This window comes from Mycobacterium sp., assembly GCF_052145595.1.
Lineage (GTDB): Bacteria > Actinomycetota > Actinomycetes > Mycobacteriales > Mycobacteriaceae > Mycobacterium.
The window spans coordinates 1-48,575 of the sequence record NZ_JBKQOI010000103.1; the positions used below are offsets into that span (position 1 = coordinate 1).

Annotated in this window: 53 protein-coding genes, 1 tRNA gene and 4 pseudogenes; 31 read left to right on the plus strand and 27 right to left on the minus strand. The window is 63.7% G+C overall.

The annotated features are described in order from the left end of the window. Positions 1-95: 95 nt before the first annotated feature. From ACLP4W_RS09080 to ACLP4W_RS09120, 9 genes and pseudogenes are all read left to right on the plus strand, one after another. A complete protein-coding gene (locus ACLP4W_RS09080) occupies positions 96-584 on the plus strand; it encodes an FAS1-like dehydratase domain-containing protein (protein WP_442385811.1) in 489 nt (162 codons plus the stop codon). An 18-nt stretch (positions 585-602) separates the two neighbouring features. Continuing rightward, positions 603-1,025 carry a MaoC/PaaZ C-terminal domain-containing protein gene (locus ACLP4W_RS09085; protein WP_442385812.1) on the plus strand — a complete coding sequence of 141 codons (423 nt, stop codon included), beginning with the start codon at positions 603-605 and terminating at the stop codon, positions 1,023-1,025. A 52-nt stretch (positions 1,026-1,077) separates the two neighbouring features. After that, on the plus strand, positions 1,078-2,202 hold the full coding sequence (locus ACLP4W_RS09090; RefSeq protein WP_442385813.1) for an acyl-CoA dehydrogenase family protein: 1,125 nt from the start codon (positions 1,078-1,080) through the stop codon (positions 2,200-2,202). Positions 2,203-2,215: 13 nt separating this feature from the next. After that, entirely contained in the window at positions 2,216-3,472 is a 1,257-nt protein-coding gene (locus tag ACLP4W_RS09095) for an acyl-CoA dehydrogenase family protein (protein ID WP_442385814.1), read from the plus strand. Then, positions 3,472-5,010 (plus strand): acyl-CoA synthetase, encoded by a 1,539-nt coding sequence (locus ACLP4W_RS09100; RefSeq protein ID WP_442385855.1) that lies wholly within the window; start codon positions 3,472-3,474, stop codon positions 5,008-5,010. The genes ACLP4W_RS09095 and ACLP4W_RS09100 overlap by 1 nt, the downstream gene beginning before the upstream one ends. Then, positions 5,007-6,473, plus strand: a complete 1,467-nt coding sequence (locus ACLP4W_RS09105; RefSeq protein ID WP_442385815.1) for an aldehyde dehydrogenase family protein — start codon at positions 5,007-5,009, stop codon at positions 6,471-6,473. Before ACLP4W_RS09100 ends, ACLP4W_RS09105 begins: the two co-directional genes overlap by 4 nt. 15 nt (positions 6,474-6,488) lie before the next feature. Continuing rightward, positions 6,489-7,553, plus strand: coding sequence for a TIGR03857 family LLM class F420-dependent oxidoreductase (locus ACLP4W_RS09110; RefSeq protein ID WP_442385816.1), 1,065 nt, complete (start codon positions 6,489-6,491; stop codon positions 7,551-7,553). Beyond that, entirely contained in the window at positions 7,550-8,635 is a 1,086-nt protein-coding gene (locus ACLP4W_RS09115; RefSeq protein WP_442385817.1) for a phosphotransferase family protein, read from the plus strand. The genes ACLP4W_RS09110 and ACLP4W_RS09115 overlap by 4 nt, the downstream gene beginning before the upstream one ends. 36 nt (positions 8,636-8,671) lie before the next feature. Continuing rightward, positions 8,672-9,241 (plus strand): annotated as a pseudogene (locus tag ACLP4W_RS09120) (amidohydrolase family protein); the annotation flags it as partial. Positions 9,242-9,285: 44 nt separating this feature from the next. Here the strand turns inward: ACLP4W_RS09120 and ACLP4W_RS09125 are convergent. From ACLP4W_RS09125 to ACLP4W_RS09140, 4 genes are all read right to left on the minus strand, one after another. After that, the gene (locus ACLP4W_RS09125; protein WP_442385818.1) at positions 9,286-10,065 is read right to left on the minus strand and encodes an alpha/beta fold hydrolase; all 780 of its coding nucleotides are present in this window, start codon (positions 10,063-10,065) and stop codon (positions 9,286-9,288) included. A gap of 54 nt (positions 10,066-10,119) precedes the next feature. Further along, positions 10,120-11,337 (minus strand): cytochrome P450, encoded by a 1,218-nt coding sequence (locus tag ACLP4W_RS09130; RefSeq protein ID WP_442385856.1) that lies wholly within the window; start codon positions 11,335-11,337, stop codon positions 10,120-10,122. 227 nt (positions 11,338-11,564) lie between these two features. Next, positions 11,565-12,704: a spirocyclase AveC family protein gene (locus tag ACLP4W_RS09135; RefSeq protein ID WP_442385819.1), complete on the minus strand. Its 1,140-nt coding sequence runs from the start codon at positions 12,702-12,704 to the stop codon at positions 11,565-11,567. 59 nt (positions 12,705-12,763) lie between these two features. Next, complete coding sequence (locus tag ACLP4W_RS09140; RefSeq protein WP_442385820.1) at positions 12,764-13,612, minus strand: CbbQ/NirQ/NorQ/GpvN family protein; 849 nt, start codon at positions 13,610-13,612, stop codon at positions 12,764-12,766. Positions 13,613-13,997: 385 nt separating this feature from the next. Between ACLP4W_RS09140 and ACLP4W_RS09145 the strand changes: the two genes are divergently transcribed. The 5 genes from ACLP4W_RS09145 (at position 13,998) to ACLP4W_RS09165 (ending at position 18,983) form a co-directional block, all read left to right on the plus strand. Beyond that, positions 13,998-15,152, plus strand: a complete 1,155-nt coding sequence (locus ACLP4W_RS09145; RefSeq protein ID WP_442385821.1) for an acyl-CoA dehydrogenase family protein — start codon at positions 13,998-14,000, stop codon at positions 15,150-15,152. Beyond that, positions 15,149-16,249: an acyl-CoA dehydrogenase family protein gene (locus ACLP4W_RS09150; RefSeq protein ID WP_442385822.1), complete on the plus strand. Its 1,101-nt coding sequence runs from the start codon at positions 15,149-15,151 to the stop codon at positions 16,247-16,249. The genes ACLP4W_RS09145 and ACLP4W_RS09150 overlap by 4 nt, the downstream gene beginning before the upstream one ends. Positions 16,250-16,262: 13 nt before the next feature. Next, positions 16,263-16,904 (plus strand): nitroreductase family protein, encoded by a 642-nt coding sequence (locus ACLP4W_RS09155; protein WP_442385823.1) that lies wholly within the window; start codon positions 16,263-16,265, stop codon positions 16,902-16,904. Continuing rightward, a complete protein-coding gene (locus ACLP4W_RS09160) occupies positions 16,901-17,449 on the plus strand; it encodes a nuclear transport factor 2 family protein (protein ID WP_442385824.1) in 549 nt (182 codons plus the stop codon). Before ACLP4W_RS09155 ends, ACLP4W_RS09160 begins: the two co-directional genes overlap by 4 nt. Before the next feature lie 250 nt (positions 17,450-17,699). After that, a complete protein-coding gene (locus ACLP4W_RS09165; RefSeq protein WP_442385825.1) occupies positions 17,700-18,983 on the plus strand; it encodes a TetR/AcrR family transcriptional regulator in 1,284 nt (427 codons plus the stop codon). Here the strand turns inward: ACLP4W_RS09165 and ACLP4W_RS09170 are convergent. Beyond that, entirely contained in the window at positions 18,980-20,116 is a 1,137-nt protein-coding gene (locus ACLP4W_RS09170) for an ABC transporter substrate-binding protein (RefSeq protein ID WP_442385826.1), read from the minus strand. The two genes, ACLP4W_RS09165 and ACLP4W_RS09170, sit on opposite strands and share 4 nt — an antisense overlap. Positions 20,117-20,155: 39 nt before the next feature. On the opposite strand from ACLP4W_RS09170, the gene ACLP4W_RS09175 reads away from it, so the two are divergent. After that, positions 20,156-20,791 (plus strand): TetR/AcrR family transcriptional regulator, encoded by a 636-nt coding sequence (locus ACLP4W_RS09175; protein WP_442385827.1) that lies wholly within the window; start codon positions 20,156-20,158, stop codon positions 20,789-20,791. A gap of 27 nt (positions 20,792-20,818) precedes the next feature. Here the strand turns inward: ACLP4W_RS09175 and ACLP4W_RS09180 are convergent, their stop codons facing one another. The 5 genes and pseudogenes from ACLP4W_RS09180 to ACLP4W_RS09200 all read right to left on the minus strand — a co-directional run. After that, complete coding sequence (locus ACLP4W_RS09180) at positions 20,819-21,604, minus strand: TetR/AcrR family transcriptional regulator (RefSeq protein WP_442385828.1); 786 nt, start codon at positions 21,602-21,604, stop codon at positions 20,819-20,821. 111 nt (positions 21,605-21,715) lie between these two features. Next, positions 21,716-22,156, minus strand: coding sequence for a nuclear transport factor 2 family protein (locus ACLP4W_RS09185; protein ID WP_442385829.1), 441 nt, complete (start codon positions 22,154-22,156; stop codon positions 21,716-21,718). 54 nt (positions 22,157-22,210) lie between these two features. Next, positions 22,211-23,095: an SDR family NAD(P)-dependent oxidoreductase gene (locus tag ACLP4W_RS09190; RefSeq protein WP_442385830.1), complete on the minus strand. Its 885-nt coding sequence runs from the start codon at positions 23,093-23,095 to the stop codon at positions 22,211-22,213. A 204-nt stretch (positions 23,096-23,299) separates the two neighbouring features. Beyond that, positions 23,300-24,175, minus strand: a complete 876-nt coding sequence (locus ACLP4W_RS09195) for a mycofactocin-coupled SDR family oxidoreductase (protein WP_442385831.1) — start codon at positions 24,173-24,175, stop codon at positions 23,300-23,302. Between the two features lie 139 nt (positions 24,176-24,314). Next, a pseudogene (locus ACLP4W_RS09200) lies at positions 24,315-24,767 on the minus strand (Zn-ribbon domain-containing OB-fold protein); the annotation flags it as partial. A 93-nt stretch (positions 24,768-24,860) separates the two neighbouring features. On the opposite strand from ACLP4W_RS09200, the pseudogene ACLP4W_RS09205 reads away from it, so the two are divergent. Both ACLP4W_RS09205 and ACLP4W_RS09210 read left to right on the plus strand, forming a co-directional pair. Further along, a pseudogene (locus ACLP4W_RS09205) lies at positions 24,861-25,552 on the plus strand (thiolase family protein); the annotation flags it as partial. Between the two features lie 299 nt (positions 25,553-25,851). Further along, positions 25,852-26,397 (plus strand): cysteine hydrolase family protein, encoded by a 546-nt coding sequence (locus ACLP4W_RS09210; RefSeq protein WP_442385832.1) that lies wholly within the window; start codon positions 25,852-25,854, stop codon positions 26,395-26,397. Positions 26,398-26,424: 27 nt separating this feature from the next. Here the strand turns inward: ACLP4W_RS09210 and ACLP4W_RS09215 are convergent, their stop codons facing one another. Continuing rightward, entirely contained in the window at positions 26,425-27,216 is a 792-nt protein-coding gene (locus ACLP4W_RS09215; protein WP_442385833.1) for a spirocyclase AveC family protein, read from the minus strand. A 532-nt stretch (positions 27,217-27,748) separates the two neighbouring features. On the opposite strand from ACLP4W_RS09215, the gene ACLP4W_RS09220 reads away from it, so the two are divergent. Next, positions 27,749-27,976, plus strand: coding sequence for a hypothetical protein (locus ACLP4W_RS09220; protein ID WP_442385834.1), 228 nt, complete (start codon positions 27,749-27,751; stop codon positions 27,974-27,976). Between the two features lie 97 nt (positions 27,977-28,073). Here the strand turns inward: ACLP4W_RS09220 and ACLP4W_RS09225 are convergent, their stop codons facing one another. Then, a complete protein-coding gene (locus ACLP4W_RS09225) occupies positions 28,074-28,508 on the minus strand; it encodes a hypothetical protein (protein WP_442385863.1) in 435 nt (144 codons plus the stop codon). On the opposite strand from ACLP4W_RS09225, the gene ACLP4W_RS09230 reads away from it, so the two are divergent. Further along, a complete protein-coding gene (locus ACLP4W_RS09230) occupies positions 28,413-28,637 on the plus strand; it encodes a GNAT family N-acetyltransferase (protein WP_442385857.1) in 225 nt (74 codons plus the stop codon). The two genes, ACLP4W_RS09225 and ACLP4W_RS09230, sit on opposite strands and share 96 nt — an antisense overlap. Before the next feature lie 652 nt (positions 28,638-29,289). Here the strand turns inward: ACLP4W_RS09230 and ACLP4W_RS09235 are convergent. Both ACLP4W_RS09235 and pgm read right to left on the minus strand, forming a co-directional pair. Then, a tRNA-Ala gene (locus ACLP4W_RS09235) sits at positions 29,290-29,365 on the minus strand. A gap of 65 nt (positions 29,366-29,430) precedes the next feature. Beyond that, a complete protein-coding gene (gene pgm / locus ACLP4W_RS09240) occupies positions 29,431-31,062 on the minus strand; it encodes a phosphoglucomutase (alpha-D-glucose-1,6-bisphosphate-dependent) (protein ID WP_442385858.1) in 1,632 nt (543 codons plus the stop codon). A 129-nt stretch (positions 31,063-31,191) separates the two neighbouring features. Here pgm and crcB (ACLP4W_RS09245) point away from each other — a divergent pair, with 129 nt between their 5' ends. The 3 genes from crcB (ACLP4W_RS09245) to ACLP4W_RS09255 are packed head-to-tail and all read left to right on the plus strand — an operon-like array spanning position 31,192 to position 33,052. Further along, positions 31,192-31,587 (plus strand): fluoride efflux transporter CrcB, encoded by a 396-nt coding sequence (gene crcB / locus ACLP4W_RS09245; RefSeq protein ID WP_442385835.1) that lies wholly within the window; start codon positions 31,192-31,194, stop codon positions 31,585-31,587. A 5-nt stretch (positions 31,588-31,592) separates the two neighbouring features. After that, positions 31,593-31,958 (plus strand): fluoride efflux transporter CrcB, encoded by a 366-nt coding sequence (crcB, locus tag ACLP4W_RS09250; protein ID WP_442385859.1) that lies wholly within the window; start codon positions 31,593-31,595, stop codon positions 31,956-31,958. After that, entirely contained in the window at positions 31,955-33,052 is a 1,098-nt protein-coding gene (locus ACLP4W_RS09255) for a DUF190 domain-containing protein (protein ID WP_442385836.1), read from the plus strand. The genes crcB (ACLP4W_RS09250) and ACLP4W_RS09255 overlap by 4 nt, the downstream gene beginning before the upstream one ends. Here ACLP4W_RS09255 and ACLP4W_RS09260 read toward each other — a convergent pair. Beyond that, entirely contained in the window at positions 33,046-33,663 is a 618-nt protein-coding gene (locus ACLP4W_RS09260) for a TetR/AcrR family transcriptional regulator (RefSeq protein WP_442385837.1), read from the minus strand. The genes ACLP4W_RS09255 and ACLP4W_RS09260 overlap by 7 nt on opposite strands. Positions 33,664-33,767: 104 nt before the next feature. Here ACLP4W_RS09260 and ACLP4W_RS09265 point away from each other — a divergent pair, with 104 nt between their 5' ends. Further along, on the plus strand, positions 33,768-34,784 hold the full coding sequence (locus ACLP4W_RS09265; protein ID WP_442385860.1) for a phosphotransferase: 1,017 nt from the start codon (positions 33,768-33,770) through the stop codon (positions 34,782-34,784). Here ACLP4W_RS09265 and ACLP4W_RS09270 read toward each other — a convergent pair. Both ACLP4W_RS09270 and ACLP4W_RS09275 read right to left on the minus strand, forming a co-directional pair. Next, the gene (locus ACLP4W_RS09270) at positions 34,774-35,649 is read right to left on the minus strand and encodes an LLM class F420-dependent oxidoreductase (RefSeq protein ID WP_442385838.1); all 876 of its coding nucleotides are present in this window, start codon (positions 35,647-35,649) and stop codon (positions 34,774-34,776) included. The genes ACLP4W_RS09265 and ACLP4W_RS09270 overlap by 11 nt on opposite strands. Positions 35,650-35,667: 18 nt before the next feature. Beyond that, positions 35,668-36,024, minus strand: coding sequence for a DUF488 domain-containing protein (locus ACLP4W_RS09275; RefSeq protein ID WP_442385839.1), 357 nt, complete (start codon positions 36,022-36,024; stop codon positions 35,668-35,670). A gap of 54 nt (positions 36,025-36,078) precedes the next feature. On the opposite strand from ACLP4W_RS09275, the gene ACLP4W_RS09280 reads away from it, so the two are divergent. Further along, complete coding sequence (locus tag ACLP4W_RS09280) at positions 36,079-37,350, plus strand: DUF222 domain-containing protein (RefSeq protein ID WP_442385840.1); 1,272 nt, start codon at positions 36,079-36,081, stop codon at positions 37,348-37,350. Here the strand turns inward: ACLP4W_RS09280 and ACLP4W_RS09285 are convergent. From ACLP4W_RS09285 to ACLP4W_RS09300, 4 genes are all read right to left on the minus strand, one after another. Then, on the minus strand, positions 37,347-38,054 hold the full coding sequence (locus tag ACLP4W_RS09285) for a mycothiol-dependent nitroreductase Rv2466c family protein (protein ID WP_442385841.1): 708 nt from the start codon (positions 38,052-38,054) through the stop codon (positions 37,347-37,349). The genes ACLP4W_RS09280 and ACLP4W_RS09285 overlap by 4 nt on opposite strands. Positions 38,055-38,068: 14 nt before the next feature. Then, positions 38,069-38,401, minus strand: coding sequence for a DoxX family protein (locus tag ACLP4W_RS09290; RefSeq protein ID WP_442385842.1), 333 nt, complete (start codon positions 38,399-38,401; stop codon positions 38,069-38,071). 16 nt (positions 38,402-38,417) lie between these two features. After that, complete coding sequence (locus tag ACLP4W_RS09295; protein ID WP_442385861.1) at positions 38,418-39,335, minus strand: HpcH/HpaI aldolase/citrate lyase family protein; 918 nt, start codon at positions 39,333-39,335, stop codon at positions 38,418-38,420. Between the two features lie 122 nt (positions 39,336-39,457). Next, the gene (locus ACLP4W_RS09300; RefSeq protein ID WP_442385843.1) at positions 39,458-40,024 is read right to left on the minus strand and encodes a hypothetical protein; all 567 of its coding nucleotides are present in this window, start codon (positions 40,022-40,024) and stop codon (positions 39,458-39,460) included. Between the two features lie 56 nt (positions 40,025-40,080). Between ACLP4W_RS09300 and ACLP4W_RS09305 the strand changes: the two genes are divergently transcribed. After that, positions 40,081-41,544 carry a protein adenylyltransferase SelO gene (locus ACLP4W_RS09305; protein ID WP_442385844.1) on the plus strand — a complete coding sequence of 488 codons (1,464 nt, stop codon included), beginning with the start codon at positions 40,081-40,083 and terminating at the stop codon, positions 41,542-41,544. Between the two features lies 1 nt (position 41,545). Here the strand turns inward: ACLP4W_RS09305 and ACLP4W_RS09310 are convergent, their stop codons facing one another. Beyond that, positions 41,546-42,373, minus strand: coding sequence for an LLM class F420-dependent oxidoreductase (locus tag ACLP4W_RS09310; protein WP_442385845.1), 828 nt, complete (start codon positions 42,371-42,373; stop codon positions 41,546-41,548). Between the two features lie 54 nt (positions 42,374-42,427). Continuing rightward, the gene (locus ACLP4W_RS09315; RefSeq protein ID WP_442385846.1) at positions 42,428-42,823 is read right to left on the minus strand and encodes a DUF4267 domain-containing protein; all 396 of its coding nucleotides are present in this window, start codon (positions 42,821-42,823) and stop codon (positions 42,428-42,430) included. 326 nt (positions 42,824-43,149) lie between these two features. Between ACLP4W_RS09315 and ACLP4W_RS09320 the strand changes: the two are divergent. Together ACLP4W_RS09320 and ACLP4W_RS09325 are read left to right on the plus strand one after the other, a co-directional pair. Further along, positions 43,150-43,861, plus strand: a pseudogene (locus ACLP4W_RS09320) (TetR/AcrR family transcriptional regulator). A 44-nt stretch (positions 43,862-43,905) separates the two neighbouring features. Continuing rightward, the gene (locus tag ACLP4W_RS09325) at positions 43,906-44,622 is read left to right on the plus strand and encodes a TetR/AcrR family transcriptional regulator (RefSeq protein ID WP_442385847.1); all 717 of its coding nucleotides are present in this window, start codon (positions 43,906-43,908) and stop codon (positions 44,620-44,622) included. On the opposite strand, the gene ACLP4W_RS09330 is transcribed toward ACLP4W_RS09325, so the two are convergent. Then, a complete protein-coding gene (locus ACLP4W_RS09330) occupies positions 44,612-44,908 on the minus strand; it encodes a hypothetical protein (RefSeq protein ID WP_442385862.1) in 297 nt (98 codons plus the stop codon). The two genes, ACLP4W_RS09325 and ACLP4W_RS09330, sit on opposite strands and share 11 nt — an antisense overlap. A 134-nt stretch (positions 44,909-45,042) precedes the next feature. Between ACLP4W_RS09330 and ACLP4W_RS09335 the strand changes: the two genes are divergently transcribed. Both ACLP4W_RS09335 and ACLP4W_RS09340 read left to right on the plus strand, forming a co-directional pair. Then, positions 45,043-45,267, plus strand: a complete 225-nt coding sequence (locus ACLP4W_RS09335; RefSeq protein WP_442385848.1) for a hypothetical protein — start codon at positions 45,043-45,045, stop codon at positions 45,265-45,267. Positions 45,268-45,320: 53 nt separating this feature from the next. Further along, entirely contained in the window at positions 45,321-45,950 is a 630-nt protein-coding gene (locus ACLP4W_RS09340; RefSeq protein ID WP_442385849.1) for a DUF732 domain-containing protein, read from the plus strand. 8 nt (positions 45,951-45,958) lie between these two features. On the opposite strand, the gene ACLP4W_RS09345 is transcribed toward ACLP4W_RS09340, so the two are convergent. The 3 genes from ACLP4W_RS09345 to ACLP4W_RS09355 all read right to left on the minus strand — a co-directional run bounded on the left by ACLP4W_RS09345 (position 45,959) and on the right by ACLP4W_RS09355 (position 47,182). Then, entirely contained in the window at positions 45,959-46,120 is a 162-nt protein-coding gene (locus tag ACLP4W_RS09345; protein ID WP_442385850.1) for a hypothetical protein, read from the minus strand. Between the two features lie 53 nt (positions 46,121-46,173). Next, positions 46,174-46,641: a hypothetical protein gene (locus ACLP4W_RS09350; protein WP_442385851.1), complete on the minus strand. Its 468-nt coding sequence runs from the start codon at positions 46,639-46,641 to the stop codon at positions 46,174-46,176. A 163-nt stretch (positions 46,642-46,804) separates the two neighbouring features. Then, positions 46,805-47,182 (minus strand): hypothetical protein, encoded by a 378-nt coding sequence (locus ACLP4W_RS09355; protein ID WP_442385852.1) that lies wholly within the window; start codon positions 47,180-47,182, stop codon positions 46,805-46,807. A gap of 178 nt (positions 47,183-47,360) precedes the next feature. Between ACLP4W_RS09355 and ACLP4W_RS09360 the strand changes: the two genes are divergently transcribed. Both ACLP4W_RS09360 and ACLP4W_RS09365 read left to right on the plus strand, forming a co-directional pair. After that, the gene (locus tag ACLP4W_RS09360; RefSeq protein ID WP_442385853.1) at positions 47,361-47,792 is read left to right on the plus strand and encodes a hypothetical protein; all 432 of its coding nucleotides are present in this window, start codon (positions 47,361-47,363) and stop codon (positions 47,790-47,792) included. Between the two features lie 168 nt (positions 47,793-47,960). Then, positions 47,961-48,575, plus strand: a 615-nt coding sequence (locus ACLP4W_RS09365) for a class I SAM-dependent methyltransferase (protein ID WP_442385854.1), incomplete at its 3' end; no start/stop codon positions are given.

Here is a 48,575-nt window from a genome sequence, read left to right on the forward strand (position 1 = left end):
GGCCACTAGGGTTCGGGTTGCCGAGCGTGCCGATCCGATGCCGCGCGGTCATGTGTTGGGTGTTGTTTCCCCGTGAGTTTGGGAGAGGGTCGCCGATGACCGAGAAAACCTCGCTGGTCACTCAGGAGATGTTGGACTGCAAGGGCGTTTGGGGCAACGAGGAGGTGTCGTATCCGATCAGCGAGTCCGATATCCGGCGATGGGCGATCGCCGCGTACTGGCCCAAGACTCCGCCGCGGCTGTTCTGGGATGCCGACTATGCCAAGGCCACTAAGTTCGGCGGCATTGTCGCTCCGGAAGACTTCAACCCATTCGCGTGGGCGGTGCCTACCGGCGAGGAGAGTGCACTTCCGTTCAAACTGCCCGGGCTGATCGGCGGGATGATCCTCAACGGTGGCACCGAGGATACGTTTTTCACCAGGATGCGCCCCGGTGAGGTGATCTCGTCGAAACTGCGACTCGCCAGCTGGGAGGAGCGGGAGCTGCGTTCGGGCGTGAAGCTGTTCTCGAAGTACGAAACCGAGTGGCACAACCAAAACGGTGAGCTGGTCAAGCGCCGTGTCGGCACCACAATCCAGTTCTAGGCACAGGAGTATCTTCTGATGGCGATCAACGTCTCCTTCGACAGCGTCGAGGTCGGTCAGCAACTGCCGGAGTTCACCCGCAAGACCGACTTCGACAACTGGAACCGCTTCGCGGCGGTCAACGATGAGTTCATCTCGATCCATATGGACGACGAGATGGCCCGCGCCATGGGCCAGCCCGGCGCGATCGGCATGGGCAATCTGCGCTGGAGCTATTTGCTTAACGCGCTACGTGACTGGGCCGGCGACGAAGCCGAGATCCTCGACATGAACGTGCAGTTTCGCGGCACCAACCTCAAAAACGACGTCCTGCGCACCCGCGCCGTGGTCGCCGAGAAGAAAACCGAGAACGGACGAAAGCTCGTCGTCCTCGACATCGACGTCCTGAATCAAAACGACGAACCCACTACACCCGGCCAAGCCACCATCGCACTGCCCTGAGGCCCGATCTCGGAGAGGACCACAACGGCGTCATTCAGGAGCGAGAACTTTTGTGGACGAAGTAGTCACCGATGACCAGAAAGCGGTACTGGAGGAGACGGCCAAGTTCGTGGCCAAGGAGTGTCCGATCGCGCGACTGCGCGACGAAAGCCATCGAAGCGCCGACTTCCGTGCTCGCTACTGGCGCCAGGGCGCCGAGCTCGGATGGTTCTCGATGCTGGTTCCCGAACAACTCGGCGGCGGTTGCGCGTCAACTAACGGGGTGCTCGACGCGGCGCTCATCGCCAATAAGCTCGGCGGCGCACTACAGCCCGGCCCGTTCGTCGCGACGAATGTCGTCGCCTACGCCCTGTGCGCCGCGGGAAGCGACGCACAGAGGGAACTCCTCGTTCCCGCGTTGCTGTCCGGCGAGGCCAGTGCGGTCTGGGCTGCGACATGCGGAGTCGGCGGAGGAGCACCAGATGCCGGGGTATGGGCCACCCCGACAGACTCTGGCTACCAGTTACGGGGCTACAAGTCACTCATTCAGGACATCGACTGGGCATCATGGATACTTGTCACCGCGGCGTCGCCGGATGGCCTACTGCAATTCGTGGTCCCGGTGGATGCACCAGGTGTCACGATCCGGCGTAAACGATCGCTTGACCTGACCAGAGACTTCGCGGATATCTCGTTTGCCGGCACCGTCGTTCGGCAGAGCGACCTACTCGGCAATGCTGATTCGGCTGCCGATCTCGTGAACCGACAGCTCGCCTTGGCGTCCGTTCTGACGGCTGCACAGACGGTGGGTGCGGTGGCCGAAGATCTCAGCCGGACGGTGCAATACGCGAAGGACCGCGTCGCGTTCGGACGCCCCATCGGCTCCTTTCAGGCGATCAAGCACTTACTCGTGGACTCGAGCCTGTCACTCGAACTCGGCAAGTCCGTCGTCTCGGCGGCCGCCGAGGACCTCGGCGATGAGGGGGAACACGGACTCCAGGCCGCGAGCATGGCCAAAGCGCTGGTCGGGGATACCGGCATCGAGATCGTCTCAAATTGCACGCAGGTATTCGGAGGCATCGGGCTTACCTGGGAACACGACCAGCATCTGTTCGTCCGACGGGTCACCACCGATGCCGCTCTGTACGGCGATCCGACGTGGCACCGTGAACGCGTATGCCAACTCGGCGGGATTTGATCGGAGAACACACGTGAGCGATGCACGCACCGATCTAGACCAATTCCGCCGTGAAGCCCGCGCGTGGATCCAAGCCAATCTCGAGCGCCGCACCTCGCGCAGTGCCGCCATATCGGCGGCCGAAGCCAGAACACCCGAACAGATCGCCCACAGCCGCGACCTGCAACGCACCTTGTTCGACGCCGGCTGGGCCGGCATCTCATATCCCGAGGCATATGGCGGCCGGGGACTATCCGAGGCCCACGAGCGTGTCTTCACCGAGGAGGCCGACGAATACATCACACCGGACTTCGGTGCTGTCGGCCTGGTCACGTTCGGCCCCATCGGCCGATCCATGCTGGCCCACGCAACACCGGAGTTCCTCGACGTTCACATCCCGAAAATGCTTGCCGGCGAGGCACTCTGGTGCCAGTTCTACTCCGAACCCGAGGCGGGATCCGACCTCGCGGGGATCCGGACCCGGGCCACGCGCGACGGCGACAATTGGGTGATCCGGGGTTCGAAGATCTGGACCACAGGCGCTGAGAACGCCGACTACGCCATGTGCCTGGCGCGGACGGACTGGCAGGCCACCAAACACCGCGGGTTGACGTGGTTCGGCGTGCCGACCTCGGCAACGGGCGTGACGATCAGGCCCATCGTCCTCGTCGACGGAAACGCCGGCTTCTGTGAGGAGACGCTCGACGACGTCGTGGTCACCGACCAGGACATCATCGGGCAGGTCAACGACGGCTGGTCGGTGGCGCAGACGATGCTGGTGTATGAGCGCCGCGCGGGCGAAGGTTTCAACGTCGCCGAGCCGCAAGAACTCGCGCCGGATCTGGTGGCGTTGGCGCGCAAGGCCAATCGCCTCGCGGATCCCGTCGCGCGGCAGGCGATCGCGCGCGCACACATCAACGATTACGCACAGCATCACCTCGGCAAGCGCTTGTTCGCGGAACTGGCAGCGGCCGCATCGCCCAATCCCGCAGTCGCGGCCTACATCAAATTGGCGGGCGGCGTCTTGATGCCGCAACGTGTCCGGATCGCAATGGAGATCGGCGGTGCGAACGCCATTGCGTGGGACGAGGATGACTCCGAAGCACTGGGTGTCGCCGCCGAGTACCTCACCGGCAGAGTCGCGTCGATCGGTGGCGGCACAAACGAGGTGCAGCGCAACGGGATAGGCGAGCGCGTGCTGGGTCTGCCGCGCGAACCGAGCTTCGACAGCCGGACGCCGTTCGCCGAGGTCATCAATGCGGCACGTAATTGGAACCATCGGGTCGGCTGATGTATCCGGGCCACTGGGCTACCGTCAAACCGGACCACCCGGCGGTCATCATGGCCGGATCCGGCAGCACCATCACGTACCGACAGCTCGATGATCGCTCACGCAGGCTCGCCTCATTCTTCCGCTCTCGCGGGCTGAACCGCGGCGATCATCTGGCAATCCTTCTACACAATGACGCTCGCTACTTCGAAATTCTCTGGGCTGCTTTGCGTTCAGGTCTCTATGTGACTCCAGTCAACTGGCATCTCAAGCCGCCGGAGATCGCCTACGTCCTCGGCGATTGCGATGCCAAACTGATCGTCACATCGGCAGCCCAACGTGACCTCGTCGCCGAGATCGAGTGGAGCGCCGCCCCAGGTCTGACCACTCGACTGATGGCCGACGGCGCATCCGATGGCTTCGAGTCGTACGAAGAAGCGATCGCTTTCGACGGAGACCCGTTCGAGGAGTCCAGCGGTTCGGCAATGTTGTACACCTCCGGCACAACCGGACGGCCCAAGGGTGTGGTGCGCCCGCTGCCCGACACCAAACCCGGCGACCTCGATCTGGCATCTTTTGGATTGGCCGCTCTGTTCGGCATCGACGAAGATTCGGTCTACCTGTCCCCCGCGCCGCAATACCACGCCGCGCCATTGAATTTCACCATTGCCGCGCATCGGGCGGGCGCGACGGTGGTGCTGATGGAGAAGTTCGACGCGCGTGAAGCACTCAACGCGATCGAGTCGCATCGGGTGACCCACAGCCAATGGGTACCAACGATGTTCGTGCGCATGCTCGGACTGCCTGCCTCTGAACGTTCGGCGCGGGACCTGTCATCACATCGCGTCGCACTACATGCGGGCGCGCCGTGCCCCCCGGAGATCAAGCGTCAAATGATCGACTGGTGGGGCCCGATCCTGGTCGAGTACTACGCGGGGACCGACGCAGGCGGCTTCACGATGATCGACTCGGCTCAGTGGCTCGACCATCCAGGCTCGGTCGGCAAATCGCTCGGCGGCCCCATCCACATCATCGACGAGGAGACCGATACGTCGGTGGGGCCGGGCCAGATTGGGACGGTCTATTTCGGCGGAAGCCCCCAATTCGTCTACAAGGGCGATCCTGAGAAGACCGAGCGATCCCGGCGAAACGGCGAAATGTCGACGATGGGAGACATCGGCTACCTCGACGAGGACGGCTACCTCTACCTGACCGATCGCAAGGAATTCATGATCATCTCCGGCGGCGTCAACGTGTATCCCCGCGAGGCCGAAGATGTGTTGATACTCCACCCGGCGGTGCAAGACGTCGCCGTATTCGGGGTCCCGCACCCGGAATTCGGCGAAGAGGTCAAGGCCGCAGTGCAACTCATCAGTTCGGCCGCACCGACCTCCGAGCTGGCCGAGCAGTTGATCGAGTTCGCTCGCGCTCGGCTCGCGACATTCAAGTGCCCCCGTTCGATCGATTTCCATCATGAATTGCCGCGCACTCCCTCGGGTAAGCTCCGCAAGTCAGAACTGCGTGATCCTTACCTCACTCCGCGCGGCGCGCAGCCATGACGGCGGAGGGGTTGAGCGCGAGGCTGCTTCGCCAGCAGCAAGCATTCCGCGCCGAGGGCCCGCCGTCAGCCGCGGTCCGGCACAACCGCATCGACAGATTGGTCGCGATGCTGTTCGAGAATTCCGATGCGCTCACCGATGCGATGTCGGCCGACTACGGCTCACGGTCGCCGATCGCCTCGGTGATGACCGAAATCATGGGAATCGGTTCGACTATCGAGTACACCCGAAAAAATCTGGAACGCTGGATGCGCCCGACGCGCGCGCTCCCCGGATACCGATTGTTCGGCGTGAAGGCAGAAGTAGAGCCGACCCCAAAGGGGGTCGTCGGCATCATCGGGCCCTGGAATTTTCCGGTGAACCTGGTGGCACTGCCCGCCGCGGAAGCGTTCGCCGCCGGAAACCGCGTCATGATCAAGATGTCGGAGGTTACTTCGCATACCGCCGACACATTCGCCACCCTGACTCCACGTTACTTCGATTCCTCAGAATTGGATATCGTCGTCGGCGGCATCGAAGTCGCGGCCGAGTTCGCCGGTCTGCCCTTCGATCATCTGTTCTTCACCGGATCACCGTCGGTTGGCCGCCTCATCCAGCGGGCCGCCTCCGACCACCTGGTTCCGGTGACGCTCGAGCTCGGCGGAAAGAATCCGGTCGTCGTGGCACAGGACGCCGACGTAGGCAGTCACGCGGGTCGAATCGCCCGCGCACGTTTGATCAACGGCGGGCAGGTGTGCCTGTGTCCGGACTACGTATTCGTCGCGGCCGACCGCGTTGAGGAATTCTGTCAATCCGCATCGGCAGCGATCCGCGAAATGCTGCCGTCCATCGTCGACTCGTCCGATTTCTGCTCGTCGGTTAACACCGCCAATTACGAACGGGTGCTCGCCCTTGTTGACGACGCACGCAACAAGGGTGCGAACATCATCCCGGTCGCGCCACCCGGCGAAACGTTGCCCGACAGCGCAACCCGCAAGATCGCTCCCACCTTGGTGACAAACGTGGACTCCAGCATGCGCATCACCTCCGAGGAGATCTTCGGACCGGTACTCGTCGTGATGGGCTATCACCGCCTCGACGAGGTGATCGACTACATCAACGAACGCCCATCGCCTCTGGCCATCTACTGGTACGGCGACGACAACAAGGACTTTCGGCAGCTCGTCAGGCGCACGCGCAGCGGCGGGGTGTCTCGCAACGACTTTGCACTCCACATGTCTTTTCCGCAGACACCGTTCGGTGGCGTCGGCCGAAGCGGCATGGGCGCATACCACGGAAAGGCCGGCTTCGACACGTTCAGTCACCATCGCCCCGTCGTCGGCTCCGATATCCCCTTCAGCTTCACGGGCCTCGCCGGACCCCCCTACACCCGATCCAAGGCGGCCATGGCGAAGCTCTCGGTCTGGTCGACCCGCCGACAGGCTCGCCGCCGCCTTGCGAGATTCGAACAGCGCCGCAGCTGAGAGAGGTCGATCCCAATGGTTGATAACGGACCGGTGCTCGACGAGCTTGGCTTCTACTTGCTGGCCGGCGCCGGTGGGGAGGGTCCGGCCGCACTGATGGACGAGGCTCGCAAGGGAGAGAAACTCGGCTTTGGCGCCGGTTTCTTCGCCGAACGCTGGACCTCCTATAAGGAGGCCGGTGCGCAGTCAGGCGCAGCATGCGCGGTGACGCACCGAATGCAGATCGGCACGGCCGCAACGAACTTCAATACCCGCCACCCGTTAATCACGGCCTCTATGGCGGTGACTCTGCACCGGCTGTCGGGCGGTCGGTTCATCCTGGGCCTCGGTCGCGGGGTACCGCAATACAGCGCCCTGGGCGTATCGCCCGCGACGACCGCACAATTGGAAGATTTCGCCCACGTCATGCGTCGCCTGTGGAAAGGCGAGTTGATCTTCAACCACGACGGGCCGATCGGGAAATACGACGTGCTCGTGCTCGATCCCGACTTCGACGAGGACATTCGACTCGGGTTGGTCGCCTTCGGACCAAACACCCTGAAGCTCGGCGGACGCACGTTCGACGATGTCATCTTGCACACCTACTTCAGCCCCGAGACGTTGCAGCGATGCGTCAAGACCGTCAAGGAGGCTGCCGAACAGGCCGGGCGTGATCCCGCCTCCGTCCGGGTGTGGTCGTGCCTGGCGACCGTTGGCGATCACCTGCCCGAGGAGCTACGGCTCAAGAAGACCGTCGCTCGCCTCGCCACCTACCTTCAGGCCTATGGTGACCTCCTGGTGAGCACCAACGGATGGGATCCCGCTGTGCTGCAGCGGTTCCGCGAGGACTCGGTAGTCACCTCAGTCGCGGGCGCGATCGACCACAAGGCGACGCCGGAGCAGATCGAACACGTGGCGACGCTGCTGCCGGACGAGTGGCTCGCCCCCTCGGCCACTGGGTCGCCCACAGAATGCGCGGAAAGGGTCCGAAAGGAACTCGAGTACGGCGCCGACCGCGTGATCACCCACGGAGCAACGCCGGACGAACTAGAACCCGTGATCGAGGCCTACCGGGCGGGCGAAGGCCTTGCCGGCAGATGACGAAGATCGCCCTCCCGCACACCCTGGCGGATGTCACTGCGTCGTGGCTGGCCTCCGCGTTGAGCTACAACGGGGACCCCATCGAGGTTGTCGACCTGGCGCTGGAGCGGATCGGTACCGGGCAAGCCGGGTCGACGTATCGAGCGACGCCGTCCTACGCCGACCCGCGGCCGGAGTTGCCCGAGACTCTCGTCGTCAAGTTGCCCGCCGAGGAGGTGTCGTTGCGTGGCGGGCTGGCACTCGGATACCGCAGCGAGGTGGCGTTCTACGGCAAAGTCGCTCCGGCCGTGAAGGTTCCTATCCCCCAGTGCTTCTACTACGACATCAATCACGAGGGCACCGACTTCGCGTTGGTGCTGTCCGACCTGGTGCCGGCGATCCAAGGAGACCAGATCGGCGGATGTTCGGACGCCCAGGCCAGAAATGTCGTCGTCGCCATCGCCGGACTGCACGGACCCAGCTGGTGTGACCCTGTGTGGCTAGAGCTACCCGAGGTCTGCATGCCAAAGCCGGGCGATGCCGTCGCCGCCCACATGATGGCCGAGGCAGCGCAATCCGCGGTCGGGATCGTCCTCGACAGGCTCGGCCACCTATTGAGCACCGCCGACCACGACACCCTCAGGGCGAGTATGGATTTCGTCGCTCCATGGCTCATCGGTCAGCCACGGTATTCGCTGATGCACGGCGACTTCCGCGCCGACAACCTCATGTTCCATCCCACCAGAGACACGGTCACCATCGTCGACTGGCAGACCATCGGCGTGGGCCTGGCCGGGCGAGACTTGGCGTACTTCACCGCGTCCAGCCTGACGACGGACGCGCGACGAGCCACCGAAGGGGGGCTCGTCGACCGCTATCACGCCGCCCTGCTGGGACACGGGGTCAGCGATTATGACCGCGAAACCTGCTGGCGTGACTACTGCATCGGCATGATCCAGCCACCATTGATATCACTACTGGGATGCGCATTCGCCACCCCAACGGCGCGTGGTGATGAGATGTTCGTCCATGCACTCAAACGATCGTGCGCAGCGATCCGCGACCTAGAAACCTTCAACCTCATTGACAATACGCGCGGTTGACAGCCACAGGCTCTAGCTCGCCACCGCTGCCCGCCCGAGTTCGACCCGTTCTGGCGGGCCTGCGTGGACGCCGAGATTCCGGTGTCCCTGCACGGTTCGGACAGCGGATACGCCCTAATGTTGAGCGTCTGGGAGCCGGCGAAAGAATACACACCCTTTAACCCGACGGCCTTTACACTGGCCGCGGTCGGCCACCTGCCGATCGAACACTCGATGTTAGCGCTGGCCTGCCACGGCGCGCTGTCGCGCAACCCCGGTGTGCGGATCCTTTCGATCGAGAACGGGGCCGAGTGGGTACCCCACCTGTTCGACAGTCTGCGAAGTGTGTACCGGCGGACGCCCTACGAGTTTTCCGAGGATCCCATCGACGCGTTCAAGCGCTGCGTCTACGTAAGCCCCTTCTGGGAGGACAACTTCGTTGACTATGTCCGGCTGGTTGGTGCCGACCGGATCGTCTTCGGTTCGGACTGGCCGCACGCGGAGTGCATCAGGGATCCCCTGATGTTCGTCGACGAACTCACCGGTCTATCGCAGGAAGATGTCGCAAAGATCATGGGCGGCAACATGATGAAGCTGATGAAAGTCGATCAACCCGTCACTGCATAGGCGGTCGGCCAAAGTCGCACACCGCGTCGGCGACCTGATCGGGCTTATTCTGAGCTGAACTCCGGGATCGACTGCGTGAGGATCGTCTCCGGCATCAACTCGGCACGCGCCCACAGCCGCTGCAGTGCGGCGGCCGCCGCGGCGGGCTGCTCGGGGGGCCAAAAGTGGTTGGCATCGAGCGTGACGAACTCGGCTCCCATGCGCGTCGCCGTCCGCCGGCCGAACTCCACGGACACAACGAGGTCGCGTTCGCCCCAGATCAGCATGCTCGGCACGATGATGTTGGCGAGGTCGTCGGCCCACTCCTGTCCGATGTTCGTCGCCGAGCGGTACAGCGTCAGCGTGATTTCCCTGTTCCACGCGTGCTGCCAGGAATGGGTGCGCGCCACATCCTCGGGCATGCCGGACATGAGTAGCACCGAGGTGAAGCTTTCGGGGTCGAGCTGCTCCATCCAGCGTTCGCCGGCGCCTTCCTGATTCCAGACCCGCCACACGCCGTGCAGCGGCCAGCGCGGATCGATGGGCCCGTTGCCGGCGGCGACGCTGCGCAGCAGCTTCGGGCGCAGCGACGCGGCGCGCAGTACCAGCAGACAACCCCAGTCGTGCCCGACGATGTGCACCGGGCCGGTGCGCGCGTGCTCGGCCTCGATCTGCTCGATCAGCCACGCGACGTAGTCGTCCTTGGTGCCCGTCCACCCCGCCGGTGGGGGCTCGCGGAACCCGGGCAAGTCGAGTGCGACCACGTCGTCGCGGTCGACGTGATCGATCACCTGCTGCCACAACGCGCTGGTCATAGGCATTCCGTGCACGAACATCACCGTCATGTGACGCAGGATAGCGGCAACTATCCATCCCCCTTTCGGCGAATGTCAGGCCTGTTACGGAACTGGGTCGAACAACACGGGAAGCGCGGTCGGCGACCGGAAAACTTGACCACGGATATGCGGATCGTCTCCGTCCGGATCCAAACGTAAGTTCGGCAGTCGGTCCAGCAGGAGGTTGATGGCGGTCCGGATCTCGAGTCGCGCCAGATGCATCCCGAGGCACACGTGCATACCATTTCCCCAACCGAGGTGTCCCCTGGCCTGGCGGAAGATATTGAACTTGTCAGGGTCGACGAAGCGATCTTCTTGTCGGTTCGCCGCGCCGAGCATCGGCATCACTGACGAACCTTGGGGAATCGCGACTCCGCCGAGCTCGGTATCGCGTGTGGCCACCCGAATGATGCTGAGCAGCGGGGCATCCCACCGCACTCCCTCCTCGATAGCCTGCGGAAGAAGGGATCGGTCTGCACGGATGGCGTCCAACTGATCTTCATTGGTGAGCAAGGCGAACAGGAGGTTTCCGAGCGACCGATAGGTGGTTTCCACACCGGCCGGCAACAGCAATCGAAGGAACGAGTAGATCTCCTCATCGTCGAGTTTCTCGCCGTCGATCTCCGCCGCCGCCAGGCGACTGACCAGGTCGTCTCGAGGTTCTTTCCGCCGGGCTTCCAGGATCGGCCGGTAGTACTCGACCAACGCCTTGGAGGCGGCTAACCCCCGTTCCGGAGCAAATGTGAAGCTCAGGAGCGCAATGGACCACTTCTGAAACTGTGGGAAGTCCTCTTCAGGCAACCCGAGGAGACCGGCAATGATGCGGGTGGGGTAGGGAAATGTGAACTCCTTGACGAGGTCGGCCCTGCCGTTGCCGGCAATCTTATCGATCAGATCGTTGGCAACCCGAGCCACGAGATCATCTTCCCAGCGGGCAAGTCCCTTCTGGGAGAAGGCCTTCGCCACGAGCGCGCGGTGCCTGCCGTGCTCAGGCTCATCCATCCCGAGCATGACACGCTGGCCGAGCACATCACCGAAGGCTGCAGTCACAGCCCCCGATGAGAATGTCTCGTTGTCGCGAAGCAACTGCTGGGCCTCTTCGTGCCGATACACGATGAAGACAGGTTTGCCCTCCTCGCCGGGCATAGCAGAAACGTCGATTCGCTGAATCGGCTCCTCACGGCGAAGGCGAGCGAGCTCTGGGTAGGGATCGCGCACGTTGCCCGACACAGCCTCATCGAACGCCCATGCGTCACTGAGGTCGTCGACGACTTCTTCGATATCTTCCATGCGATGACTCCTTCTTCGATTCCTTACGACCAGCCCCCGGGACCGCCTCGGGTCACTTGCACTCCGACACCGGCTTATTCGGCGCGAGCCAGATCGCACCAACCCCAGCCCCGTTCGCCGCGGCGCCGCGGCGTGTCCACTAGAGCAACGAAACTAACGCCCCCTCTGCACTTTCGGTAGGGTCACCGAATCTTGTTCGGTCACTTCGCGTTCGCCCACTAAGGCTTTGTGATCGCGCATGCACCTTGACCCGGCGGCGGCGGTTGGACGTCGGGCCTCCCGTTCGGCAATCCGCTCTGCCACGTCGCCCACTTGCCGACGGAGAATGGACCCTCGGCGCCTTCTTTTTCGTAATAGCCCTGCGGGTCATACACTTTGGCCTCGGGATACGGCCATGGGCAGGCCACTGCCGTCGCCGCCCCGCTGGCCTTGATCGCCCAGAACCACGAGCCGTAGACAAAATAGGAGACGTTGGCAATGACGAACATCACCAGGAATGTGCCCAGCACCGGCTTGGTGGGGAACAGCTTCGCCTTCGCCGCGAGCTTCTCGGCCACGGACTTACCGGTGTCGTCACGGTAGCAGAGCACCGCGGCGGGGATCATCACGAAGGTTACGCTCAGGGATTCCCAGATCAGCGGAAACTGGAATGTCGATCCCGCGAAGATCGATCCGAAGGGGATGACCTGCGTATAGATGTACATGCCCGTGCGGATCAAGGTGACCTCGAGGATCATGTCGTAGACGAATCCGACCGGCAACACCACGAGCGCCATACAGATCAGCGGGTGCCTCGCAGCAAAGGACCCGGGCCCCTGCTTGGCCTGCAACTTCCGCACGATCCAAATGGCGGGGAAGTACGGGGCGAGGTAGAAAGTCGCGTAGGCAAACACGAAAAACGGCTCGACCGTCGGCGACATCGACACCAACGGCCAATCCTCCGGCCAGTGCAGCCAGGCCGGGTTGTAGACCGCAAAAGGCGCCCAGTTCATGATCGGGTCCTGCCACACGATGAGCGTGGTGCACAGCGCCATCAGCAGCAGGGGGCCGCCCGGATTACGTCGCCACCCGACACAGAAGACGGTGACGAGCACGAGGATCGTGATGACAATCATCACCTGATAGAAGTTGATGAACCATGGCCCTACGCTGAATTCGACCGGGCGAGGCCTGCCCTGTACGTTCGGGTTTGCGACGCGCGGAGCAAGCTCTGTCCGCGAGACTGCGATGAACAACCCGGCAAAGGCCAAAGCGGCAAGCGCGCTGATCCAGCGACCCCAGTTGATCTTGCTGTCCGGCGATTTCGACGGCGGGTGCTTCTGGGCCTGTCCCAGCGACGTTGATTCCTCTGTGGTCATCGGATCTACCTTCCTATCAAGAGAATCCGGCTGAGCATTTGCGCCATGCACGCACGCGATCAGCTTCGTGGGGCGGCTGACTCACCCAGGTACATCTCGATCATTTGGTTGAGGCCGCGGCCGACCGCAGCGTCGTCGGTGAGCGGGCCAGCGATCGCGGCTCGCGCCGCGTCGCGTAGGGTGAGGCCCTCGGCAACAAGCCGGCCCGCTGCGATGAGGACGCGCGTCGATGCGACCTCGCGCAACCCCCCGGTCTCGATGCGACGAATCGCCTGACCGATGCGCACGAGCTCGCCCGCGGTCGCACCGTCCACACCCGCCTCGTGCCTCACAATTCCTTCTTCGATTTCTGGCGACGGATAGCCGAACTCGATCGCCACCATGCGCTGCCGAGTGGAGTCCTTCAGGTCCTTCAGGACGCTTTGGTAGCCCGGGTTATACGACACGACGAGCCCGAACCCCGGTGCCGCATCGAGGGTCACCCCGAGCCGTTCGATTGGCAGCTGACGCCTGTGGTCACCGAGTGGGTGCAGCACGACGGTCGTGTCCTGCCGAGCCTCGACCACCTCGTCGAGATAGCAGATCGCCCCTTCGCGTACGGCCCGCGTCAATGGGCCGTCTACCCAGACCGTCTCGTCACCGCGCAGGAGATACCGGCCGACGAGGTCGGCGGTGGTGAGATCGTCATGGCAGGAGACCGTGATCAATGGGCGTCCGAGATCGTGGGCCATCGCTTCGACGAAACGTGTCTTTCCGCAACCGGTGGGGCCTTTGAGCACCAACGACAACCCTTGGCGGAATGCCGCTTTGAACACGGCCTCTTCGTTCCCAACGGCCCGGTAATACGGCCGTGAGCACGCCTCGGTCGTCAATCCGTTGCGGTGAGCAAGGGCAGGCTCGTTGGACACACTTCCCTCCGTTCCGCCTCGATGCGGCAGTTGATGGTAACCGAAACAGAATTCTGTTTCAACTGATGATATGGTTGCGGTTCGAGGCAGGCCCAGTCAGCGCCCAGTCATGACACCCTCTCGCGGACTTGTGCCGATCGCACCGCAGGGAGCAGAGGGACGAACATGGTTTGGCTGTTGGTTCAGGGTGACTCGCCCGCGGCATCGGCGGCAACCGCCATGAGTCGGCCGACCAGTGCGGACGTCAGCGTTCCCAAGGTCCGCAGGTGGAGCCCCGCGCGTCGGTCGCCCTCGCACGCCCCAGCCTCGGTATTGAACAGAATTCTGTTTCAACGTAGATTATGGATCCTGTCGCGGTCAAACATCATGAACGAGATGGGGCTACGTGGATTTCAGCTACCCACCCGAGGCCGAGCAGTTCCGCAAGGAGTTGCGATTGTGGCTCACCGCGAACCTTCCCGACGAAATCATCACTGCGACGCGGCACCCCGGCGCCGATGACGACGCATTCGAGCGCCTCCGGGCCTGGAATGCGCGCGTCGCAGACGCGGGCTGGGCTGCGGTCGCATGGCCGGAAGCCTACGGTGGCCGCGGCGCGTCGATACTCGAGCAACTCGTCTGCGTCGAAGAAACTACTCGGGCACGAGTGCCCAACCCGCTCAACATTATTGGGATCAATAACATTGCGCCGGCCATCATGCACTACGGCACTGAGGCGCAGAAGCGCACTCTGCTCCCCCGCATGTTGCGGGCCGATGATATCTGGTGTCAAGGCATGTCGGAGCCGGAGTCAGGCTCAGATCTCGCGTCGCTGCGAACCCGCGCGGTCCGCGACGGCGACCATTATGTCGTTAATGGGCAGAAGATTTGGACATCACTGGGACACCGCGCCGACTGGTGTCAGCTCTACGTCCGGACCGATCCGGATGTTCCTAAACATCAGGGCATTTCGTGCTTCATCGTGGACATGAAGCTGCCAGGCATCAGTGTTCGACCACTCGTCGCCCTGAACGGCGACACGGACTTCGCCGAGGTGTTCTTCACCGATGTCCGCGTGCCGGCCGATGCGTTGTTGGGGCCAGTCAACGAGGGCTGGAAAGTGGCCACGACGACGCTCTCGCATGAGCGCGCCGGGGCCGCCCGCCTCTACGCCGAGCTACAGGTCGATCTGCACGATCTGGTGGCGGATTTGGCCGGGGTATACATCGGCGATCGACCCGCGCTCTCGGATCCGGTCACCTTGCACCGCATCGGCGATCTCGCGGTTCGGATCAAATTCCTAGAGGTGCTGTGCCTGAGGTCGATCTCCGCCGCGCTGCACGGAGGCGACGCGTTCTCGTCGGCCAGCCTGGCCAAGACGGTCTGGAGTGAGGCAGGGCAAGCGATGGCATCTCTGGCCTACGACGTGCTGGGACCTTTGGGCAGCGCCCGCTGGGCCAACCTCAGGTTGACCTCCCGGGCACTGACGATCGCAGGCGGCACCACTCAGATCAACAAGAACGTCACCGCGCAACGAGTACTTGGACTGCCGCGCAAATGAATCTCGAACAGACCGATGAGCAGCATGCCCTGCGCGACACGGTGCGCGACTTCCTCACGCAGCACGCCGGCGTAGCAGCGCACACTCGCGCGCTCGTCCACGAACCGAGCGGCACCACCCCAGAGGTATGGCGTGGACTCGCCGCGCTCGGCGCCACGGGTGTCCTCGTTCCCATCGAGTGCGGCGGCGCAGGCATGACGATGACCGACGCCGCAATCGTCGCCGAGGAGATGGGCGCGAGCGTATACCCGGGGCCCTGGTTGTCCAGCGCCGTCGCAGCCCCCCGGGCCATCGCGCGGTTCAGCACGGAGTACGCCGCGGCTGAGCTACTGTCCGCGCTCGCAGACGGAACGACCATCGCCACCGTCGGTCCGCTCGGTCAAGGGCTCGTCCGGGCAACCGAGTCCAGCGCAGTGAGCGGCGACTTCATAATCGCCGACGCCGCGGCGGCCGACATCATCCTGGTCCCCATCGACCGCGGTGACGACGTCGCGATATTTGCCGTCCTCACGGATCTGGCACAGGTACTCGTCACGCGAGAAACGGGAATCGACGAGACTCGCAGGAACTTTCAGGTCGTCCTCGACGAAGCACCCGCGCGGTTCATCGGTAGCGCCGCACCGTCGGCGTTAACAGCCCTCGTCGACGATGTGCTGGTGGCAGAGGCAGCAAGTGCGCTGGGAGCTGCGCAGCGGCTCATCGACTTGGTGGTCGACTACGCCAAGACCCGTGTGCAGTTCGGCCAGCCGATCGGCAGCTTCCAGTCCGTCGCCCACCTCTGCGTCGACATGTACGAGAGGGTGGAGTTGGCGCGCAGCGGGGTAATCCACGCGGCGTGGGCAGCCGATACCGGTGATGCCGGTGAACGTCACGCGGCGACGACTCGACTCAAGGCATTCGCAGGAAAGCTCACCGCAGTCGGAGACACGGCAATACAAGTGTTCGGCGGGATCGGCTACACGTGGGAGCACGACGCGCACTTCTACCTAAAGCGCCTGCTGTCATGGAGCAGTCTGCTCGGCAACCCGGATACCTATCTCCAAGAGATCGGCTCCGCGTTCGCAAGTTCCGTCGTCGGCGCGCTCGAACCCACCTGAAAGGACGGCTACTGTGGACATCAGACATCTGCTCACCGCGACACGATCCGCGCGCAAAACCCTCGATCTCAGCGCGCCTATCAACCTCTATGACGTGCGGGAGTGCTTGAGCATTGGGCTGCAGGCGGCCAATGGCTCCAATCAGCAGTCGTGGCGATGGGTGATCGTGACCGACTCCGACCTGCGGCGAAAGCTGGCAGCGTTCTACCGCGCCGCGTATCTGGACAAGGTCGGCGGTCAGTTGATTGCCGAGTTCATGCCTGATGGAACCCCAGAAGCGCGCTTGATGTCGTCGACCGAATGGCTCGTCGAACGGCTCGGCGAGGTGCCTGTCCTGGTGATTCCGTGCTACGAGCCGACATACCCGCGCCAAGACGGGGATGAATCCTTCTATTTGGCAACCCTTTACGGGTCAATCTTCCCTGCCGTTTGGAACTTCCAACTTGCCCTGCACACGCGCGGTTACGGCACCTGCATCACCACGCTGCATCTGCATCACGAACAGGACGTGCGCGAGCTACTCGGCATACCCGAAACATATGTTCAGGGATGTCTGTTGCCCGTCGGCCGGCTGCGGACGGGGTTGAAGTTCACCCCTGCGCCACGCCGGGCGATCGACGAAGTGATTGGTATAAACGGATGGGGAATCCAATGACCGCACAAGCCAAAGAAACCGAACTGCTTGACCGCATCGCCCGGCTGGAGGATCGCGCGGCAATAGAGGATTGCATGGTGCGCTATTCGCGAGGGATGGATCGCCGCGACCGCCCGCTGCTTCGCTCGGCTTACCACGATGGGGCCATCGACAATCACGTCGGATACGTCGGCGAGGTAGAAGGTTTCATCGATTGGGCATTCGCCTACCATTCGACACAGACCCGGTACCAGCACTACCTGCACAACCACACCGTCGAGATCGACGGCGACGTCGCCCATGCCGAAACCTACTACCTGTTCATCGCCAGAGACGGTGAACCCCTCAACCACATGACACGTTCGGGAGGCCGGTATGTCGACCGCCTCGAGCGGCGTGATGGCCGGTGGGCGATCGTCGAGCGAGTCTGTGTCGTCGAGTGGATGAACGAGACGACGGCAACAACAACTTCAGAGTTCTTCGCGGTGCTTTCGGCGGTACAGTCCGCCACCCACGACCGCAAGGACCCTTCCTATCTGCGTCCGCTGGTCGTTTCGGGGTCATGAGCTCGGCAAATCGGCCGCGCAGGCCGGCGCGCTTGGTCTCCGGACGGTCTGATGATCGCCGGCCATCGATACACTTTCTCAAACCGACGACGGGAGCCGATGACGTGAACGGAGCATTCGCTGTACGTCCGGCCCATCCGGCACTTTTCATCCGGCTTCACCGAGGCGTGCCGGTGTGACCGTGTCCGATGTCGATGCCGGGACCGAACGTGGCGCGAGAAAGCGCACTACGTCGAAGTCAGAACGCAGCATGACTCGTGCGAAGCCAGGTCGCCATCTTCCGGCAAGCGGCTCCGACGAGGCCACGAGGCGCGCCGAAGTGTTGCAGGCGGCAAACACGGTGATCGCCCATCATGGAATCGGCACATCCCTGCAGCAGATCGCTGACGCCTCAGGCATCCTTGTCGGCAGCCTTTACCACCACTTCAAGTCGAAGGACGCACTGCATGCCGCATTGAATCAGCGGTACCGTGCGGACCTGGATCGCATAGGTGGCGCCGCGAAAGCCAAGCTCGCGAGAAGCGATGCCGCACCGGTGGATGAGCAAATCATCGAGTTGTGCCGCGAAATGGCCCGGTGCGCGGTGAAACATCAAGCAGCACTGCAAATGTCCTTCTTTGAAGGCCGATCCAAGAATATCGGTCCCGCCGAGGAAACCGATCGCAATGGGTCGGCCGTCGAGGCGGCGATGTTGCAACTCCTGCGCGAAGGTCGCAGAACCGAATACATCCGAGCGGACCTCGATCTGGCCACCGTCGCGGACCGCATCTGTCAGAGCGTTCTACATGTTGGCCTCGACGTGATCCGGCATGACGCCCCAACCGACGACGTCGCCGACGTGCTCTCTCAGATCCACCTGGAAGGGGTCGCCGGCCACGACACGACCCACGAAGACCTCGACCGTTCACGCGCATTCGCCGTCGCCGACGGTGTCGTCAAGTCGTGGGTCGACGAGAACGAAGCCGCCGTCGATAACGCCTCTCGAGTGCGCACCGCGGCGCGCACGGAGTTCAGCCGTAAGGGCTTCGAGGTGACGACGATTCGCGATATTGCTTCGACAGCGGGTCTCCCTCCCGGCACTGTCTACCGCCACCTCGGGTCGAAAGACGAGATGCTCAAATCGATCATGCTGTCTTTCACCCAGAAGATCGGTGACGCCTGGGCCGACATCATGCGCTCTGATTCTTCGCCCACCGAAAAGCTTGACGCCCTGTGCTGGCTGAACATCAACGCCCTGGAGCGCTTCCCCGATGAGTTCAGAATCCAACTCGCGTGGATGCGGCAGTCGCCGCCAGAGATAGCCGAGCCGATGTGGTCGTTCGACACCCGCGTGCGCGAGATGAGTGCGCTGTTGTCTGAAGGTATTGAATCCGGCGATCTCGTCGTGAAAACACCCCGCGAGGACATCCTCACCCGTTGCGCCATCGGCGTCCTGTGGATCCCGCCGAACATCGTGCGCGAGTTGGGCACTCGCGCGTCACTGATCCACTCCCGCGATACAGTCCTGCGAGGCGTGGCGATCCGCCGACCCTAGGAGCCGAAGCCCTGCGCAAAGCCCGTGCTGGGGGCCGCGTGAAACACGTGCGCACTGGAATCGGGCAGCACCCGGCGAGCGACAAGGTAGTCAACACCCATCCAGCCCTGGCGGATGAACTTGCCGAACTGGATGCACGTCCCTGGTGCACCGCTGGCCGCCGGTACAAACTTCACACCTTCGATTGCCTCCTTAACGCCCGCCCCGGTAAGCGGTCGGGCATTGGCGAGCGCATGAGTGATGACGGTGGCGACATCACGACACAGCGGGGGCATGAAGTAGTTGGGACGCCGACCGAAGCGCTCCTCGAAGCGGCCCAGGAACGCCTGCCCCACGGGGTTGCGCTCGTCATAGCTATCCAGGCCGATCCAGCCGGCCAGTTGCACCATCCACATCGGGTCGATATGAGCCAGCTCGAAGGCTGTGGTCGTGTAGCGGGGCGGATCCCAATCCGCCTTGGCCAGAGCATCGTTGAAGCCCCATAGACCGTGTCCGAAGCCCACGTGGACCACTGCGTCGGGGTTTGTGGCGCGAAGCGACGTCACGGCATCGACCTTGTCGGTCTCGACTTGCGGTATCGCCACCGAACCGACGATCTGCAGACCCGCCCCCTCATAGGCGCGCTCGGCGAAGCCGAGATATTCCTTACCGATCAAGGATGTCTCGTGAGCGATCGCTATCCGGCTGTGGCCATCGGCCTTGAGGACCGCGGCGAGCATCACCGGTTCTTCGGCCATCGACCCGTTGTTCAAAGCGAAGCACCATTCACCCAGCGCCCCTTCGGATCCCGCCAGCGTGATGATGGGAACCTCCGCGGTGCGCTCGACATGCGACCGCAAAGGCACCGCGTTGTCGGAGACATACGGACCGAAAACGACCAGGCAGCCCTCCGCCACGAGTTCGTCATAGGCCAGCTGGACCGATCTGAAGTCGCCGTTCGGCAGCCCGAGCACCTCACGCTTGACCAGCTCGATCGGCCGATCGACCAGCCGCGCCTCGGCCGCCTCGTCGAAGATCAGACGCAGCGAGTCGAGAGTGTCATCGGCGGTCGCGGCGTTGGCCGGGTAATCGATCAACCATCCGACTTTGACTGGCCGAACCGAACCGTATCCGCGCGCTCCTTCATCTGCCATGACAGCAACATACACGATGAATGTTGTTAGGATCGGCCCGTGGGACATCGAGGCGGTGGAGACGCCGAGAGGCGCGCGCGAGGCGATCAGACCCGGCGAGACGTCATCGCCGCCGCTCGCGCCCTCTTCGTCGATCCCGGCTATCACCAGACCAGCGTCGCCGAGATTGTGGCGAAATCGGGGATAGGCACTCGTGGCGCGTTCTACCACCACTTCAAAGACAAAGCCGACCTGTTCCGGTTGGTTTTCGAAGAGGTGCATAGGGATTTGGTAGATCGAGCCATCGCGCACCCCCCGCCCGGTGATGCGTGGGACCGGCTTCGGCTGGGTCTGCACGGCTTCCTCGACGCCGCACTCGAACCAGAAGTCCAGCGCATCGTGCTGGTCGACGGACCGGTGATTCTCGGCTGGCAGGGATTACGCGCAATCGAGGGAGCGGGCGGCCTGGCGCTGGTGCAAGAGGTCCTGCAGGAGGCCATGAATGACGGCGCGATTCAACGGCTGCCCGTCCGCGAACTCGCCAACATGATGTTGGCCGCGCTAGAAGAAGCGTCGCTTCTCGTCGCTCAGGCCACCAACAAGGCGCAGGCCAAGCGGTCAGTAGGACTCGTTCTCGACCGCCTGTTGTTCAGCCTGACCCCCGCGGCCGGTGAACTCGCCTCCGGTGTCCATTGACCCAGCGGCGGCGCTGCTGAAGTCCGGTCAACGCCGCGATGCCTTGACGGCCTTCGCCGGGCTGCGCTTACGCGGGGATGGCCGACCCGCCGTCGGGCTCGCCCCCGGCTGACTCACCGCCTGCCGGCACCACAGCCAGATGTCGTCGACGGTGAGTACGACATTGGGGCCGGTGTGCAGCATGCTGAACTGCCCCAGCGCCGTCAGGGTCGATGTCATCAGCGTGGTCAGTTGGGTGACCGACAGGTCTTTGCGCAGGAGTCCGGCACGCGAGCAGGAGGTCAGTACCCGCTTGAGCAGCTTCTGCTGGGGCTCCCACACCTTCGCGAACGCCTCGGGCCGTTCCAGCTCGAGACTCAGGTTGTAGAGGGTGACTATTCGGCCGCCGACAGCGTCCGACGACTCGGCCCGCGACAGAAACCCTCGGCAGAAGGCCTCGAGTTGACCCATCGGCCCCTCCGCGGCGGACACCTCTTGGCGGATGTCTTCGGTGAACTGGCTTTGGACATTCTCATACAGCGCCAACAGCAGTTCTTCCTTGCCGGCGAAATGCTGATAGAACGCGCGCAGGCTTAGGTTTGAGCGGTCGATCAGATCTTGCACGGTGAAGTCGGCCCGACCCGACTCCTGAACCAATTCCAGCGCCGTCGCGAGGAACCGGGAACTGCGGGCCAGCGCTCGCGCCCGTGCACCGCTGAGGCGCCGTTCGACGGCGCGTTCCTGCCAAGACTCCAACGACTCGACACTGCCGCGGTCTTCAGGCTGGACCGTCGCGCCGCCCTTCTTGGCGGCCTTGGCACTCACCGGCGGCATGATCTCAATCCTTCCAACGGCGTTTCCTATACCATCAGAAGTACCACATCACCGCCGGTAATGGTGATTCTCACCCCCAATGGCGGTGGGTGGATCACCGGGGCCGCAAAATCACGGCGCGTCGTTCATCAGGCTGTTGGCCGCGAACCCATCGACCCTGATCTTGCGGGACGTGAAAAGCCAACGCGCGCCAACGGGACGCAGGACGTCGCGGTAGCGGCCCCAGTGATCGACGCCGATATCGGTGAAGACGGCAAAATAACTGCTCGTTTCGACTTCATGGGTCTCGGCGAGCAGAAACCGAACGCTCGAAACATGGTGGCGCACATAGCTCGGCCGTGCGCGCGAAGGGCTTGGCGACAACTGGGACCGCAGTCCAGCCTCGATCTCGGTGGGCCCCACGAGCGGGGCGCTGCTACCGGTGAACTCCAATATCCCATCAGCGGTGAAACATGACGCCAGCGCCGCAAGGTCGAACGAGTCGGTGGCCGCCGTGTAGTCGGCCAGGGTCTGCCTGACCGACTCGCGTATAGCTGTTTCCCACGGTTCCAATCGAGCTCCTGCGCAATGTCGAAGGGGAGGTGACCTCGCGGGTGCGGAGAGTGTCTAGCGCTTGGCCACCAGTGCACCCTGACGCGGCTGCCCCAGAAAAAGGCGGCCCACCTGATAGAGCGCGCGGCTCGGCAGGAGGCGCCCACTTAACATCATCATGCGAGCGTCCAGCCCCGCGCCGCGCCTGACGAACGGCGCCTTGTCCCGATCGAGGGATTTCGCAAGCACCTTGGCGAACGCGTCAGGCGCTCGCGCGAGTTTGAGGGCGCGGTGTCCCCGCACATCCAACGGACCGTGTTGCTTGCCATAGACACCGTCCCAGTCGCGATAATCGGGATAGCCCGGCGCACGGTCGTCGATGATGTCGGTGTCGAACATTCCGGCGATCAGCACGGTGACGCCCAGACCGAACGGGGCGATCTCTGCCGCAAGCGATTCCGCGAAGCGCTCAAGGGCCGCCTTGGCCGCCGAGTAAGCCGCCGCCGACGGCATCCCCCAAATACCGCCCTGGCTGCAGACCATAACGAAGCGCCCGCGCCGGGCCTCACGCATGCTGGGCAACAACGCTTTGGTGAGTCCGACAGGCCCGAACAAGTTCGTCGAAAATACTTGCATCCACGCATCGTCCGGTGTTTCCTCGACGAAACCCAGCGCGTTTACTCCGGCGTTGTGGACGATGGCGTGCGGCGCCCCGACCGCGTCGACAATCGCCTGGCCGGCCTGCTTGAGCGATTCGGGATCGGTCAGGTCCAGTTGGACGCCGACGAGCCGGGAATCATCGGGCGCAGCTCCGGTCTCGCGACGAATTCGCTCAAGTCCGACATCGGGTGTGCGCATAGCAGCCACGACACGCCACCCCTGCTTGTAGAGCCGGATCGCCGAGGCCAATCCGAGCCCGCGGGACGCGCCGGTGATCACCACAGTGCGAGGCTCGGTCATCGGTCCGCTCCCGACGCCAACACGGTTGGCTGCTCCAATGCAATCACCTTTCCCGATACCCGACGACATCCACATAACAGGGCTTCTCGAAAACGAAAATGTCGCTTCTGAGCAACCCGCCAATGTCTGACACGTCAGCCTAACCAACTCGGGCCAGCGCTGTTCAGCGCGGCCATAAGTCGCTAACCGACACGACGTGTGCGGTTACTGCGGACCATTGGGCCATTTGAGCAGCGCGCCCGCGTCGACGCGGATGTGCTGGCCGGTGATGTAGCGGCTCTCATCGCTGGCCAGGAACACCGCAAGGTGGGCGATGTCCTCGGGCTCGACATAGGGAATCGGCATCGCCTGGAAGAACTGAAAGAACGGCTCGGCGTCCTCGCGAGTGGGCGTCTTGCCTTCGGCCATCATGTCGGGCCGGAAGACGCCATACATGCCCTCATGGTGCAGCAGGTGAGTGTTGCAGTTCGTCGGGTGCATGCAATTGACCCGGATCATCTTCGGGGCCAGGTGCAGGGCGAGCTCGTCGACGTATTCGATCACGATGCGCTTGCTGAACCCGTAGCCGGCGCCGCCGGGACCCACGTTCGGGTTGTCGAGAGTGCTGCGCATCATGCCGGCCGTCGAGCCCGTGATGATGACCGAAGCCCCCTCGGTCAGGTGCGGCAACGTGGCGGCGACGGTGTTCAGCACGCCGACGAGATCGACGTCGGTGGCGTCGACGAAACCCATCACGTCGGGCTTGCCCATGGCCATCGGGAAAATGCCCGCGTTAGCGACGACGATGTCGATCTTGCCGAGATCCGCCAGGCCCGCCTCCACGGCGTCGCGAAGCTCATGGCGTTCTCGCACGTCGCCCACCCGGGCAACGACCCGCCGGCCCAGTTCCTTGACCGACCTCTCGGTCTCCGCAAGATCGTCAGGCGTCGCAAGCGGATACGGGTTGGATTCGATCTGGCGACAGATATCCACCGCGATGATATCGGCGCCTTCCTTGGCCATCGCGATCGCGTGAGCGCGCCCCTGTCCGCGAGCAGCGCCGGTGATGAAAGCAACCTTGCCTTCGAGCCTTCCGGCCATAGTGACCTCCGTCAGTAGGTGGCGCAGCCGCGCGCCAGCACCGAATTCCGCCCCAACCTACGGTGTGTAGGTTGGAATATCAAGGCGGACCCACGCGGTGGACATTTGCATGTGGCTCATCAACGCGGTCAACGACACCGCGCCCGGGCTGCGCGGGATCGGACTGTGGGACGAACACGGGCGCGTATCCGATGCCGTCGTCGGTCTCGTGACATTCGAAGCGCACCTCGACCGCCAGGCCCACATGAACCGAATCAGGCTCGCAGTCAACGATATTGGTGGCTATCCGCAATCCTGGACCCTCACCGAGCTCGACGATAGCAATCACATATGGAACCGGCACCGCCGGATTGAACGGCTGGCAATTGACCGTATAGGTGAACACCGTGCCCCGACCCGAGACCGGCCGAGCCTCGACCGCTCCGCCGCAATCGGGGCAGTCCTCGGCGGGCCGGCTCACCCACAAGCCGCACCGCGTGCACCGCGTAATGTGTAGCCGCCCATCAGCTCCCCCTGTCCAAAACATCCGATTGTGCTCGGACAGCTCGGGGAAAATCCGCGCCGGGACAACGGGCGCTCCGTCATCGGACATCAATGGAAACGTACATTCTCATTACCGGTGTGCACAATGAGGCACTTATGCTGGCCCAGACCGAACGGGACTTCTCCAGGCGGGTAATGCTAGATGGACACTTTCGAAAAGGACGCAATCGTTAGCGGCCTGGGCATTTCGCGGATCGGCAGGCGGACCGGCATCCCGGGCCTCGAGTTGACCCTCGACGCAGCCCGTGCCGCGATCGACGACGCGGGGCGGGCGCCCGGCGATATCGACGGAATCATCACTTTCGGCGACACCCCGCCATCCGACGTCATCACCGGCCTCGTCAACCGGGCCGCCGAGGTCGGCTTCGGGTTCGCCACCGGCGGTGTGGTCACTCCCGTCATGTCAGCCTTCCGTGCCGTGTCCGAGCGGCGCGCGCGACACGTTCTGGTTTATCGGACGGTGGCAATGCTGGGTGGGGCGATGACCGACCAGGCGCCGTCGGCGCTCCTCACTCCGCTGTCCGATCCCCCGGTCGAGCCTCGCGCCCCGGGCACCCGACGCAAGCTCAGGCCATTCGAGGACCTCGACGAGTTGATGGCCGCGCACGCCTACTCGGCCGCCAACTGGTTGGCGATGCATTGCCGCCGCCACATGGAGCTGAACGGAACGACAAAGAGCAGCTGGGCTGGCTGGCGATCAACAGTAGGCGCAACGCTGGTCTCAATCCCCTTGCGGCGTTTCGCGACCCGATGACCATGGACGACTACCTAGCTGCCCGCCTGGTGTCGACGCCCTTCGGGCTGTTCGACTGCGACGTGCCGATCGACGGCTCGACTATCGCCCATTCGTTCTCGGATTGCCTTGTTCTCACAAATTGCTGGCAGTCATTCTCACGGAGCTACGCTAGCTTGCGGCCGCGCGCTGCACCCGGTTTGCTTCACCAGTGCGGTCGGCAGACGGCGGATTGACGGAATCCTCTTGAGCGCCCCGCCGAAGGGGTAGCACGCCCGAGCCGCACGGGGACACATCGCCAACGCGAACCGCGCGTTCGCGAACGTCGATTCTCATATGAAAGAATCGCGTCGGCGTCGCATCAATGAGCCTCAGTACAGCGTTTGAGAAGGGAGCTTTTGTGGGTAAGGCATTGCTACTCATGGATATTCAGCACGGCACCACAGGCCGCTACGGGGCCACCTCCGAGTACTTCGACCGCGTGGTGGCCACACAGGCCAAGGCCGAAGAAGTAGGCATGCCGGTGATTCTCGTGCGGGTCGGCTTCTCGCCAGGCTATCCCGAAGTGTCGGACCGCAACAAGAGTTTTGCTGCGGTGAAGGAGACGGGAAATCTGTTGCTCGGCGAGCCGTCGACGGAAGTCGAACCCCGATTGCTACGGGGCAGGGGCGAACTCGTGGTCACCAAGAAGCGCATCAGTGCCTTCGCCGGCAGCGACCTAATGGAGATCCTGCGCGCGCGCGACGTCGACCACCTGGTGCTAGCCGGGATTGCCACCGGCGGGGTGGTGCTGTCGACCGTCCGGCAAGCCGCCGATCTCGACTTCCGGTTGACGGTCCTCAGCGACCTATGCCTAGATCGCGATGAGGAGGTCCACCGGGTGTTGGTCGAGAAGGTCTTCCCGCGCCACGGTGACGTCATAACGTCAGCGGACTGGAAGCCGTAGCTGCCCACCGCGTACCTACTGGCCCAGCTATTTCCCAAGTGGTTGATTGGGCACACCCGGGAAGAGTTGCTCCGTCGGCCCCGAGTCGACCCAACCTCCCAGCTTCGTGGCGAGATGAGGTGCAAAGACCGCGCCGTAGAGCACGTGACCTACCACGACCACAGCGACAATCGACAGTAGAGTCGATTGCAGTCGGCCCGAGGACCGCTTTGCCGCCCAGATCTCGATGAGGTTTCGTCCGTCGGAATCTGTACGTCCCAGCAGGTAGGTGAAGACCATCATCTGCACACCCATCGCCAGGGCGTCGTAGAGCGGATACTGATAGATGGTTCGTTCCCACAACGCGAGCCCGGGAATCACGTACCCGTAGTGAAAGGTGGCCAGCCGGGACCCGATGATCGCGTTGAAAAGCAAAGCCCAGCAGACACCGACGACGAGGCCGACGGTGAGAAGTGTTATCGGCTTGCGCCATTGGAACTTTGCACTCAGCCATTGCCCGATCGGTGCGCCGATGACGGCAGGCAGGACGAAGTACGGGATATAGCCGAAGGGCACCGACGCTGGCAGACCGCCCCAGGTCATGTTCAATGGCCACCATGACGGCATTCGCGGCCAGGCGGGCGTGAACTGGGCGTACATCGCCCAGTCGTAAGGCGCTTCGATCCATGAGAATGAGAGCGCCGAGATGGACAAAAACAGAACCGGGTGTAGCCGCCGCTTGCGAATGCTGAGATAGACCCCAAGAGCGAGGAAGAGGACGCCGCCGGCCCAGGCAAAGATCAAGATCCCCATCAGCGTGGGTGTCATTTCTGGGCTCATTTATGGAGGTCCTCGGTAGGGCTGCGACGCGCCTCGGGATCAAGGAAGATCACCAGACTGAATATCACAACGATCAATCCGAATAGCGTGCCCAACATGATGAAAGCACCCACGTTCACGCCTCCTGGCCGGCAGCAAAATTCTGGTAGCGATGACTATCGAAATCGATAATGAACATTACCGTAGTCAATGCCCACCGCCGCACCGTGTTTCGTACCGCGACGATTGCCTGAGCCACGATCCGTCGAAACGCCCCACGCGACCGGTTGGTCGACGTCGGCGCAGCACCAAAATCGACGTGACCCGGCATGCGCGAGAATTATGCCTCTCAATCGGCGCTAGAGTACGTTGCCGCTATAGCATCATCGTTACTTGGGATCCTCGGGCGACGGTCGATCCGCAGCCCGTGACTTCAGGTCGAAGTAAGGGACGGGAGCGCGAAGTGTCCAAGATTAGAGTCGTTTAGGTCGCGACGGGCACTGTTGGCACGCATAGCCTCCGTACGATCGTGGGCCGAAGAGACAAGGATCTCGTGGGTCTGCTCGTCTTCACCCCGGATAAGGTTGGCAAGGATGCCGGTGAGCTCATCGGTGGTGATCCCGTCGGGGTTCGGGCGAGCGACAACTTCGATGAGATCCTTGCACTGGATGCAGATGCCCTGTCATTCAACGCCCTTGGCGACACGCTGGATTCTGAAGTTGCGCTCAAGCAGTTATTTCTTCTGCTCGATCGGGAAAGAACGTCTGCTCAACCGCGGTGACCACGCACATCTATCACCGATCATTAAGGGCTTTCCACTGAAGGACAAGCTATAAGGAGCAGTGAGAAGGGCGGTGTTTCCTTCCACAGTTCGGGTATCAACCCCGGGTACATGATGGACGTGTGAACGTCGCGTCATCGATCTCCAATCCCATGGCGTCGGCCAGCATTTGCACCGACACAAAATATGGATTCTCGAACACCATCTCACGCGGGAGTTCAAAGTTGACTTCCTCAGGTTGTTTGCCGTACCCGAGGTAGCCGGCGATCTGATTCGACGTGTAGCGCGACATTTCGACCATCTCAGTCATGTAGAGGGTGTCGATGCGGCGGCATACTCTACCAAGCATGATTGGTCTGGTGTTCGGAGCGATACGGGTGCAAACGGGCGTGACGATACGTTTGTCGGAACTGGCGACCTGATCGGAGGAGTCGCACTGCTTCCACTTCCGCCCGGGTGCACCGATCTCGAGATCGGATGGGAGGTTGCACCGAGGCTGTGGGGTCACGGCTACGGCGCGGAAGCTGGTCATGCGGTGGCCCATCAAGCATTCACAAACGTCGGTGTCAGTGAGGTCTTCGCCGTAGTGCGGCCGGGGTCGCTACGGCGAGGCGAGTGGGCATGGAATGGGTCGGCGAGACGGACAAGTACTACAACCTGACCCTTGAGGTCTACCGTCTTACCAAAGCAGATTTGGATCTGCCAGAGCCCGCGTGCGCACCGGCGCCGGGATCGCCCTAGCCCTGAATACTGTAGCGGCGCCCTCTCAGCACGACGAAATAATCTGTCAAACCGTGGCATTGGCGGTCTTGCTGACGAAATATGTTGTGGCAATTTGTCGTTTTCAAGCTGCGATCCACGGCCGTTGCAACTGGGCCACCGCGCAGTCTGGTTGCAATCGAGAGATTACCGGGGCAGGCGACCCATCACTGGAGACATGTGAGGACGTAGAATCTCTAGTGAGGTGGGGAACCCAAATCGGCAACGAACCGATAATCGGATGGCATGTCCGCACCAGAATGCCGACCAGCTGCCACTGACACGTCCCGGACAAGCAACGCGCGACAGCATCATCAGCTATGCCGCCGAGTGCCAACACCAACGCGGGCACATCAGGGCCTCACATCAGGCGGGCAGTAGCGTATCGGGCCCCGCGACATAACGTAATCAGCTGCCGCCTGATGCAGCCGTACACCACCGTGATCTGGGCAAACGTGGATCGAGTCTGCTGGTACTGAGACAACCGGTTGGGAACTGTCGTCAGAATCGTCGTCAACCGGGATGCCACACGCCGATAAAATCACAGTTTTTCCTGGTGGAGCTAAGGGGACTCGAACCCCTGACCCCCACACTGCCAGTGTGGTGCGCTACCAGCTGCGCCATAGCCCCAAGAAGTTGTGCCCATCGAAGCTACACCACCGGCAACGAGCGTTCAAAGTCGCTGGTCACGCCTGCTACCCGATGACCGAATTAACCACCTCACGGGCGGTCTTCTGCACCTCGGCCAGATGCTCGGGCCCCTTGAAGGATTCCGCGTAGATCTTGTAGACGTCCTCGGTGCCCGACGGTCGCGCGGCAAACCACGCGTTGGCCGTCGTCACCTTCAAGCCGCCCAGCGGCGCGCCGTTACCGGGCGCGGTGGTCAGCTTTGCGGTGATCGGCTCCCCCGCCAACTCGGTGGCGGTCACCTGATCGGCCGACAGCTTGGCCAGCCGCGACTTCTGGTCACGGTCGGCGGGCGCATCGACTCGCGCATAGTAGGGCGTGCCGTATTCGTCGGCCAGCGCCTGGTACCGCTGCGACGGGGTGGCACCGGTGACGGCCAGGATCTCGGAGGCCAGCAGAGCCAGGGTGATGCCGTCCTTGTCGGTGGTCCACACCGAGCCGTCGCGCCGCAGGAACGACGCCCCCGCCGACTCCTCGCCGCCGAAGCCGATGGTGCCGCCGATCAGGCCGTCGACGAACCATTTGAAGCCGACCGGAACCTCGACCAGCTTGCGGCCCATACCGGCGACCACCCGGTCGATGATCGACGAACTGACCGCGGTCTTACCGACCGCGATGCCGGCCGGCCAGGACGGCCGGTGGGTATAGAGATAGTCGATGGCCACCGCCAGATAGTGATTGGGATTCATCAGACCCGCATCGGGGGTGACGATGCCATGGCGATCTGAGTCGGCGTCGTTGCCGGTGGCGATCTGGTAGCGATCCCGGTTGGCGATCAGCGAGGCCATCGCGTCCGGCGAGCTGCAGTCCATCCGGATCTTGCCGTCGTGGTCGAGCGTCATGAACCGCCAAGTCGCGTCGACGAGCGGATTGACCACGGTCAACTCGAGCTGGTGCCGCTCGGCTATCGCTGCCCAGTAGTCCACGCTGGCCCCGCCGAGCGGGTCCGCGCCGATCCGAACTCCGGCCTTGCGGATCACGTCGACATCCACCACGTTCGGCAAGTCGTCCACATAGCTGTCCATATAGTCATGGCGCCGGGTGGTCCGCAGCGCCCGGGCAAGCGGCGTGCGCTTCACCGTCGACCCGCTGCGCAGAATCTCGTTGGCGCGCTTGGCTATTGCGTTGGTCGCGTCGGTCTCCGCCGGGCCGCCATTGGGCGGGTTGTACTTGAACCCCCCGTCGGGCGGCGGGTTGTGCGACGGCGTCACGACGATCCCGTCGGCCAGCGCTTCGGTGCGACCCCGGTTATAGGTGAGGATCGCGTGGCTGACCGCCGGCGTCGGCGTGTACCGGTCGGCCGAATCGATCATCGCCACCACCTCATTGGCGGCCAGCACTTCCAGCGCCGACACCCACGCCGGCTCCGAGAGGCCGTGCGTGTCGCGCCCGATGAACAACGGCCCGGTGGTGCCCTGGACTGCGCGGTATTCGACGATGGCCTGGGTGATCGCGAGGATGTGCGCCTCGTTGAATGCCCCGTTGAGCGCAGAGCCTCGGTGACCCGACGTGCCGAACACCACCTGTTGGGCGACGTCGTCGGGATCGGGTTCGATCGAGTAATAGGCCGTCACCAGATGGGGCAGATCGACAAGGTCTTCGGGCTGGGCCGGCTGACCGGCGCGCGGGTTGGCCACCATGGTTACCAATTCTGCACGCAGCCCACCTCTCTGACTTCTCACCTACTTTCCCGACTTCTCAGGTTTACCCGTTGGTAAGTCGCCCCTACGCTGCTATGCGCACGCTCGCACACCGAAGGGAACCGGCCCGTGGCACACGACTATCGCGAGTTGGCGGCGATTTTCGCCGGCGGAGCGCTGGGCACCCTGGCCCGTGTCGTCCTGAGCACCCTCTTCGTCAATGACCCGGCCGCCTGGCCATGGCCCACATTCACCGTCAACATCGTCGGCGCCTTTCTGGTCGGATATTTCACCACCCGCCTGCTGGAGCGGTTGCCATTGTCGAGCTATCGGCGCCCCCTGCTCGGCACCGGATTTTGCGGCGGATTGACGACCTTCTCGACGATGCAGGTCGAGACGCTGAAGATGATCGAGCACGGCCACTGGGCCCTGGCCGCGGTCTACACCGCTACCAGCATCGTGCTGGGATTGCTGGCCGTGCACCTGGCGACCGCTCTGGTTCGCCGAGTGAGGATGCGCTGGTGACGGGCATGACCGTGTTGGTCTGGACCGGCGTCGTGCTCGTCGGCGGCATCGGTTCGGTGCTGCGCTTCGTGATCGATCGTGCGGTGGCGCGCCGGGCGGCCCGGCCGTTTCCGTTCGGCACGCTGGCCGTGAACATCAGCGGCGCCGCGCTGCTGGGTTTTCTCGGTGGCCTGGCGCTGAGCAAGGAGGCGGCGCTGCTGGCCGGCACCGCGTTCGTCGGCGCCTACACCACCTTCTCCACCTGGATGCTGGAAACCCACCGCCTCAGCGAGGAGCATCAGATGCGTTCGGCGCTCGGCAATGTCGTCGTCAGCGTCGCCCTCGGCATGGCCGCTGCGCTACTCGGGCAATGGGTTGGGAGCCGACTATGAACCAACCGTGCTTGAAATTGACCGCGTACTTCGGCGAGCGCCAACGCGTTGTCGGCGATGGTGCGCGCTTTCTGGCCGATGCGATGCTGGATCTGTTCGGCGCCCACGACGTCGCGACCAGCGTGATGCTGCGCGGGATCGCCAGTTTCGGTCTGAAGCACGAGCTGCGCAGTGACGTCTCGCTGAGCCTGTCCGAGGATCCGGCGGTGGCGGTCGCCGCGGTCGATGAGGAGCCGAAGATTCGTTCGCTGGTCAGCGATGTCGCGGCGATGACGGACCGGGGGCTGCTGACTCTGGAGCGGGCGCGACTGGTCACCCGGCAACGTGGCACCGACCCGCTGAGCGACTTCGGCAGCCACAACGGGGACGCCGCCAAACTCACCGTGTACGTAGGCCGCCAGGAGCGTGTCGCCGGGAGGCGCGCGTATGCCGCGATATGCGACCTGCTGTATCGACACGGGTTCGCCGGTGCCATAGCGCTTCTCGGGGTCGACGGCACGGCGCATGGTGAGCGCTACCGGGCCCGCTTCTTCGGCCGCAACGTCAACGTGCCGCTGATGATCATCGCGATCGGAACGACCGAGCAGGCTTCCGCCGCCGCGACGGAACTCGCCACCATGGTGCCCAACCCGTTGCTGACCGTCGAGCGGGTGCGGTTGTGCAAACGCGACGGTGAGCTGCTCGCGCGCCCCCAGCTGCTGCCGACGACCGATGCCCAGGGACGCACCCTGTGGCAAAAGCTGATGGTGTACACCGCCGAGGCCACCACGCACGACGGCCTGCCGATCCACCGCGCGCTTGTCCAACACCTATTGCATTCCGGGACGGCGCGCGGTGCCACGGTACTGCGCGGCACGTGGGGGTTCCACGGAAACCATAAACCGCACGGGGACAAACTATTTCAGCTTGCGCGCGGGGTGCCGGTCACCACCATCGTTGTCGACACACCGGAGTCCATCGCGCGCAGTTTCGACATCGTCGACGAGCTCACGTCCCGCCATGGGCTGGTGACCAGCGAGATGGTCCCGGCGGCGCTGTCGCTCGACGAGAACCAACGACTCGGTGACATCACGCTGGCACAGCACGACTACTGACGGATGCCACTCAACATCGCGTCCAGGAGACCGTCGAATCGCGCCTTCGGTTCGCCGACGCCGGGTTGCGTTAACGCGTGGAGGAGCAAGGTGCCGATCAGCGCGACGGCGACGGCATCGAGGTCGGCGTCGGCGCGGACTTGCCCATCTTCGACCGCTTGACGAAGTCGTGTCATCAACCCGGCATGCTGGGGTGCGCTCAGTTGCAGATACAGGGCCGTGCCATCGGCCGAGTTCGCCGCCGCGGCAGCGATGAGGGCTTGCACCAACGCCGCATTCGGCGGCTGGGCCAGGAAATCGGCATGTTCCTTGAGCCATGACCGTAGGTCGGCATGGATGTCTCCGGTCGCGGCGACGGGAAACGATCCGGTTCCTCCGTACGCCTCCAGGACCGCTTCGGCGACCAACGGCGCTTTCGACGACCATCGGCGGTAGAGGGTCTTCTTCCCCACCCGGGCGCGGGCCGCGACACTTTCCATCGACAGTTCGGCGTAACTGCCCTCGGCCAGGAGCTCACGAGCGGCAACCAGAATCGCGTGGTGAAGTTGCGTATCGCGCGGCCGGCCGCCCCGGTCACGCTCGTGGCCAACCGCCGATTCAGTTAAGGTCACATCAGATACGATACGTGTCGTTTCCCATCAAGACGAAAGGATCCGCCGTGGCTATCAACTCGTTGTCGGTGCCCAAGACGTGGGATGACATCACGCCCGAGTGGATGTCGGCGGCGCTGGCGGCGGATCATCCCGGCGCGGTGGTGGAGGCGGTGACCCTTGATTCTCGTGACGACGGCACCAACCGTCGGGCACGCCTGGGCGTGACCTACTCGGCGGGCAGCGGACCGGCGACGGTCTTCGCCAAGGCCGCCGATCCCGCGCACAAGCAACTGATCCGGATGACCAGCGGCATGTTTCACGAGCCGCGACTCTTCACCTGCGGAGTGGATTTGCCGCTGGAACACCCCAAGGTTTACGTCGCCCTGATCGACGAGGCGGACTACGACTTCGTGATGGTGATGGAAGATCTCACTGCTCGTGGGGCCGACCCCCGAGACGCCACCCGACCGATGACCGTGGCGGAAGCCGCCACGGGCGTGCGCGGCCTGGGACGGATGCACGGCAAATATTGGGGTGACCGGGTGCTGCGCGACCCCGCCTTGGGATGGCTCGAACCGTTCTTGCCTTGGGACGGAATGGAAATGGCGCCGCTGCACGCTGCGCTCGAACGCCTCGGTGAAGACGCTCCCGCGGCCGTGACGTCGTTGACCATCAACGAGCTGATCGAGTCAATCTGGAAGCCCTACATCAGAACGCTGACCACATCGCCGCAGACCTTGCTGCACGGCGACCCCCACATCGGCAACACGTATCTGCTGCCCAGTGGCGAGGTGGGTTTTCTCGACTGGCAGGTGGCCCGCCGGGGCAACTGGTCGCTGGATCTGGGTTACTTCCTGCAGGGCGCCCTGACCGTTGCGGATCGCCGTCGCAGCGAGCGCGAGCTGCTCGAGGAATACCGCCAGTCGCTGGGGCTGCCCGATCACGAGATGCCGACCATGGACGAGATCTGGTTGCGTTACCGGGCGTCGGTGGCACACGGACTGACCCTGTGGTTGTGTACCGCTAGCGCCGGCGAACTGTGGCAACGCCCCGACATCGCTCTCGCACTGGCACAACGCTATTCGATCGCATACGCCGATCTCGACACGCCTTCAGCTCTGGCCGAAATCACCGAATAGCCGTCGTCATCCACTGGTCGGCCAGCGCCGAAACCCAGCCGGTGGCGGCCTCCGGGCGGTCCGGTGGCGCCTGCACAAGAACCAATTCGTCGACGCCCAGCTCGGCGAGCGCGCCGACATCGCCAACGCTTGGCTCGCACAGCGCCACGGACAGCCGCAATTGGGCACGGTCACGCCCCGACTCGGCGCACAGCTGCGCCAGCCTGGCGACCCGCTCGCGCACCGCGGCCACCCCGTCCAGGTTGAACCCGTACCAGCCATCTCCCCATGCCGCCGCCCGCCGCAGCGCCGGATCGCTGTTGCCCCCGACCACAACCGGGATGCGACGATTGTGGACCGGCTTGGGGTTGACCCGGATCGAGTCGAAGTCGACGAACTTCCCGTCGAACGAGGCGACGTCATCGCGCCACAACGTGCGCATCGCGGCGACGTATTCGGCGGTGCGGGCAGCGCGATGCTCGAACGGCACCCCGAGCGAGGCGAACTCCTCCCTGGACCACCCGACGCCCACGCCGAGCGTCAGCCGACCGCCGCTCAACCGATCCAGGCTCGCGGCCTGCTTGGCCACCACCACCGGGTTGTGCTCGGGCAGCAGGAGCACGCCCGTCGCCACGCCGATCCGGGACGAGGCGGCGGCGGCGAAGCTCAGCGCGATCATCGGGTCAAGCCAATCCGCCTGTGCCGGAACGGCTATGACACCGTCGCCGGAATACGGGTAGCGCGACGCGGATCGGTCGACCATGACAACGTGTTCACCCGCCCATAGGGTCGCGAAGCCGCAGCCGTCCGCGGCCGACGCGACGGCGTCGATCACCGCCCGGTCGGCACCGGCGCCGATGCCCAGTGCATGCAGTCCCAGTTGCATCGCACGATCGTCCCTTGGTCAGCGGCTTTTGAGAAGCTTCGCCAGGACCGCCACGTGACTCCCGTCCAGGTCGCGGGTGGCCGTCACCAGCGTCACCACGCCGCGTTTGGTGAGCTTTCGCAACTCCTCCAGCGCCGCGCTGTCGCGGAGTTCCTCCTTGTAGCGCGCCGCGAATTCGTCGAACCGTTCCGGCTGGTGGTGATACCACTCCCGCAGTTCTTTCGACGGCGCGACGTCCTTGCACCAGATGCCGACCCGCGGGTCGTCCCTACGGAATCCGCGCGGCCAGATGCGATCCACCAAAACCCGCTGGCCGTCGTCGGCGTCAATGTCTTCGTAGACCCGCGCCGCCCGGATCCGCTTACCGGCGCTCACCTGGCCAGGGTAGCGACGAATCGGATGTCAGCGGAGCGTGTTAGACTCGAACACATGTTCGATAGCTTGACTACGGTCGACCCGGTTGACCAAGCGGCGTTGATCGAGCGCATCGCCGAGCTGGAAAGAATCAAATCCGCGGCGGCAGCGGGCCAGGCCCGAGCGGCGGCGGCGCTGGACAAAGCACGCCGGGTCGCCGAAGCGGCCGCCGGCGTGCCCGCAGCGCAGCGCGGACGTGGCGTGGCCAGCGAGATCGCGCTGGCGCGACGCGACGCACCCGCCCGGGGCAGCCGGCATCTTGGCTTTGCCAAAGCCCTGGTGCACGAGATGCCGCACACGCTGGGGGCGCTGGAGTGCGGCGCGCTGTCGGAGTGGCGCGCCACGCTGATCGTGCGCGAAAGCGCATGCTTGGACGTCGAGGACCGCCGCGCGTTGGATGCCGAGTTGTGCGCCGATCTAGCCGGCCTGAACGGAATGGGCGACGCGCGAGTGGCCGCGGCCGCGAAGGCGATCGCCTACCGGCTGGACCCGCATGCCGTGGTCGAGCGAGCCGCCAAAGCCGAGAGTGAACGCACCGTGACCATTCGGCCGGCGCCCGACACCATGACGTATCTGACCGCGTTGTTGCCGGTGGCCCAGGGAGTTTCGGTGTACGCGGCGCTGCGCCGCGAGGCGGACACCCGCTGCGACGGGCGCTCACGCGGACAGGTGATGGCAGACACCCTCGTCGAACAGGTCACGGGGCGCGACGCGACGGTCCCGACGCCGATCGCGGTCAACCTGGTCCTCTCGGATGAAACGCTGTTGGGCCGTGGCAGCGCACCGGCCGATATCCGCGGGTACGGCCCCGTCCCCGCAGCGGTCGCCCGCGCAATGGTATCCAGCGCTGTCGCCGACCGAAGCTCCCGCGCAACGCTGCGCAGGCTCTACGCCCATCCCCGGTCCGGGGCGCTGGTGGCGATGGAGTCACGGGCACGGCTCTTTCCGCGCGGTTTGGCCGCGTTCATCGAGCTGCGGGATCGAGGTTGCCGCACTCCTTACTGCGATGCGCCGATCCGACACCGCGACCATGCGAAACCATGGGGCGAAGGCGGACCGACCACCGCAGACAACGGTCTCGGCTCGTGCGAGCGGTGCAACTATGCGAAGGAGGCGCCCGGCTGGCAGGTGAGCACCCGTGTCGACAAAAACGGTAGGCACACAGCAGAATTCACCACGCCAACCGGTAAGCAATACCAGTCTGGGGCTCCGCCAAGCGGGCCGACAATCGAGATCGGCGAACTCGAAGTCCGAATCGGCGTCGCGATCGCCCGGCATGCCGCCTAGGCTAACGAACCGCCACGGCCGGTGAGGCGCTCGACATCGACGACTTCACCGCGATTGATGCTGACCCAATCGCGTCCATCAAGGTATGGACGCAGACTTCGGCCGATGAGATCAAGATCGGCCGGTGCCTTGGGCCGCTGCAGCTCGTAGACGTGCGGCAGCCCAGCCATGCCGGTGACGACGCTCCACAGCGTGAGGGCAGCCGAACCGGTCGGCGGGTCCACCAATACCGGCCCGAACAGGCACTGGTCCGACAGAAACAGCGTCGGCACACCGAATCCGCCCGCATCGATGACGCGTTGATGGTCGTCGCGAATCTCGTCGTGGGTGGTCGAGTCGTCTAACGCCGCATCGAGAACCGCCGCGTCGGCGCCGATGTCGCTCAGCAGCCGTCGCGCAACCGCGGGATCGTGCGGTTTGCCGCCCAGGGTGTGCAGTTCACGTCCGATCGCGGCGTACCACCGATCCAGCGATGACATGTCCGTTCGGCGCAGCAGCGCCCCGATCCGCATCAATGACCAGCCGTAGGACCACTGCCTCTCCCACGGGTGTTTTTGACCGTCTGACCGGTTGATCTCCTCGAGGCTGAAGAATCGCCAATTGACGGTTATGCCGAGCTGCTCACGGACGTCGCGGATCCACAACGAGGTCTGGTAAGCAAACGGGCACATCGGGTCGAAGTGGAAATCCACCGTGGTGCTCATCGGACGACCGCAGGCTATTTGGCGGTTAATGCGGCGAATATCGCTGCGTTAGCCGCCGCTCCGACGGCAGCGACACTCAGATCACGGGCTTTGACGTGGAAGCCCACGGCCAGCACGAAGTAGATCGTGAGCATCGCAGTCGTCAGCCGCGCCAGCCCCGGGGACCATCGCGCCGAAAACAGACCGATTGCCGCAGCCGCCTTGATAGGAGCGAATATCCACCGGTATCGGGGCGGAAAATTGATCGCATCGAGCACTTGAGTCACGAATGGCACCGGAATGGCATCGCCGACCGCACTTGCGGCCAAGTAAGTCGCCAACACGTCATAGGTTCGCACTGACGCCATGATCTTCCCTATCTGGTCAGTAGTGATACGTGTCCGACGGCGCGGGCGAGTGAACCCGTTCGTCCTCGAAGTCGAACGCTTCGATGCCGTAAGCGCGAGCCAGCTCGAGGATCTTGGTGGCGCGGGCGATACGCGGCAGATCGGAGCCGTTGCGGATCTCTCCCCCGTCACGTTCGAACTCGGCGAAAAACTCTTTGGCCCACGCGATTTCATCTTGCGACGGGGATAATCCCTCATTCACCACGGCACATTGGTCCGGGGTGAGGCAGATCTTGCCGGTCATGCCGAATTCGACGGAGACGGCGGTGGCTTCGATGAGTTTCAACGGGTTGGAGCCAATGGTCGGCCCATCGATCGCACTGGGCAGGTTCGCCGCCTTGGCGGCAATGGTGAAGCGTGACCGCGCGTAAGCCAGAGTGGTTGGCTCTTCTCCGAAACCGGTGTCACGGCGGAAATCGCCGATGCCGAAGGCGAGCCGGAACGTGCCTTTGGCGGCCGCGATCTCGGTGATGCGCTCGAGGCCCCGGGCCGTTTCAACCAGCGCGACGATCGGCACATTGGGCAACCGTTGGGCGGTCTCGGTCACGTGGTCCACCGATTCGACCATCGCCAGCATCACCCCGCCGACCGGTATTTCGGCCAGTGCCGCCAGATCGTCCGCCCACCAAGGGGTGCCGAAGCCGTTGATCCGGACCCAGTCGGTGTTTTCGGCGGCAAGCCAACGCACGACGTTGTCGCGGGCGGCGTGCTTGTCTTTGGGCGCGACCGCATCCTCGATGTCGAGAACAACGATGTCGGCGCGGGAGTGCGCCGCGGACTGGAACCGGTCGGCATGCGCGCCATTGACCAGTAGCCAACTGCGGGCGAGAACAGGATCGATGCGTGAGCCGATCTCTGCGGGATCCGCGTCGTGGCCCTCGACCTGTTCATACATTGCGTGATCTGTCGTCATCTTCATTCCGTAGGTGCTGGCTCGTCTTCCCTAAACCGTAGCGGCATTGCAAAACGGATGGTCCAGATGCCCCGCATCAACGGCGGCAACAGCGCCGACGGCGATCAGCTGGGCTTATGCGAGCGGCGCCATATCAAGCCCGCAACGGCCGCGGCGACAACCAGCACGACCGCGGCGAGCAAGGATTGCAGCGCGAACACCGCGAAGTCGTTGACGTCGTAGGAGTCGGCATCACCGACACATTGGAAGCTCACGTTGGTGCCCGACTGGCCCGGTCTGTAGCTGTAGTGCGACGTGTTGTAGGCCATCTGGTATCCGCTACTGCACACGATCCCGCTCATCCATAGCGCGCTGGACGGGATCAACGCGGTAACTGCCGCCGCACCACCCACGCAAAGGCCGATGGCCCCGCCGATCAGCCCGACGATGCCTCCGGCACGATCGGCCCCGATGAACCTGCGCGGCGACACCGAAAACGGTGCCCTCCGGAGTTCGCGCTGTGCCTGCAATGCCTGCGCCAACCGGACCGGGGATGGCTGCTCGACGGGCTGGGCTACGCCAGCGGCCGCCTTTGCGTCGGCCAGCTGACTTTCCAGCTCCGCGATGCGCTTTTGCTGCGCAAGCTGACGTTCCAGCTCGGCGATGCGCGCCTCGGGGCCTTCCTGATCCATCAGCAAATGGTCCCACCTCGTAATCGCCGTCGCGGACTTTCCGTAGTCTCGGTCGGGTGAGCGTTGCACCGGACATGACCGTTGCTTTGCAAGACCGGTTTTTCCGTGAGTTGCCGGAGATGGCTGTCCGCTGGCAAGCCGAAGCAGCTCCGGACTCACGGCTGCTGGTGCTCAACGATCGACTGGCCACGGATCTCGGTCTGGACGGCGCCTGGCTGCGCGGTCCTGACGGACGGCGTTTTTTGGTGGGCAACTTGGTTCCCCCCGGTGCCACCCCGGTGGCCCAGGCCTACGCCGGGCATCAGTTCGGCGGTTACGTTCCGCGGTTGGGCGACGGTCGCGCACTGCTGCTGGGCGAACTCGTCGACGATGACGGCCACGTGCGCGACATCCACCTCAAAGGTTCCGGACCCACCCCGTTCGCACGCGGCGGTGACGGCCTGGCCGCGGTGGGACCGATGCTGCGCGAATACGTCGTCAGCGAGGCGATGCACGCTCTTGGTGTCCCGACGACGCGATCCTTGGCCGTGGTGGCCACCGGGCGCCCGGTGCGGCGCGAGACGCTACTGCCCGGTGCCGTGCTCGCCCGCGTCGCCGGCAGTCATCTGCGGGTGGGGAGCTTCCAATACGCCGCATCTACCGGCGACAAGGACCTGCTGCGGCGCCTCGCCGACCATGCGATCGCCCGCCACCATCCCAGCGCGGCGCAGGCCGAGCGGCCCTACCTTGCGCTATTCGAGGCCGTGGCCGCTACCCAGGCATCGCTGACTGCCCGATGGATGCTGGTCGGGTTCGTCCACGGGGTGATGAACACCGACAACATGACGATCTCCGGCGAGACCATCGACTACGGACCATGCGCCTTCATGGAGGCCTACGACCCCGACACCGTCTTCAGTTCGATCGATTCCTGGGGGCGCTACGCCTATGGCAACCAGCCGGTCATCGCCGGATGGAACGTCGCCCGGTTCGCCGAGGCGCTTCTTCCGTTGCTAGCGGACAACGTTGAGGAGGCGGTCGCACTCGCTGAGGGGTCGTTCGGAGTCTTCAGCTCCGCGTACGACGCGGTGTGGTCGTCGGGTATGCGCGCCAAACTCGGTCTGTCCGCGGACGCCGGGGCCGGGACGGTGACGCCGCTGATCGACGAACTGCTTCTCCTCCTGAACGAGAGCCGAGTGGATTACACCTCGGTCTTCCGCCTGCTGGGCGAAGCGGCCCGAGGAGACGCCGAGCCGGTGCGCGGACTGTTCATCGACCTCGCCGCCTTCGACGACTGGATGTCGCGCTGGCGGGCCCTCGTCCCGGACGCCGAGTTGATGGACCGCACCAACCCGATCTACATCCCGCGCAACCATCTGGTCGAGGAGGCTCTGAGCGCGGCGACGGCGGGTGATCTCGATCCGCTTCAGCGGGTCCTTGGGGCCGTGACCGCCCCCTATGAGAAGCGGCCTGGCCTCGAGCGCTACGCCGGCCCAGCCCCGGAGGATTTCGGGCCCTACCAAACCTTTTGCGGCACCTGAGCTACCCGACTTTGGCGAATTCGGCCCGCAGGTCATCCAGCCGGCGAAGCGTCTCGTCGCGAGGCTCGGTCGCCAGTTCCACCAAAACGTGCTCGAGCCCGAGGTCTCGGTAAGCTTCTAAATCCTTGGCCTTCGGTTCGCCCATATGGGTGTTGATCACCGGAACGTCGTGGCCGGCAAGCCCACGCAGTTCTTTGAGCTGACCCGACAGAGCGTCGGCTGACGGGCTCATCGAGATCCAGCCGGCTTCCAGCCGCGCTATGCGCTTGAAACTCGCCGGCCCGCCACCCAGGTAAAGCGGCGAATACGGCTTCGTCAGGGGCTTCGGCCAGCTGTAGATCGGGTCGAAATTCACGAAATCACCATGGAATTCGGCCTTTTCCTGCGTCCAGATCGCAATCATCGCGCGTAGGCGCTCTTCGACCACGCGTCCCCGCACCGCGGGATCAACGCCGTGGTTGGCGATCTCTTCGCGCAACCAGCCCACGCCCACGCCGAATCGGAAGCGTCCCCGCGACACCAGGTCGAGCGATGTCACTTCTTTGGCCGTCAGGATCGGATCACGTTGCGGGACCAACGCGATGCCGGTTCCTAACACCAGTGTCTCGGTGGCGGCGGCGGCCGCCGTCAAAGCCACAAATGGATCCAGAGTTCGGTAGTACTTCCGCGGAATCGGACCACCCATGGGATACGGGGTCTTAGTGTTGACCGGGATATGCGAGTGCTCGGCAAGGAACAGCGACTCAAACCCACGCTGCTCGAGTGCCGAACCCAGCTCCACTGGGCCAATCCCCTCGTCGGTGACAAAGGTCAGGACACCGAAACGCATGCTTGCTCCCCTCAACGGCTGACCACCACAGTCAACAGCATTGAGGCTCGCGCGTCAGCCTGCCGGACTCCCCCCTGCGCCTGGCCTCCGGCGCGCCGCTCCCCAGAGCCCGACACCGACGCCGATAACGGCGCCGCCCAGCCCGACAAGCTTTTGCGAGGGCTTCAATTCGCGATGGACACTGATCCCGCCGAGCAGGTCGGCCGCGTCGGCACCGCCGGACGCGAGGAACCAGCCGCGGGTGTCCTTGCCGCGCACCGCTGCCGCCGCGAGCAGCCCGCCGATCAACGCGTCGCGGTAGCCCATTGACCGCAGCAGCAGTCGCGCCGTCGGCGTCGGTTGGTCCGGATCGCCCCAGAGCCGATTCGCGCGGAGTGGGTCGACGAGGAAGGAGATGCCCGAGGCGAGTCGGATGCTGCCCGCGAGGAGTGCGGCCCGGTCGATTGACATGCAAGCAGCGTAGTGCCGCAACGGTAACTGAAAGCGCCGTTTTCAGATAACAGCCGCTCAGGGGCGAACGACCTCCGCACGCACCGTCGCGCGAGAGCCGATTAGCCGGTGTCGCCCTTCACGACCTTGCCGGCGCCCGATGAAAACGCCGAACGCCAGCTACGAGCGCCTTGAGCTTGATCTTGATTGTCACCGTCGTGCATTCGCTGCAATGGTGTGCCCATCAACGTAGACGCGATTTTGTTGAACACATGCCTAATACGCGGCGACTCCGGCTTGACGAAAGCGGATGTGCGCGAACGGTTAACGGATTATTTTGGATAACTATGACGGAACAGGGGGATCCGGTCACACGTCGGCAAGCATACAACCGCCGACCAGCCAGGCGACGACGCAATAAGCTCGCTCCCGATCCCGATGTGCGCCGCGCCATTATCGTCGCCGCATCAAAGTCGGTTCGCGAGAACGGAATTCGAGGGCTGAGCGTTTGCCGCGGTCCTCGATCGCGCCCAGCTCAGCACCCGTGCGTTCTACCGACATTTCGAATCGAAGGACCAGTTGGTTGCGGCGGTCTTCTTGGAGATGACGCGCATTGAAGTGCTGCGGCTGAGAACACAAATGGCCGAAGTCAGTAACCCGATCAGGGCGGTGGCCGCCTGGATCGACGGACGACTCGATCTCGCATTCGACGAGGAAATCAAATCGGAACTACGTCAAGTGTCTTTGGAAGCTCAATCGAAGGTGTTCTCGTCCCCGGAGTTGGTTTCGCCCTCGTACTCCGCGATCCTCGAGCCACTCGTCGAACAGCTTCAGCGCGGCATGGAACTTGGCGTTTTTGAAGACATCGTTCCGGCGAACGCCGCGAAGTCGATAAACGGCGTGGTATGGGCGGCCACCCAGCGGCAGTGGGCAACAAATCATTGGCAACGAGACGAGGTTCGCGAACGCGTGCTGCGATTCTGCCTGCGCGGACTGGGCGTGGTGCCCGAAATGATCGAACGAGTCACCGCACGTAACGCGCTTAACGCAATCGTCTAACGCCAGAGGATTCCGCGCGAGGTTTGCGGGGTATCTACGCACGTATGACGTATCCGTACAACGCGGGCACCCCTCGACAGACACACGCGAGCGGCCCGTTATCGCGCCGACGGAACAAGCTTGGCCCCGACCCCGACGTGCGTGGCGCCATCCTGGCCGCCGCGGCGAGATGTGTACGCGATCAGGGACTCCTGGGGCTGAACATCGCTGCCGTACTCGAACGCGCTCAGCTGAGCACCCGCGCGTTCTACCGACACTTCGAATCGAAGGACCAGCTAGTTGCGGCAGTCTTCTTGGAAATGGCCCGCGTCGAAACACAAAGGCTGAGAAGCAAAATGGCGAATGCCACCTGCCCGGTGGAGGCAGTGGCCGCTTGGATCGACGGACGACTCGACCTCGCGTTCGACGACGACATCGAGTTCGATCTGCGCCGCCTGTCCCTGGAGGCCGAGTCGACGGGGCTCTCCTCCCCCGAGCTGGTTTCGCCCGCATACACCGCGATCCTCGAACCGCTCACCGAGCAGCTTGAGCACGGCCTGGAGCCTGGCGTCTTCGAAGACATCATTCCCGCGACCGCGGCGAAGTCGGTACACGGTGTCGTTTGGGCGGGCACTCCGCGGCATTGGACAACAAATCACCGGGACCGCGCCGAAGTTCGCGAACGTGCGGTCAGGTTCTGCCTGCGGGCACTCGGTGTGGCATCAGAAAAAATCGAACAAATCACCGGGGACGACCCGCCCCCGGACGGGCCTATTGCCTAGCTGGGCACGCATCGGCGATTTCGATCGAAGCCGGCCACAACGCCGCCGTTATCCCGAAGGCTGCGACGTCAGCTCCTGACGGCAACACCGTTTCTAACCGCGTCTGAATCCGCTGAGTCTGTTCGGCGTGCAGCAGCTCCCACCCGAAGCCGATAGCCAAGTATGGGATCGCCAGCCACAGCGCCAACTCGATGAGCGCCCCGATGCTGACCTGGTATTGGAGCACGCGCCGAAGCAGATCCATCCCCCGCTGGATCCGGCCGACGGAACGGCCATCGACATTCATGTCGGCGTCGTGATCGCCTGAGACGGACATAACCGCACTCCCAAGCCGGGGCACCTGGCACCCGACCCACACGAGGTTCTCACATCGTCGGCTGGAAATGCAAAGGTGTGCGCGACCTGCGGTTAACATGACGAATGCTCACCAAGCTCCGTCAGGTGCTCAGCTATCGGTTGACCATCGCCGAATTGATGGGCATCGCGGTCGTGCTCGGCACGCCGTATCTGATCATGGGGCTCATCTGGTCGTGCACCCACACCGAGCACCTGCGCCAGATGCAGGGCGCCGACCTGGTGGTGTCGTTTTTGGGCTCGATCGTGTCCTGGCCGGTCCTGCTGTTTTCCAACGTCTGCATGACCTGAGGCCTTATCGCACGACCATTGCACCAGCGTTTGCCTCGGCTAGCATGACCCTCATGGCCGAGCCGGTCCCGGCTGCCGATGACCCCGTCGGACTCCACCGTGCCGAAACGGTTGCTGTACCCAACTACGCGGCTTCGGACACGGGTGATCGCACGTCCCCGCACGACCACGGCGACGCCACCACCCAGAGCGAAGCGGCGCCCGACCGCCAATCATGGCGCGCCACCTGGCGCAAAGCCGGTGCGCTACTGGCGGGCTGTCTTGCGCTGGCGGGGGCGATCGTGCTGGCCTTTTGGCTATTGGGCCCGCAAACCAAGGGTTCGCGGCCGCCGCCTGGCTCACCGCCCGCGCCGACAAGCGGCGCGTCGACCAGCCCACCCGCATCGGCGACGGCGTCAGCGCCGGCCACCGCCACGTCGACGATCGCGTCCACGCCGGATCAGGACGACAAGTACATCCAGGCCCTAAACGATCGGGGCATCTCATTCGCCAATCCCGAGGCCGCCGTCTACAACGGCAAATTGGTATGCGACGACATCCGTCAAGGGATGACAGTGCCGCAGATAGTCGCGGCATTTCGTGCGAGTAATCCGGCCCTCGGAGGCGACGCCGACGCGTACGTGTCCATTTCCGTTCACGCCTACTGCCCACAAAACGCCAATCTGGTTGGCGGAGGACCCTAGTCGAGCGCTTAGGGCGGCGCGTTGACGATGTCCTCGTCCTTCGGTATTGGTATCGAGACGGGTTGGCCGTAGCCGGTGAAGTCATCGGTGATCAACTCATGTTCCAGGACGCCGACGGTGCGACCGACACGCCCGCGCTCGGTAACCCACACGTTGAAGTCGGTGGGCATGACCGCGGCGATTGAGTATTCGGAACCCTCTTGCGATTGCGGGTATCGCGCGGTTACCGCAGCGCTCCACTTCTGAAGGAGACGACGTTGGCGATGAACTCGGACACATCGCTGGGATCTCTGGGTGTGCGAATCCAAGAGCGATCGGACATGGTCGGGAATTGAACTCGCAACCGGTCGGCAGCCGGGCCGTTGACGCGCCAGAACGTCGCGTTGCGCATGACGACGATTTCCTCGTTTACTCCGCCGGGCTCTATCCCGATGAAGAGGGTCTTGAAGATCGCGGAATAGTCGCCGCTGAAATACACGGCGCCCTGCGGTCGTGACACGACCGCCGTTGCCCACGCGTTGAGCGGGGTCGGGGCGTCGGGCGTAGGTTGCATCACCTGGTGCGCGGTGAGCGTGTCTGCGGACGCCGACTTGTTCAACGCGGCGACGACGGCCTCTTTCGGGCCGGCCGGCTTCGGCGACGTCGTTGGTTGCCCGCTGGCCGAGGCGCGGTAGCGAGCAAGCAGGCACACCCAGGAGGGCGACGACTGCCATCATCGGCAAAAACGCCGTCGCGACAACACCGGGTCGCCTCACGCGCGAAATGGTACGCGCCAGGGACGGACCGCTGACGAAACCGAAAGACTTCGACCGCTCGGAAAGCCTGTTCCGGCCGTCCCACACCCTGCATGAAAGCTATGGGTTGTTCGGGTCGTTCGGGTTGTTCACGTTCGGGTCCTCGTCTTGAGCCCAGTAGTCGTCCCATTCCTCTTCTGTTTGCTGCGCAATTTGATTGCGCTCATCTTGGTCGGCGTCGTCGTCATCGGCAGCGAAACCGCCGTGGCCGACCACGTTCTGGGAAATCTGAGGAAGCTGCGGGCCGAAGGGAACAGTGGCCGGCGCTGGCAGGCCCGTGGCCTGGTCTACCAGGCGCACCGACCCCGATGTGACGACGGATTCGGCGGTACCGGGCCGCGTGGCGTCGTATGCCGCGAGCATCGCGATGGTCGCGGCCCCAGCAAAAATCGCTTGCATCACACGGATTCGTCGACGGCTCTGAATGGTCGTTGTCATCATCTTTGTTTAAGCTTCGCCGTTAGCCAGAGGCTGGGTGATCGTTATCGATCCGCTGTGGGATCTCCGCGAAAAGCTCTGAAGCTTCGGCGTGGCGGGCGCTTCTGGGGTCGTCGTTCTTACTACTCTGAGGGCCACAAACTGTGGGGGCACCGTGACCGCGGAAAGGACGCGCAACGTGAACCTCTGGTTCCCGACGAATAAACGGACCCTCTCGGCACTCGGCGTGGCCGCGTCCGCCGTCTTGTGCTTCGGTGCGGGAACCGCCCGGGCCGACACCGCCAGTGTCCAATTCCAACCGGCAACAATGAATAACATTCCAAGTCTGCGAGTCACCGTCACAGACACCAGCGGATACGGGAACCCCGGTACGTACGGCTTTTGCACGCTAAACGCCACCCCGACGATGGGGACCATGGACGTTCTCCAAAACATCCGCACCCCAATGGCCCCGCTGAACCAGACGTTTCAGCTGAACCAGGGCGGCCAGCAACAGTTGAACTTCGCGCCCGAGCTCCCGACGGGCACACTCTGGAACGTCAACATAAGCTGCACTGACCCCGTCCAAAACCAAACCGGGACTATCTACAACCAACCGATGCCGTTCTGATTACTTCACCACGAATGACCGGAATCGGCGTGAATCGTCCGGTTATCGCCGGATTTTCGATCGCGCCAATCTATCTGTTCGGCAAGCTCGTAAGGCAAAGATCGACGTTGTAAGGTGATCGAGTCTGGTGATTTTGGCCCCCGCCCAAGCCGTCACGAGAGGACGACATTGCCAGAAAAAGCGCAGAGCCTGCGGCCACACTTCGAGGATGTGCAGGCCCACTACGACTTGTCCGACGACTTCTTCGCGCTGTTCTTGGACCCGACGCGGACGTATACCTGCGCCTACTTCGAGCGCGACGACATGACGCTGGAAGAGGCCCAGATCGCCAAGATCGACCTGGCGCTGGGCAAACTTGGCCTGCAGCCGGGCATGATGCTGCTCGACGTCGGCTGCGGTTGGGGGCCGGCGATGCTGCGAGCGTTGGAGAAGTACGACGTCAACGTCGTCGGCCTGACGCTGAGCAAGAACCAGGTTGACTACGTCGAGCAGCAGCTCGCGGCGTCGGATAGCCCGCGTTCCAAGCGGGTGCTGCTGCAGGGCTGGGAGCAGTTTTACGAGCCGGTGGATCGGATCGTGGCGATCGGCCCGCTCGAGCATTTCGGCTTCGACCGCTACGCCGATTTCTTCAAGAGGGCTTATGACCTGTTGCCGGGCGATGGCACGATGCTGCTGCACACGATCGTGCTGTTGAGCAGGCAGGAGCTCAAAGAGCGCAATCTGCCGATCACGATGCGGCATGTGCGTTTCTTCAAATTCATCCTGGACGAGATCTTCCCCGGC

What these genes read in the sequence shown, in the direction of transcription:
- ACLP4W_RS09215 (WP_442385833.1), bottom strand. Translation starts at nt 27,216, where the DNA reads ATGAGCCCAGAAATGACACCCACGCTGATGGGGATCTTGATCTTTGCC.
- pgm (WP_442385858.1), bottom strand. Translation starts at nt 31,062, where the DNA reads ATGGTGGCCAACCCGCGCGCCGGTCAGCCGGCCCAGCCCGAAGACCTT.
- ACLP4W_RS09280 (WP_442385840.1), top strand. Translation starts at nt 36,079, where the DNA reads ATGTTCGATAGCTTGACTACGGTCGACCCGGTTGACCAAGCGGCGTTG.
- ACLP4W_RS09290 (WP_442385842.1), bottom strand. Translation starts at nt 38,401, where the DNA reads ATGGCGTCAGTGCGAACCTATGACGTGTTGGCGACTTACTTGGCCGCA.
- ACLP4W_RS09300 (WP_442385843.1), bottom strand. Translation starts at nt 40,024, where the DNA reads ATGGATCAGGAAGGCCCCGAGGCGCGCATCGCCGAGCTGGAACGTCAG.
- ACLP4W_RS09085 (WP_442385812.1), top strand. Translation starts at nt 603, where the DNA reads ATGGCGATCAACGTCTCCTTCGACAGCGTCGAGGTCGGTCAGCAACTG.
- ACLP4W_RS09265 (WP_442385860.1), top strand. Translation starts at nt 33,768, where the DNA reads ATGTCGGCGGCGCTGGCGGCGGATCATCCCGGCGCGGTGGTGGAGGCG.
- ACLP4W_RS09105 (WP_442385815.1), top strand. Translation starts at nt 5,007, where the DNA reads ATGACGGCGGAGGGGTTGAGCGCGAGGCTGCTTCGCCAGCAGCAAGCA.
- ACLP4W_RS09195 (WP_442385831.1), bottom strand. Translation starts at nt 24,175, where the DNA reads ATGGCCGGAAGGCTCGAAGGCAAGGTTGCTTTCATCACCGGCGCTGCT.
- ACLP4W_RS09285 (WP_442385841.1), bottom strand. Translation starts at nt 38,054, where the DNA reads ATGAGCACCACGGTGGATTTCCACTTCGACCCGATGTGCCCGTTTGCT.
- ACLP4W_RS09310 (WP_442385845.1), bottom strand. Translation starts at nt 42,373, where the DNA reads ATGCGTTTCGGTGTCCTGACCTTTGTCACCGACGAGGGGATTGGCCCA.
- ACLP4W_RS09115 (WP_442385817.1), top strand. Translation starts at nt 7,550, where the DNA reads ATGACGAAGATCGCCCTCCCGCACACCCTGGCGGATGTCACTGCGTCG.
- ACLP4W_RS09100 (WP_442385855.1), top strand. Translation starts at nt 3,472, where the DNA reads ATGTATCCGGGCCACTGGGCTACCGTCAAACCGGACCACCCGGCGGTC.
- ACLP4W_RS09325 (WP_442385847.1), top strand. Translation starts at nt 43,906, where the DNA reads ATGACGTATCCGTACAACGCGGGCACCCCTCGACAGACACACGCGAGC.
- ACLP4W_RS09270 (WP_442385838.1), bottom strand. Translation starts at nt 35,649, where the DNA reads ATGCAACTGGGACTGCATGCACTGGGCATCGGCGCCGGTGCCGACCGG.
- ACLP4W_RS09295 (WP_442385861.1), bottom strand. Translation starts at nt 39,335, where the DNA reads ATGTATGAACAGGTCGAGGGCCACGACGCGGATCCCGCAGAGATCGGC.
- ACLP4W_RS09190 (WP_442385830.1), bottom strand. Translation starts at nt 23,095, where the DNA reads ATGACCGAGCCTCGCACTGTGGTGATCACCGGCGCGTCCCGCGGGCTC.
- ACLP4W_RS09165 (WP_442385825.1), top strand. Translation starts at nt 17,700, where the DNA reads ATGACTCGTGCGAAGCCAGGTCGCCATCTTCCGGCAAGCGGCTCCGAC.
- ACLP4W_RS09125 (WP_442385818.1), bottom strand. Translation starts at nt 10,065, where the DNA reads ATGACGGTGATGTTCGTGCACGGAATGCCTATGACCAGCGCGTTGTGG.
- ACLP4W_RS09150 (WP_442385822.1), top strand. Translation starts at nt 15,149, where the DNA reads ATGAATCTCGAACAGACCGATGAGCAGCATGCCCTGCGCGACACGGTG.
- ACLP4W_RS09355 (WP_442385852.1), bottom strand. Translation starts at nt 47,182, where the DNA reads ATGACAACGACCATTCAGAGCCGTCGACGAATCCGTGTGATGCAAGCG.
- ACLP4W_RS09335 (WP_442385848.1), top strand. Translation starts at nt 45,043, where the DNA reads ATGCTCACCAAGCTCCGTCAGGTGCTCAGCTATCGGTTGACCATCGCC.
- ACLP4W_RS09180 (WP_442385828.1), bottom strand. Translation starts at nt 21,604, where the DNA reads ATGCCGCCGGTGAGTGCCAAGGCCGCCAAGAAGGGCGGCGCGACGGTC.
- ACLP4W_RS09345 (WP_442385850.1), bottom strand. Translation starts at nt 46,120, where the DNA reads ATGCCCACCGACTTCAACGTGTGGGTTACCGAGCGCGGGCGTGTCGGT.
- ACLP4W_RS09315 (WP_442385846.1), bottom strand. Translation starts at nt 42,823, where the DNA reads ATGTCAATCGACCGGGCCGCACTCCTCGCGGGCAGCATCCGACTCGCC.
- ACLP4W_RS09225 (WP_442385863.1), bottom strand. Translation starts at nt 28,508, where the DNA reads ATGACCAGCTTCCGCGCCGTAGCCGTGACCCCACAGCCTCGGTGCAAC.
- crcB (WP_442385859.1), top strand. Translation starts at nt 31,593, where the DNA reads ATGACCGTGTTGGTCTGGACCGGCGTCGTGCTCGTCGGCGGCATCGGT.
- ACLP4W_RS09330 (WP_442385862.1), bottom strand. Translation starts at nt 44,908, where the DNA reads ATGAATGTCGATGGCCGTTCCGTCGGCCGGATCCAGCGGGGGATGGAT.
- ACLP4W_RS09160 (WP_442385824.1), top strand. Translation starts at nt 16,901, where the DNA reads ATGACCGCACAAGCCAAAGAAACCGAACTGCTTGACCGCATCGCCCGG.
- ACLP4W_RS09110 (WP_442385816.1), top strand. Translation starts at nt 6,489, where the DNA reads ATGGTTGATAACGGACCGGTGCTCGACGAGCTTGGCTTCTACTTGCTG.
- ACLP4W_RS09080 (WP_442385811.1), top strand. Translation starts at nt 96, where the DNA reads ATGACCGAGAAAACCTCGCTGGTCACTCAGGAGATGTTGGACTGCAAG.
- ACLP4W_RS09135 (WP_442385819.1), bottom strand. Translation starts at nt 12,704, where the DNA reads ATGACCACAGAGGAATCAACGTCGCTGGGACAGGCCCAGAAGCACCCG.
- ACLP4W_RS09170 (WP_442385826.1), bottom strand. Translation starts at nt 20,116, where the DNA reads ATGGCAGATGAAGGAGCGCGCGGATACGGTTCGGTTCGGCCAGTCAAA.
- ACLP4W_RS09255 (WP_442385836.1), top strand. Translation starts at nt 31,955, where the DNA reads ATGAACCAACCGTGCTTGAAATTGACCGCGTACTTCGGCGAGCGCCAA.
- ACLP4W_RS09340 (WP_442385849.1), top strand. Translation starts at nt 45,321, where the DNA reads ATGGCCGAGCCGGTCCCGGCTGCCGATGACCCCGTCGGACTCCACCGT.